We start from the raw sequence: 56,608 nt of genomic DNA, 5'->3' as shown, positions 1-56,608 counted from the left end.
ATCGCGGGTGACGAAGAGCCGGTGGCCACGATGGACCGGCCGTGGTTCGTCGACGCGCTGGCCGCCGACACGGCCCAGGACATGCTGCGCGCCTACGTCGCGGGCACGACCTCGATCCTGCAGCGGGTCGCGCCGATCATCAAAGTCCTGGAGGCGGCGGCCGCGAGCGACCCCGAGGTCGCCGCCCTGTGGCCGCAGGACGTCGATCCTCGTTATGTCGTTCAACAAGGGGCGGCGAACGCGCTGGCCGGCAAACCGGGCGCACGGCCGGAGGTGTCGGTGGAGGAAGTCGCCGACCTGCTGTATGGCCTGCTCAGCCCCGAGTTGTACCTCCTGTTCGTGCACGAGCGTGGCTGGTCGCGTGAGCGCTGGGAGCGGTGGACCGGCGAGACCCTGCGCACCCAGCTCTGCTCCCGTTAGACGTGCCGGCGGGGGCAGGTGGGCGGTGTACGTCCGGAAACAGCGGCGGATCATGGACGGGGAGTACGCAGAGCCTTGGGGTCCGTCCGGCTACGTCAGCGCCACCGGAGTGGGCGCTCCCAGCCGATGAGGCAGTCGTTCGGGCTCTGGCATATCGGCCCCTCAGGTCTTCTAAAGTCGAGGTATGGCTTCTGAGGATGCGGACGTCGATCAGGTGGACGAGAACAAGAGCACGGGCGGGGCCGGTGACATGGTGGCCGCCGCCGAGGCCGCCCGTCCGCCGAGCGGCGAGAGCGTGCGGGTCGACAGCTGGATCTGGTCCGTACGTCTGGTCAAGACCCGCTCGATGGGCGCGACCGCCTGCCGGGGCGGCCATGTCCGGGTGAACGGCGAACGCGTCAAGCCCGCGTACGGCGTACGCGTCGGCGACGAGGTGCGGCTGCGGCACGGGGGCCGGGAACGGGTCGTCATCGTGAAGCGTGTGATCCGCAAGCGGGTCGGGGCGCCCGTCGCCGTCGAGTGCTACGTGGACAACAGTCCGCCGCCCCCGCCGCGCGAGGCCGTCGCCCCAGCGGGCGTCCGCGACCGCGGCGCGGGTCGCCCGACCAAGCGCGACCGCCGTGAGATGGAACGCCTCCGGGGCCTCGACGGCCCGGCGGGCGGCTCCGAGGGCCCCTGACCCCCGAGGACCACCATGCACACGACCACCTGAACGCCCAGGCACACCCGGTCGCCGTACGACGTCGAGGGCTCCCCCTGTGTCACGGGGAGCCCTCGACGCCGTACGGCGGTCATGCCCGTCGTCGCTCCAGCCGGAACAGTCGGAGCTGACGGACCAACTCGGCGGTGTGTCCCCTGCGGGCCCACGCGATCAGCGCGAGCGGCAGGATCAGGATGAGCGGGGTCGCCGGATACGGCCCATGCAGCACGGTGACGTTCACGATGAAGGCGCCGACCATCAGCGCGCCGAGCGCCACCGCCGCCACCGAGGACAGCAGCGGGATCAACAGCGCGACACCTCCGGCCAGTTCGAGCGCGCCGATGAGATACATCCCCGCGCTCCCCCAACCGAGATCGTCGAAGACCTCGGCGGCGGACGGGTGCGCGATCAGCTTGGGAAGCGCGCTCGCGAGCACGTAGAAGAGACCGAGGACGACCTGCAGGGTGCCCAGGGAGATCCGGGCGCCGCGGCCGCGGCCGCCAGCCGCGGCCGGGGAGGCGGAGGGGGAGGCGGTGACGGGGGCGGTGGTCTCGGACATGGGGGTCTCCCTTGCGAAGCGGTAGGAGTTGCTGTCGCAGAGGTAGACCGTGTGTGCGGGAGGAACTCATCGCTGTGGTCCGGAACTTGTTTCGCCGACCGACTCCGCCCCTTCGGCCGACCCGGCTACCCGCGTCGGCTCCTCCCCGGGGCCCGGCAGCTCAGACCTTCACCGCCCGCACCCACACCCTGTCCTCCGTCAGATACCGCTCCACCCGCAACCCCGCTTCCCCCAGCGCCTCCTCGAACTGCTCCTTGGTCAGCGGCCGGGCCGTGAACGTCTGGGTCCACGTGGCGTCCGGGAACACATACTCCGCGTAGACCGAGTTCACCCCGTCACCCACCGGCTCTGCCGACAGGATTTTCACGGTGTAGCCGCTGGGGTCGATCCGCTCGCGAGGCACGTTCGAGTGGTAGTCCTCGCCCTCTCGCTGGATCAACACGCAGCCGCCCTCCGCGACATGACGTGCGCACGCCTCCAGCATCGCCCGGCGCAGGCTTTCCTCCCCGGTGTGCACGAGGAACGACGCGAGCATCACCACGTCGAACGTCTCCCCCAGGTCGAGCTCCTCGATCGGGCTGCATATCGTGCGCGCCCCGCGGATCCGCTCCAGCATCTCGGCCGACTCGTCCACCGCCGTCACCGTGAACCCGCGCTCCAGGAGCGGGTGGGTCATCCGCCCCACCCCGCTGCCCAACTCCAGAATGTGCGCTCCCGCAGGCACCGCCGCGGAAACGATGTCCGGCTCCGCCCCGATGGACAGGCGCGCATAGAGCTCGACCGCGCAGCCGTCCGGCGTGATCGCACCCGGTCCGGCCCCCTCGTGACCTTCACGCATCTGAATGCTCATACCCGCCCAACGGCCCGCTCCCATCGGCCCGTTCCCACCTCACCTCACTCGTTCGGGTGACGCGTTCGAGCCCCGGATTCGAGCCCCAGTCCAGACCAGACCAGATCTGATCTGATCTGATCTGATCACATCAGGCCAGACCGGGTTACAGCGCGAACCAGCCGTGCCCGACGTACCAGTGCTCGCCCCCACGCAGATGGTCCCCCACCGCCCGTTCGACCGCGCTCCGCCGCGGCAGTGCACCCGTCGGCAGTTCCGGATCGCCGAAGACGAAGCCGACCGGCACCCCGTCGTCCGGAGTCGTCTCCTGGTACGCGACTTCGAAGCGTTCCTGAAAGCGGATGATGTTGGAGTCCACCGGCAGATACCGCTTGAGCTGCGGATCGAGCAGCCAGGAGTGACACACGGCGACTTCATAGCGCTCGTCGGGATAGTGCCGGGCGAAGAACTCCCGTGCCAACGCGAGCGACCGGTCGCAGGCGGCGTGGGACAGCGGACCGCGGAAGTCGGCTATGTGCAGGCTCAGACATGGGTCGCCGGGGCCGGCGCCGAGGCCCGCCGCCGAGACAGCCCGCCCCGTGCGCCGGCCGAGCCGCGCCCGCTGGAACTGCAGTCGCCCCAGCTGGAACAGCTCACCGTGGAAGGGCAGGCCGATCCACCAGGGAAACAGCAGCCCCGGCGTACCAAGGCGCCTGTGATGCACGGCCACATGCCGTCCGAGGTCGGCGAGGGTGCGCCGGGACACGTCGTCGGGGATGCCACGCCCGCGGTGGTAGGCGCGGATGTACGGAAGCGCCGCGATGAAGACGTACAGGTGGAAGCAGCGCCCGAGCGCGCCCGCCGACGCGGGGAAGGAGGGCGGCTCCCACCCCTTTCCGATCTCCCCCATGTCCCGCACGAAACGGCCGACACACCGGGCGAGGAGTGTCATCGCCTCCGGATCCGCCGCCAACCGGGTACGCAGCGTGACGAGTTCATTGATGTGCTCATGAGCAACGGCCAGGTCGAGCAGGATGTCCGGCAACTCGTCCGCGTCCGGAAGCACCGCTTCCTTCCGAGGGGCACCCTCGCTCTCCAGGCCCCTCAGCCACTCGGCGAACCTCGCGTCCGCCCGCAACGCCTCCAGCAGCACCGTGGCCTCCCCCGTCGGTCCAACCGCTGTCCCTTGGTGATCGTGCACCACGAAGAGTACGTTTCCCAGTAGGAGCAGTGGTTCCGGAATACCGGAGTAGTGGTCCTCATGCGTACAGGCAGTGAACCGACGACAGCGCGCAGTGCTTTGCGGCTGCGCTTTTGGCTGAGTGCCTGGGGCCTGATCTGGGCGATCTTCGGGGCGGTCGCGTTCACCCTCGCGGGACGGCCCGGATGGGCGGTCGCCTGCGGCGTGCTGTGGCTGATCGTCACCATCGACATGGCCATGGTGCTGCGCCACATCCGTGAGGGACCGCACTACCAGCCTGGCCGCGCCATCCCGCCGTACCGGCCACCGGATCACCGCCCCCCGCCGTACCGGCCGCCTGAGCACCGCCACCCTTAGACGACGCACGACGCACGACGCACACGACGTGCACGACGTACGGCCTCTCTACGAGTCGCCCCTACGAGTCGAAGCGTGCCGCTTCGAGATACTGCGGCTTCGGATCGAGTGCCGCGGCCAGCCTGAAGTGGCGCTTCGCCTGGTCGGGGCGGAGCTGGCGCTCATAGGTGCGGGCGAGCGCGAAGTGCGCGAACGCGTTGTCCGGCTCGCGCTCCAGGACGATCGTGAACTCCAGCTCGGCAGGTCGCAGTTGGGCGGCGGCGAAGAAGGCACGCGCGCGCAGCAGTCGCGCGGCGGTGTTCTCCGGATGCGCGGCGATCACTGAGTCGAGCAGCTTCACCGCGCCCCGCGGGTCCCGCGCGGCGAGCAGTTGCTCGGCGGCGCGGAAGTCGATGACATGCGTCTCCGGAGTACGTCCGGTCGAACCGCTGGTCTCGGGCACGGCTGAGTCCTTCCCTCACTGCACTGGTTCAACGCCCCCATCGAGGACCGCTATTCCTGGCGGGCGTGCGCTCTGCGTACGAGATCCGCCCATACCTCCCGCACGCGCCGCTCGAGGTCCTCCAGAGGTACGTCGTTGTCGATGACGACGTCCGCGATCTGCAGGCGCTTCTCGCGGGTGGCCTGGGCGGCCATGCGGGCGCGAGCGTCTTCCTCGCTCATGCCACGCAGCCGCACGAGGCGGTCGAGCTGGGTCTCGGGGCTGGCGTCGACGACGACCACGAGGTCGTACAGCGGTCCGAGGGTGTTTTCGGCGAGCAGCGGGACGTCATGCACGACGACCGCGTCTTCGGAGGCGGCGCGTTCGAGTTCGCGGGAGCGGGCGCCCACCAGGGGGTGCACGATCGAGTTCAGGACGGCGAGCTTCTCCGGGTCGGCGAAGACGATCGAGCCCAGTCGGGGACGGTCCAGGCTGCCGTCCGGCGCGAGTACGTCCTCGCCGAAGGCATCGACGACGGCCGCGAGCCCGGGAGTTCCGGGCGCGACGGCCTCTCGCGCGATCCTGTCCGCGTCGATCAGCACCGCGCCATGCTCGACGAGCAGCCGCGACACTTCGCTCTTGCCGGCGCCGATACCGCCGGTCAGGCCAACGGACAGCATGACCGCGCCTCCACCCTCACGAACCCCCGCGGGAGCGGGGACAACTTGCCGACTCCGATACCGCCGGTCAGGCCCACCGGATCACCCCCGCGCCGGCGGGGAATGGGTGGAGTGCGGTCACCGGTAGCCTAACCGATCAGTTGTCGCCCTCCCGCTCCGCCAGAAATCGCTCGAACTCGAGCCCGATCTCGTCCGCCGAAGGGATGTCTACGGGTTCCGCGAGCATGTTGCCGCGCGTCTCGGCGCCCGCGGCGGCGTCGTACTGGTGCTCAAGTCCCTGGACGAGGGAGACGAGTTCCTCGTCGCCCTCCTGGATCTGCCGGTCGATCTCCGTCTGGGTGCGGTGCGCCTCGGTGCGCAAGGAGTGCGCGACAGCGGGGAGCACCAGTCCCGTGGCGCCCGTGATGGCTTCCAGGACGGTCAGCGCGGCGTCCGGGTACGGGGAGCGGGCGATGTAGTGCGGGACGTGCGCGGCGACACCCAGGACGTCGTGTCCGGCCTCCATGAGGCGGTACTCGACGAGGGCCTCGGCGCTTCCGGGGACCTGCGCCTCGTCGAAGGGACTGCGCTGGCCCGGCACCAGGTCGGTGCGGTTTCCGTGCGGGGTGAGGCCCACGGGTCGGGTGTGCGGGACGCCCATGGGGATGCCGTGGAAGTTCACCAGGAGGCGTACGCCGAGCCGCTCCACGATCTGCTGGACCGCGGCGGCGAAGCGCTCCCACTCGACGTCCGGCTCGGGGCCGGAGAGCAGCAGGAAGGGCGCGCCCGTGGCGTCCTGGACGAGCCGGACATCGAGGGTGGGCTCCTCGTAGTCGGTCCAGCGGTCGCGCTTGAACGTCAGCAGCGGGCGCCGCGCCCGGTAGTCCACCAGTCGGTCGTGGTCGAAGCGGGCGACGATCTGGTGAGGCAACGTGTCGAGCAGCCGGTCGACGATCTGGTCGCCGGTTTCGCCCGCGTCGATGTATCCGTCGAAGTGGTAGAGCATGACCAGACCGGCCGACTCCTGGGCGAGCGCCATGTCCACCACGGCCAGGCCCTTCGGCTCCCATGCGTACAAACCCTGCGGATCAAGCACTGTGACCGCTCCTCCTCATGTTCGTACTGCACAACGTGGTGCGGAGCGCGGGCATTCCCGCCCCGCGCTCCGCACCGCCGCCATTTACCGACTTTCAGCAACTCAGCAACTACGACTCTCGGCGACTACGAGAACAGCATGCTCACGTTACGACGACAGCACGCGCGCGTGGAGCGCGGTCACCGCCTTGCGGGCGGACGTGAACGCGCCGTGCTGCCAGGCGTCGGTGTAGCTGAGCCAGTCGCCCGCGAAGTAGACGCGTCCGGTCGGCTCGTTCAGCGGCTTGTAGCGGGCATCGTCGGGGCCGCCCGGGGTGTTGTGCCAGGCGGCCTCCAAGTGGGGTGTCTGGCGCCAGTGGTGTGAGAAGGAGGACGCGAGTTCGGTGCGGTACTTCTCGCCGTAGATCTTCACGCCGGCCGCCACCGCGCGCTTCTCGCGCTCCTTGGGGGTGAGCTTGGCGTACGAGTCGGCGTCGCCGCCGTAGTTGTAGTAGCCGATCATCACGCCGCGCTCGCCATGGAAGCCGTACGACGGGTGCCAGATGTGCGTGACGTCCTGGTCGGTCTCCGTGATGCCACCATAGATTTTGTGATCAAGTTCCCACCAGCGGGAACGGTACTCGAGCCCGATCTTCCCCGCCGACGAGGGAGTGATCGCCGTCAGCGCGCTCTGCACTCCGGAGCCGAGGTTGTGCGGGATCTTGGCGAGAATGTTGGGCGGGAGGGCGCCGATGCAGTAGTCGGCGTCGATCACCTTCGTACGGCCCGACTGGGTGTACGTGACCGAAACACCGCTCCCCTTGTCGGTGATGTCGGAAACCACGGCCCCTGTGCGAATGCGGTGGCCGCCGATCGCCTTGGTGAGCGCGCGCGGTATCTGGTCCATGCCGCCCACCGGCTGGAACATCAGCATCGCCTGGTCGTAGCCGAACTCGAAGGAGAAGTAGCGTCCGACGCCGGTGGCGAAGACCTCCGACGCGGACGGGACGTCGCCGAGGAGCACTCCGGGGGTCCCGGCCGCGGCCGGGACAGTGGTGTATCCGCGGCGGTCACCGCCCTCGTAGGTCAGCTTGTCGCCCAACTCGCCGAAGTCCTTGAGGAACTCGACGAGCAGCTCCTGGTCGGTGGCGGTCAACTCCTTGTCCAGGGCGCCCTTGTCGGTGGCCTTGGCGAGCAGTTCGGAGACGTAGCCGTAGACATCGGCCTTCGCGGTGCGGTAGCGCATCGGCTTGGTCATGCCGGTGGACTCGTTGAAGATGTACGCGTCGGCGTTGACGTTGGTGAACACCTCGACGGGGACGCCGAGTTCGCGGCAGTAGTCGAGGGTGACCATCCACTGTGGGAGGCGGGCGGGGCCCGCGTTCATGTACTGACCGTCACTGAAGCGGGCCTTCTGGGTGTTGCCGTAGAGGTCGGTGGTCGCATCGCCGCCGCGGACCGTGAAGTTGCGGCCACCGGTGCGGTCTCTGGCCTCCAGGACCGTACAGTCGTAGCCCGCCTTGCCGAGTTCGTACGCGGCCGCGAGGCCGGCGATGCCGCCGCCGACGATGACCACCTTGGCGGCGCCGCGTCCGGTGAGCGTGAAGTCGCCCGACTGCGGGGCGCGGAAGGGCTGTTCGCGCTGGGCCGCTTCGGCGGTGGGCGCGAGACCGAGGGCCCCCATGGTGGCGAACATCGCGCCCGCTCCACCCGTGAGACCCACGTTGCGCAGGAACGAACGACGACTCGTACCGGGACCGCTCTGAGGTTGTGCCATGACGGGCCTCCCCTTTCGATCTTGAACGACCGGGGAAGCCTCCCAACGAGGGGTTACGGCCCGTCAGTTACTCGTGTATCCCTCACGTTTCCGCACCCGCACGTGTCCAGCCCGCTGGACACCCACCCGCTGGACCCGCTGGACACCCACGGGCAACGCACTGCGGGCCCGCACCCAGATGGGTGCGGGCCCGCAGTCACGAACTACTGCCTAGCGGTGAGCTTTCAGCTCTGGCCGCCGGCGAGCTTCTCGCGGAGAGCAGCCAGGGCCTCGTCCGACGCCAGGGCGCCGGAGTTGTCGTCCGACTCCGAGGAGTACGAACCACCCGAGACACCGGCACCAGCACCGGCGGCGGGGGCGGCAGCGCCCTCGGCCTCGGCCTGCGCGTCGGCCTCGCGGGACTTGATGACCTGCGCCTGGTGCTGCTCGAAGCGCTGCTGCGCCTCGGCGTACTGGTGCTCCCAGGCCTCGCGCTGGGTCTCGTAGCCCTCGAGCCAGTCGTTGGTCTCGGGGTCGAAGCCCTCGGGGTAGATGTAGTTGCCCTGGTCGTCGTACGACGCGGCCATGCCGTACAGCGTCGGGTCGAACTCGACCGAGGCCGGGTCGGCACCGAAGGACTCGTTGGCCTGCTTCAGCGAGAGGCTGATGCGGCGGCGCTCGAGGTCGATGTCGATGACCTTGACGAAGATCTCGTCGTTGACCTGGACGACCTGCTCCGGGATCTCCACGTGGCGCTCGGCCAGCTCGGAGATGTGGACCAGACCCTCGATGCCCTCGTCCACGCGGACGAACGCACCGAACGGAACGAGCTTCGTGACCTTACCCGGGACGACCTGACCGATCTGGTGCGTACGGGCGAACTGCTGCCACGGGTCTTCCTGCGTCGCCTTGAGCGACAGGGAGACGCGCTCGCGGTCCATGTCGACGTCGAGGACCTCGACGGTGACTTCCTGGCCGACCTCGACAACCTCGGAGGGGTGGTCGATGTGCTTCCAGGAGAGCTCGGAGACGTGCACCAGACCGTCGACGCCACCCAGGTCCACGAAGGCACCGAAGTTGACGATCGAGGAGACGACGCCGGAGCGGACCTGACCCTTCTGCAGGGTGGTGAGGAACGTCTGGCGAACCTCGGACTGGGTCTGCTCCAGCCAGGCGCGGCGGGACAGGACCACGTTGTTGCGGTTCTTGTCCAGCTCGATGATCTTCGCCTCGAGCTCCTTGCCCACGTAGGGCTGGAGGTCGCGGACACGGCGCATCTCGACGAGGGAAGCCGGCAGGAAGCCACGGAGGCCGATGTCGAGGATGAGACCACCCTTGACGACCTCGATGACGGTACCGGTGACGATGCCGTCCTCTTCCTTGATCTTCTCGATGGTGCCCCAGGCGCGCTCGTACTGGGCGCGCTTCTTCGAGAGGATCAGGCGGCCTTCCTTGTCCTCCTTCTGGAGAACAAGGGCTTCGATCTCGTCACCGACGGCGACGACCTCGTTGGGGTCGACGTCGTGCTTGATCGAGAGCTCGCGGCTCGGGATGACACCTTCGGTCTTGTAACCGATGTCGAGCAGGACCTCGTCCCGGTCGACCTTCACGATGACGCCGTCGACGATGTCGCCGTCGTTGAAGTACTTGATCGTCTCGTCGATCGCGGCGAGGAAGGCTTCCTCGTTACCGATGTCGTTGACCGCAACCTGCGGGGTGGTGGCGGTGGTCTCGGTGCTGCTCGTCATGTGGGAAAGGGCTCCGGTACGGACAGAGAGTCGTAGGTACTGCTTACGCCGGGAGCCCGTTTCGCCCTGTAGAAGCCGGACAGCCAAGGAAGCGCCAAATCCGGATCATGTTCATCACGAACACTTCCAGTTGGCGCCTCGAAAACCGAGGGGACATACATACAGATGCGAGCGCAACCTGCTACGTCTGAGGTACGCAGGCTCGCAGCGCAACTTGTAGCATACGGGGGCAGCCGGGCAGGGTCAATGCGCGAAGGCGCACACCCGGGGCGGATCGCCGCATTCCCGGCACAAAACCTGTCTCACGAGGCCACGCGGACCGTAGCCGGCCCCTGCCGTGACACCCCCGCGACCGGTTGGACGGAAGAGCCCGCAGATTAGTACGAGGGAGCCGATCATCCAAGAGCCCGAGCCTTTCGAGCCCGAAGCCACCCGCCGCGACGCGGATGTCACGGAGAGCTCCCGCGCCAATCGTGGCTGGTGGGACCGGAACGCGGACGAGTACCAGATAGAACACGGCACGTTCCTCGGGGACGACCGTTTCGTATGGGGACCCGAGGGCCTCGACGAGGTGGAGGCCGAGCTGCTCGGCCCGCCCGAGGACCTGAAGGGCAAGGACGTCCTGGAGATCGGCGCCGGCGCGGCACAGTGCTCGCGCTGGCTGGCCGCCCAGGGGGCTCGTCCGGTCGCCCTGGACCTCTCCCACCGCCAGCTCCAGCACGCGCTGCGCATCGGCGGCCGGGTGCCGCTCGTGGAGGCCGACGCGGGCGCGCTGCCCTTCGCGGACGGTTCCTTCGACCTCGCGTGCTCGGCGTACGGCGCGCTGCCGTTCGTCGCCGACCCGGTCCGCGTGTTGCGGGAGGTCCACCGGGTCCTGCGCCCCGGCGGCCGCTTCGTCTTCTCCGTCACGCACCCGATCCGCTGGGCGTTCCCGGACGAGCCGGGCCCGGAGGGACTGTCGGTCTCCGCCTCGTACTTCGACCGCGTCCCGTACGTCGAGCAGGACGACGAGGGCAACGCGGTGTACGTCGAGCACCACAGGACGGTCGGCGACCGCGTCCGCGACATCGTGGCCGGCGGCTTCCGCCTCCTCGACCTCGTCGAACCCGAGTGGCCCGCCTGGAACACCCAGGAGTGGGGCGGCTGGTCCCCGCTGCGCGGGAATCTGATCCCGGGGACGGCGATCTTCGTGTGCGAGCGGGACTGAGGCAGTGGTGTGCGTCAAGGATCACGCGCGCGTGGGGGATGCCGTGACGCTCGTACGAGACTAGGGGCGTGATCCGTTACGACGCCCTGGACCCGCTGCCCGTACGCGGCGCCCTGCCCGGTCTGAACGACGCCCTGGAGGGCGGCGGCAGTGCCGTGCTCGTGGCGCCGCCCGGAACCGGCAAGACCACCCTCGTACCACTGGCGCTCGCCGGTCTGCTGGACGACGGGCGGCCGGAGCGTCGGGTCGTCGTGGCCGAGCCGCGCAGGATCGCCGCCCGGGCCGCCGCGCGGCGGATGGCGTGGCTGCTCGGCGAGAAGGTCGGCGAGAGCGTGGGGTACACCGTGCGGGGGGAGCGTGTGGTGGGTCCACGCGCGCGCGTGGAGGTCGTCACGACGGGGGTCCTCCTGCAACGGCTGCAGCGGGACCAGGAGCTGGCGGGCGTCGACGTGGTGGTGCTCGACGAGTGCCACGAGCGGCATCTGGACGCCGACACGGTGGCCGCTTTTCTGTGGGACGTACGGTCCGCGCTCCGTCCCGAGCTGCGGCTCGTGGCCGCTTCCGCGACGACCGACGCCGAGGGATGGGCCCGGCTGCTGGGCGGTGCCCCGGTCGTCGAGGCGCACGGCGTGTCGTATCCGGTCGAGGTGGTGTGGGCGCCACCGGTGCGGCCCGTCCGGCCGCCGCACGGTATGCGGGTCGACCCGGCGCTGCTGACGCATGTGGCGTCGGTGGTGCGGCGGGCGCTGGCCGAGTGCGAGGGCGATGTCCTGTGCTTCCTGCCCGGAGTCGGAGAGATCGCTCGGGTGGCGGGCGGGCTGGGTGACCTGGGTTCGGTCGAGGTGCTCCAGGTGCACGGGCGGGCGCCGACGGCCGTCCAGGACGCGGTGCTGTCCGGGGGTGCCGGGCGCCGGGTGGTGCTGGCCACGTCCGTGGCGGAGTCGTCGCTGACGGTTCCCGGGGTGCGGGTGGTCGTCGACTCCGGGCTGGCCCGGGAGCCGCGGGTGGACCACGCGCGGGGGCTCAGCGCCCTGACCACGGTACGGGCCTCGCAGGCGGCGGGGCGACAGCGGGCGGGGCGGGCCGGTCGTGAGGCGCCGGGGCGGGTGTACCGCTGCTGGTCCGAGGCCGAGGATGCCCGTCTCACGCGCTTTCCCGCGCCGGAGATCAAGGTGGCCGACCTGACGGCGTTCGCCTTGCAGGCGGCCTGCTGGGGCGATCCGGACGCGACCGGGCTGGCGCTGCTGGATCCTCCGCCGGGCGGGGCGATGGCGGCGGCGCGGGCCGTTCTGTCGGCGGTGGGTGCGGTGGATTCGGCCGGGCGGGCCACCGAGCGGGGTGTACGTATGTCCCGGCTGGGCCTGCACCCGCGCCTGGGCCGGGCCCTGCTGGACGCGGCCCCCGAGATCGGCGCGGACCGGGCCGCCGAAGTGGTCGCCCTGCTGAGCGAGGAGCCGCCCCGGGAGTACGGGGACGATCTGGCGGCGGCCTGGCGGGCCGCCCGCCGTGGGGGTGATGCCTATGCGACGCGCTGGCGCACGGAGGCGAAGCGTCTGCGCTCCGCGTCGACCGCCACGGCACGCACCCCCTCCCAGCCCCCTGCCGGCAGGCATGCCCCGAGCGAGCCGAGCGCCGACGCTCCCTCCGGGGACGGGCCGCCGGGCGGGGCCGGTGCGGGCCAGGACCGCACGGGTGCGGGGCGGCGGGGCGGGGGCGGTGACGACCGGGTCGTCGGGCTGGTGGCCGCTCTTGCGTTTCCTGAGCGTGTCGCGCGGGCTCAGGGCGGCTCCTACCTCATGGTCGCCGGTACGCGCGCCGAGCTCGGGGACGGCACAGGTCTGCGGGGAGCCCCCTGGCTCGCTGTCGCCGTGGCCGACCGGCCCGTCGGTGCCGGGCACGCGCGCGTGCGGCTCGCCGCCGTGATCGACGAGGACACGGCGCGGCGGGCCGCGGCGCCCCTGCACGCCGAGGGCGACGAAGTGCACTGGGCCGACGGCGACGTCGTCGCGCGGCGGGTCGAGCGGCTCGGGGCCGTGGAGCTGGCGGTGCGGCCGCTCAAGAACGCCGACTCCGGGCTCGTACGAGAAGCGCTGCTCGAAGGGCTGCGGGAGGACGGCCTCGGCCTGTTGCGGTGGTCCCAGGATGCCGAGGTGCTGCGACGGCGGCTCGCCTTTTTGCGACTGCACCTCGGCGATCCCTGGCCCGACGTGTCCGAGGACGCGCTCCACGCGCGCGTGGACGAGTGGTTGGAGCCGGAGCTGAGCCGCGCCCGACGGCGGGCCGATCTGGCGCGGATCGACGCCGGGCAGGCACTGACCCGGCTGCTGCCGTGGGCCACCGGCGACGCGGCCCGTCTGGAGGAGCTCGCGCCCGAGCGGATCGAGGTACCCAGCGGGTCCAGGATCCGGATCGACTACGACGACCCCGAACAGCCGGTACTCGCCGTCAAGCTGCAGGAGATGTTCGGCCTCCACCAGTCCCCGACCGTCGCCGGCGTGCCCGTACTCGTCCATCTACTCTCGCCCGCCGGCCGCCCCGCCGCCGTCACCGCCGACCTCGCGTCCTTCTGGAAGGACGGCTACAGGGCCGTACGGGCCGAACTGCGCGGCCGCTACCCCAAGCACCCGTGGCCCGAGGACCCGGCCACCGCCGCACCGACCCGGCACACGAACGCGCGTCTCAGGCGTTGACCGGCTCCGGCTCCACGGCCTCGGTGGGGGCAGGGTCGCCCGGGCGGCGGCCCCGCGCCTCCAGGTAGAGGGAGAGGGACAGCAGCGCCGCGCCCAGGATCAGGAAGCCCCACGGCAGGTACGAGGTCAGGAAGAGGATCAGGGTGCGGTTCGACTTGACCAGATCGACGGTGTGATCGATGTAGTCCTCGCGCATCTTCACGTGGCCGGAGAAGGCGGTCACCTTGTCGCGGTCGCCGAGCAGCGTGCCGCCGCGCAGTTCCTCCTGGTGGATCTCCTCGCCGTAGACCGGCGCGCCGGTGACCGGTTCCACCCAGAACTTGCGGACGGTCGTGTACCAGCGTGTCGTGCCCGTCTTGGCAACCGACTCCGGAGTGATGCCCTCGACGGGCATGACCTTGGGGAACTTGACCTTCGTCCAGGGGATGGTCTGCTCGAAGTAGTAGACCTTGACGCCGCGGAAGTTCTGGGTGCCCTCGTAGTGGATGGGGGCCGAGGTGCGGGTCTGCGCGTCGAAGTACTCGTAGTCCCGCTTCTCCGTCCCGAAGGGCCACTTGAACTCGATGCCCTCCCGCTGGACGGGGTCGCCGTCGACGGACTCTCCGGTGGCGTGGACGGGGTCCTGGCTGTGCGCGTCGAAGATGTAGCGCTCGGGGAGCTTGGAGACCATCTTGCCGTCGGGGCCCTGCACATAGGAGAGGGAGTCCCAGACGACGACGTCGCGGCCCGCGGTCCTCTCGATCCGCTCGGAGGCCTCGACGTTGCCCTTGAGGGTCTGTACGACGGTGACCTTGGGGACCTTCCTGGCCGTCATGGTGCCGTAGTCGAGGAGGGTCGCGTTCTTCGCCTCCAGGACCATGTCCTGGTACTGGCCTGCGGGGATTTTGGCCAGGCGCGGGAAGGCGTACCAGCGCAGCAGCGGGGACAGCGCCGTGCAGAACACGGCGAGGGCGAGCAGGATGAGGCTGGCCTTGCGGCGCATCTCGGTGTCCTTCCCTGGGAGTTACGGGTGTGCGGGCACGGTCGTCAGCAGCGGCTTCGGTGATGTCCGGCCGGCCGGTGAGCCCATGGCCGTGATCGTGAACACCAGGGCGAGCGCGACGACGAGACCGGTCGCGGCGGCGATGAGAGCACGCATGCGGAGCCTCCCGAAGGACGGAGGATCGAGAACTGATACATCGTCAGGTCGGGCACCGTAGCAACGGCGGGGCGAGATGAGAACACGTTGCGCACACAGACGAGGGCGCCCCCTCCGCCGGAAGCGGAGGGGGCGCCCTCGATGCGCGTAGGACTATGAAGTGGCTATGAAGTGGCTACGGCGGCGGCGACCTTCAGCTCGACCGTCAGCGTCGCGCCGCCCGTCGTCGTGATGCGGAGCAGGTACGTGCCGGCCGTGTCGTCCGCGTACAGCTTCGGCAGCTTCAGTACGCCGTCGGCGTCCGTCGTGAGGCTCGTGAGGGTGCGGATCGTCTTGCCGTCCGCGTCCTTGAAGTAGGGGCCCTTGTCGTTCTCGGTCGCGTCGTCCGCCGACTTGATGAGCGTCGCGGTGGCCGCGACCTTCCCCGCGACGGCACCCTTGTAGGTGGCCTTCACCTCGACCTGGTCGGCGAACTCTCCGCCCGGCACACAGGTCAGCTCGGTGGCGCTGGTGCGGGCGAGGGTGTCGGCCTGGCGCGCGGTGACGCTCGCGGTGTAGTCGAGTCCGGCCAGGACGCGGCCCACGACGGTGGCGCGGACCGTGAAGTCGCCGGTCTTCTCACCCGCCACGAGCGCGGGTGCGGTGGCCGTGCCGGCGCTGTTGGTGACCACCGTGGCGACGCTCTCGCCGCCGGTGAAGGTGGCGTCCGTGTCGCCGATGATCGTGAACCGCACCCGGACCTTCGCCACAGCCTTGTTCGCCTTGGTCTCGGTCCGCACGGCGACCTTGGCGTCGAAGGCGCCGCCCGCGGTCGCGGTGAGGTTCCCGGTGCCCGCGTCCTCCAGGTGGTCCACCGTAGCGGTGGGCGTGGTGGGCGTGGTGGGCGGCGTCGGCGTGGTGGGCGGGGTCGGCGTGGTGGGCGGCGTCGGCGTGGTGGGCGGCGTCGTACCCGGCGGGGACGGCTTGGGGGGCTTCGGACCCGGCGTGGAGGACTCCGGCGTCGACGGGGTGGGATCCGTCGTGGAGTCGTCGTCGCTCCGGTTCGAGGGCAGGGTGCCCGTGCCGTCCGGAACCTCGTGGGTGCCCTTGCGGTAGTACTCGAGCCACGACAGGACCGTGTTGAGGTAGTCCGTCGAGTAGTTGTAGTTGAGGATCGCGGCGTTCATCTCCGACTGCACGGACAGATCGCGATCGAACCGGCACAGATAGTGGCCGGCCGCGAGCGCCGCGTCGTAGATGTTGTTGGGGTCTTCCTTGCCGTCGCCGTTGCCGTCACGGCCCGACCACGCCCAGGTGGAGGGGATGAACTGCATGGGGCCCACCGCGCGGTCGTACGCGCTGTCGCCGTCGTACGCGCCGTTGTCGGTGTCGGCGATCAGCGCGAAGCCGTTGCCGTCGAGCTTGGGGCCGAGGATCGGCGAGAACGTCGTGCCGTCCGCGTCGACGCGCCCGCCGCGGGCCTGGCCCGACTCGACCTTGCCGATGGCGGCGAGGAGCTGCCAGGGCAGATTGCACCCCGGCTTGGACTCGCGCAGCGAGGCCTCGGCCTTCTTGTAGGCGTCCAGGACGGTCGCGGGTATACCGGCCTCCGCCTCGCCCACGGAGACGGCCGTGCCCGCGCTCGGCGACGCGCTCGAACTGGGGCTCGGATTCGGGCTGTTCAGCGGCGGAAGGTCCGTGTAGTACGGCGAGTCGCCGGTCGCGCCGCCACCGCCGTCGCTGCTCGCGTCGGACGAGGCCTGGGCGCCCGTGGATTGGCCGCCTTGGTCCTCGGTGGTCACCCCCGGAGCCTGGGAGGCGGACAGGGCCGCGACCACGATCGCGGCCACGGCGGTGGTCGCCGCCCCCTTGCGCAGCCTGCCGAATTGCGCCGCCATTGCGTGAACCCCTCCCGTGGACGACCGCCCGCGCTCCGCGCGTTCTCTTCCCTTGCCTCTTCCGCTGATCGACCGCGCTCCCCTCAGCACGGCAACCCAAGTGACCCTACGACAACTTCCGTCGCCCAGACACCCGTTCGTGCCCGATTTTCACCAGTTGGCCATGTGGGATTGTCCAAGGTGACCCGGACCTCGGGTGGCCCGCCGGAGCGTTTCCCTACGGTCCCTCATACTGGCCGCCGACGATCACCGAGGCCGACGCATGCGGCCAACATCATCCACAGGGGGACAATTTGCCCTTCACTCTCAGCCACGCGGCGGCCGTACTGCCCGCCGTCCGCGGTGACGGGAGCGGTCGCGGCCGACTGGTTCCGGCCGTCCTCGTGGCCGGTTCGTTCGCCCCCGACATGACCTACTACGCGGCGAGCGTGCTGCCCGCGGCGATGGAGTTCGGCACCTTCACGCACTCCATCGCCGGCGTCTTCACCTTCGACGTACTCGTCGCCTGGGCGCTCGTGGGCGCCTGGCTGGTGCTGCGCGAACCGCTGGTGGCGCTGCTGCCGCGGGCCCGGCAGGGACGCCCCGCGGGGCTGCTGCGCTGCGGGACGCCACGTCGGCCGGTGCGTCCGTCGGCGGCGTTGTGGTGGTACGTCTCCGCAACGCTCGGCGCACTGACGCACGTCCTGTGGGACGCGTTCACTCATCACGACCGGTGGGGGGTACGGCTGTTCCCCGTCCTGGAACAGGAGGCCGGCGGCTCGCCACTGTTCTGGTACGCGCAGTACGGCAGTTCGGCCGTGGCGGCCGTCGTGATCGTGGCCTTCGTGGTCGTCGCGCTGCGGCGGACGCCCCCCGGCGAGCCGGTCGGGGTACCGGTGCTGTCCCGTTCCGACCGCTGGCTCGCAGCCGCCGTCATCGGGGCCTGCGCACTGGTGGGTGCCGTACAGCGGGCTTCGCGCTGGTGGGCCTACTGGGGCTCCAGCGCGAAGCCGTGGGAGTTGATCCCGACGCTGTGCTTCGGTGCGGGCGCGGGCCTCGTACTCGGCCTCGCGCTGTACGGCGTCGGGGTCAGGATGTGGCGTCCTGCTCCGGCTCGTCCCAGCCAGGAACCGGCTCGTACGGAGCCGAACCGTCCGACGCCTCGCTGACCTTGCCCTCCGGAGTGGGTCCCTGGACGAGACCGCGCCCCTGATCGAGGCCGCGGTGGACGGCCCGGGCGATGCGCTCGATGGTGCGAACCCCGTACGCCATCGTCGGGTTGTCGTGCGACATGACGACGATGCGGTACGTGCGGTGGGGGCCCGTGAACGCGCCGACACTGTGCACCCGCCAGCCGTGCGTGGACCGGGGCAGCCAGCCGTTCTTGAGGTGCGCCGTCAAACCTTTCGGCATGCCGGCGGGCGCGCCCCAGCGCTGGTCGGCGCGGACCTGGCTGAGCAGCTGGAGGCCGTGGGCGCGGGTCTTCAGGAACGAGCGGGCGTTGGTGAGTACGTCCAGCAGCCGCAGCTGATCGGCGGCCGTGGTGCGGGTCAGACCCCAGTAGCCGGCCGGGCCGAGCTCGGTGCCGGTCGTCCCTACGCGGGTCAGGAAGCGGTCCAGAACGGCCCGGCCCAGATTGCCCCACAGCCGCTGGGCGGCCGCGTTGTCCGAGACGGTGATCATCGGGCGTACGTTGGCGAGCTCCCACTTCGTGAGGGCGCGCCGCAGCTCCTCCGAACGGTGCAGGGTGGCCTCCATGATCGTGACCTTGGCGACGCTCGCCGCGTCGTACTGACGCTCGCTCGCGAAGGCGCACGTCAAGCCGGTGCCGTCATCGTGCACCGCCAGGGAGACCGTGCCCCCGCGTGACGACAGCACCGCCAGGATGTCGCGGGACATCCTGGCGGCGAGATCGGGGTTGCGGACGGAACGGCAGAGCGCGGGCACCTGGACGCTGCTCGCGCCCGCGGCCACTGGGGGCATCGGCGCGAGCAGCGCTGAGACAACGGCTGTGGCTAGGGCCGTGCGACCACCGAGCATGCGTATACCCATGCCCGCATCCTTACGGTCCCCCACCCGGGAGGCGCCGCTACGAGGGCCACGCGAGTGACGGGTCCCTCCGAAGGCCGAACGGAACACATGGGGCCTGCGCCCCGGCCTGCCCGGGCGGGGCGACGCCCCGCGGACGACATCGGAGAGGCCGGGACACCCATGCCCAGGGACCGGAACGGCCTCGCCCTACGGGCCCCCCAAAGAGCCCGGGCCACCCATCGCCTTTCCGCGCAGGGGCTTGCCCCCGTGGAGGTGCCCCTCCCGGTCGGCTCGGCACCGTCGAAAGACGCCGCACTGGTTGCGCGCCGCCGCGGCGGCAGGAAACCCAAGCGCCCGGCTCCACAGCGTCGCAGGCTCTCAGCGCCACGGACACCCAGCCCCACCGACCACGGATGCCAAGCTCCACCGACCACGGATGCCAAGTTCCACGGACCCGCAGACATCCCACCCACGGACCCCACCGTCGCCCGGCCCCGTAACCCCGGACACCCACAGACACCGCCTCACCGCCGGAGGCTAGTGCGCTGCCGACTCCCAGTCCGGGCCCGAGCCGACGGAGACGTCCAGGGGGGCCCGCAGATGGACGCCGGACGCCATCTCGCGACGGACCAGTTCCTCGGTCTTCGCGCGCTCGCCCGGGGCGATCTCCAGAACGATTTCGTCGTGGACCTGGAGGAGCATGCGGGACTTGAGGTCGGCCTCGCGCAACGCCCGGTCGACATTCAGCATGGCGATCTTGACGATGTCCGCGGCAGTGCCCTGGATGGGCGCGTTCAAGGCCATGCGCTCGGCCATCTCGCGGCGCTGACGGTTGTCGCTGTTCAGGTCGGGGAGGTAGCGGCGACGGCCGAACAGCGTCTCCGTGTAGCCCGTGGCACGCGCCTCGTCGACCACGCGGCGCAGATAGTCGCGCACCCCGCCGAAGCGCTCGAAGTACGTGTCCATCAGGCCACGGGCCTCGCCCGCGTCGATGTTCAGCTGCTGGGAGAGACCGAACGCCGACAGCCCGTACGCCAGGCCGTACGACATCGCCTTGATCTTGCGCCGCATCTCCGCGTCGACCGCGGACCGCTCCACCGAGAACACCTGCGAGGCAACCGTGGTGTGCAGGTCCTCGCCGGACGTGAACGCCTCGAGCAGGCCCTCGTCCTCCGACAGGTGGGCCATCACGCGCAGCTCGATCTGGCTGTAGTCCGCGGTCATCAGCGACTCGAAGCCCTCGCCGACCACGAAACCGCGGCGGATCGCGCGGCCCTCCTCCGTGCGGACCGGGATGTTCTGCAGGTTCGGGTCCACCGACGACAGACGGCCCGTCGCGGCCACCGTCTGGTTGAAGGTGGTGTGGATGCGGCCGTCCCCGGCGATGGTCTTGATCAGACCCTCGACCGTCACCCGCAGCCTCGCCTGCTCGCGATGACGGAGCATGATCACCGGCAGCTCGTGGTCGGTCTGCGTGGCCAGCCAGGCCAGCGCGTCCGCGTCCGTCGTGTAACCCGTCTTCGTCTTCTTCGTCTTGGGCAGGTCGAGCTCGCCGAAGAAGACCTCCTGAAGCTGCTTGGGCGAACCAAGATTGAACTCGTGCCCGACGGAGGCGTGCGCCTCCTTCACCGCCTGCTGCACGGCGCCGGCGAACATCTGCTCCATGGCCTCCAGGTGCGCCCGGTCGGCCGCGATGCCATGCCGCTCCATACGGGCCAGCAGCGCGGACGTCGGCAGCTCCATGTCACGCAGCAGATCGGCCGCACCGACCTCCGCCAGCTTCTCGCCGAACGCCCCGCCCAGATCGAGGATCGCGCGGGCCTGCACCATCAGCGCCTCGGCCTCGGCCTGCTCGTCCGTGCCGAAGGCGAGCTGCCCATCGGCAGCGGTGGCGGGAGCCAGCTCCCGCCCCAGGTACTCCAGGGACAGCGCGTCCAGCGCGAACGAGCGACGCCCCGGCTTCACCAGATACGCGGCGAGCGCCGTGTCCATGGACACACCCTCCACGCTCCAGCCGTGCTCGGCAAAGACCCGCATCGCACCCTTGGCGTTGTGCAGCACCTTCGGCTTCCCGGGATCGGCGAGCCACTTCGCAAACGCGTTCTCGTCGGCCTCGTCCAGCTGCGTCGGGTCGAACCACGCGGCCGCCCCGCCCGCCGCGGCGAGCGCGACCTCGGCCACCGCGCCGGTACCCAGCGCCCACGAGTCGACCGTGGCCAGCCCGAGGACCGCCTTGCCGTGCTCGGCGAGCCACGGCTTCAGCTCGCCCGCACCCAGCACCACACCGTCCAGCTCGACACCCGCGGCGACCGGCTGCACCGCCTCGGCCTCCTCCGCCCCCGGGTCGACGGCGAGGAGACGCTCACGCAGCGACGGGTTACGGATCTCCAACGTGTCCAGAACCATCGCCACGGCCGTCCGGTCGTACGCGGCACGCTCCAGGTCGGCGACCGTCCTCGGCAGCTCCACATCCTTCACCATCTCCGTGAGACGGCGATTGAGCTGCACCGCCTCCAGGTGATCACGGAGGTTCTGCCCGGCCTTGCCCTTCACCTCGTCGACGCGCTCGACCAGCTCCGCGAACGAACCGAACTGGTTGATCCACTTCGCGGCGGTCTTCTCGCCGACACCGGGGATGCCCGGCAGATTGTCCGACGGATCGCCCCGCAGCGCCGCGAAATCGGGGTACTGCGCCGGCGTCAACCCATACTTCTCGACGACCTTCTCCGGAGTGAAGCGGGTCAGCTCCGAGACGCCCTTCGTCGGATACAGCACCGTCGTGTGCTCCGAGACCAGCTGGAACGAGTCGCGGTCACCCGTGACGATCAGCACCTCGAAGCCCTCGGCCTCGGCCTGCGTGGCCAGCGTGGCGATGATGTCGTCGGCCTCGAAACCGTCCACCGCGAACCGCTGCGCGTGCATCGCGTCCAGCAACTCGCCGATCAGCTCGACCTGCCCCTTGAACTCGTCCGGGGTCTTCGACCGGTTCGCCTTGTACTCCGTGAACTCCTCCGAGCGCCACGTCTTGCGCGAGACGTCGAACGCCACCGCGAAGTGCGTGGGCGCCTCGTCGCGCAGCGTGTTCGCCAGCATCGACGCAAAACCATAGATTGCGTTCGTCGGCTGCCCCGTCGCGGTCGTGAAATTCTCCGCGGGCAGCGCGAAGAACGCGCGGTACGCCAGCGAGTGCCCGTCCATGAGCATCAGCCGCGGACGGCCCGTGCCTGCGGTTTTCCCGGTCTTCTTCGATGCTGTTTCTGCCACGACCCCGATCCTGCCACGGCCCACTGACATCGAGAGCCCTCCCGGCCCGCCCCGAACGCTGTCAGCGCCGCGTGCGAGGATCGAAGCCGTCGGGGAGACACACAAGCGGACGTGTACACGTGGAGGGGGTCAGCGATGGCCAGCAAGCCGCCCAAGGGCGATCCGGTTCAGGACGCGCCGCAGGTCACCGAGCCGAAGAACGCCGCGGCCGGGCTGCCCGCCATCGGCCACACCCTGCGCATCGCGCAGCAGCAGATGGGCGTGCGCCGCACCGCGCTCACCCTCCTGCGCGTCAACCAGAAGGACGGCTTCGACTGCCCGGGCTGCGCCTGGCCCGAGCCGGAGCACCGGCACACGGCGGAGTTCTGCGAGAACGGCGCGAAGGCGGTCGCCGAGGAAGCCACCCTGCGCCGCGTCACCCCGGACTTCTTCGCCGCGCACTCGGTCACCGACCTCTTCGGCCGCAGCGGCTACTGGCTGGGTCAGCAGGGCCGCCTCACCCACCCCATGTACCTCCCCGAAGGCGCCGACCACTACGAGCCGGTCTCCTGGGAGCGCGCCTTCGACATCGTCGCCGAGGACCTCGCCGCGCTCGACTCCCCCGACGAGGCCCTCTTCTACACCTCCGGACGCACGAGCAACGAGGCCGCCTTCCTCTACCAGCTGTTCGCCCGCGAACTCGGCACGAACAACCTGCCGGACTGCTCGAACATGTGCCACGAGTCCTCGGGATCCGCCCTCTCCGAGACCATCGGCATCGGCAAGGGCAGCGTCCTGCTCGACGACCTCTACAAGGCGGACCTGATCATCGTCGCCGGGCAGAACCCCGGCACGAACCACCCCCGCATGCTCTCCGCCCTGGAGAAGGCCAAGGCCAACGGCGCGAAGATCATCACCGTCAACCCGCTGCCCGAGGCGGGCCTGGAGCGCTTCAAGAACCCGCAGACTCCCCAGGGCATGCTCAAGGGCGCCGCCCTCACCGACCTGTTCCTCCAGATCCGCCTCGGCGGCGACCAAGCCCTCTTCCGCCTCCTCAACAAGCTCGTCCTGGAGACCGACGGAGCCGTCGACCAGGAGTTCATCGACGAACACACCCACGGCTACGAGGAGTTCGCGACCACCGCCCGCGCCGCCGACTGGGACGAGACACTCACCGCGACCGGCCTCACCCGGGAGAAGATCGACGAGGCCCTGCGGATGATCCTCGCCTCCCGGCGCACCATCGTGTGCTGGGCGATGGGCCTCACCCAGCACAAGCACTCCGTGCCGACCATCCGCGAAGTCGTCAACCTCCTCCTGCTGCGCGGCAACATCGGCCGCCCCGGCGCCGGCGTATGCCCGGTCCGCGGCCACTCCAACGTGCAGGGCGACCGCACCATGGGCATCTTCGAACGCCCCGCCCCCGCCTTCCTCGACGCCCTGGAGAAGGAGTTCGGCTTCGCCCCGCCCCGCGAACACGGCTACGACGTCGTACGAGCCATCCGCGCCCTGCGCGACGGTGACGCCAAGGTCTTCTTCGCCATGGGCGGCAACTTCGTGTCCGCCTCCCCCGACACCGAGGTCACCGAGGCCGCCATGCGCCGCGCCCGCCTCACCGTCCACGTATCGACGAAACTGAACCGCTCACACGTGATCACCGGCGCCCGCGCCCTGATCCTGCCCACCCTCGGCCGCACCGAGCGCGACCTCCAGGTCGGCCCGAACGGGAAAAGCACAGAGCAGTTCGTCACCGTCGAGGACTCCATGGGCATGGTGCACGCCTCACACGGCCGCCTGGCGCCCGCGAGCGACCACCTGCTGTCCGAACCCGCCATCGTGTGCCGCCTCGCCCGCCGCGTCCTCGGCGACGAATCCCGCACCCCCTGGGAGGAGTTCGAGAAGGACTACGCGACCGTCCGCGACCGCATCGCCCGCGTCATCCCCGGCTTCGAGGACTTCAACGCACGCGTCGCCCACCCCGACGGCTTCACCCTCCCGCACGCCCCGCGCGACGAGCGCCGCTTCCCCACCGCCACCGGCAAGGCCAACTTCACCGCCGCGCCCGTCGAGTACCCGAAGCTCCCCGAAGGCCGCCTGCTCCTGCAGACCCTGCGCTCGCACGACCAGTACAACACCACCATCTACGGCCTGGACGACCGCTACCGCGGCATCAAGAACGGCCGCCGGGTCGTCCTGGTCAACCCCGAGGACGCACAGTCCCTCGGGATCGCCGAAGGCTCGTACGTCGACCTCGTCAGCGAGTGGCAGGACGGCGTCGAGCGGCGCGCCCCCGGCTTCCGCGTCGTGCACTACCCGACCGCCCTGGGCTGCGCCGCCGCGTACTACCCGGAGACCAACGTCCTCGTGCCGCTCGACGCCACCGCCGACACCAGCAACACCCCGGCCAGCAAGTCCGTCGTAGTCCGTCTGGAACAATCGACCACCGACTGAGCGTTTGCTCAGCCAGTGCGCCAGAGTGATCCACGACGTCGACGATCGGAGCCGGCCCCATGGGCGAGCAGAGCCACGTGAAGTTCCCGCAAGAGGTCATCGACGAGTACGCCTCGCTCGGCGTCGACCTGCCCGCCCTCTTCTCAGCAGGTCACCTCGGCACCCGCATGGGCGTCCAGATCGTCGAGGCCTCCGCGGACCGCGTCGTCGCCACCATGCCGGTGGAGGGCAACACCCAGCCGTACGGCCTCCTGCACGGAGGCGCCTCCGCCGTCCTCGCGGAGACCCTCGGCTCCATCGGCGCCATGCTCCACGGCGGCAGCTCCAAGATCGCCGTCGGCGTCGACCTGAACTGCACGCATCACCGCGGAGCGCGTTCCGGCCTCGTCACCGGCGTGGCCACGCCCCTGCACCGGGGGCGATCCACGGCGACGTACGAGATCGTCATCACGGACGAGAACGGCAAGCGCGTCTGCTCCGCCCGACTGACCTGCATGCTCAAGGACGCACCCACCGGCTGACCGCCGTGAGTCAGCCGTCTGGTGCGCGGTGCTCGACGCGGCTGATCCGCTGTGTGGCCGCGATCGCGGCCACCTGACCGTCGCCGACCGGCAGGTCGAGGAGATGGATCACCCCGGCCGGCCGTGTCCCGGCCCGCAGTGGTCGCAGGTGCGGTCGATACGAAACACCTCGGGAGCGGCCCGCAAGTACCGGCCGCCTGCCGCTGGAACCCGCGGGACGTGATGAACGTGTTCCGCGCGGCGCCCGCCCGCATCTCGCTCGCCCGCGTGCGCTCCTCGGGGCTCAGGAACCCGAACCAGGTGCCGTACGTGCGGATCGGCACCGACCAGAGGCGGCACCCGCCGGTGCCGGGCAACTCCTCCAAGGCCGTTACGGGGCGGATACGGCGAGCCGGTCACGGTCCGCGTCCGCCACGTAGTGCCAGCGGCGGATGAGGGCGCGGGACACCAGGAAGACCAGTACGCCGTCGAGGGTGTGCCAAAGGAAGTGCGCGCCCAGCGGGAAGGCACCGCAGACTTCCTCGTCCACCGTGCGGGCGAACAGCGCGACCGCGAACACCACGGCCGCCACGGCGAATTGCCGCCACTGGGCGGCCCGGCCCGCCTCCCGCGACCCACGCAGCGTCACCGCCAGGCCGGTCATCAGCAGCAGTACGGGGACGTACATGCCGGAGCGATTGGGGATCAACCCACCGGCCAGCACGCCGAACACGGCGGTGAAGGCCACGAAACCGGCCACTGCGAGCACGCACCGCCGCCAGGCGAGACCGTAGAACCAGCGCAGGAAGCACCCGAGGTAGAAGAGCACGAACAGTGTGATCGGCACGACGTCCAGCGCCTGGGACCACCGCGTCGCCAGCGTGTGGAAGGCGAAGCTGCCGATGCCGATGAGCGCCATGAGCGGGGCCAGGAGCCCGATGCCGGCAGGCACGGGCCGACAGGGCCGCAGGATGCGCCAGATCGCCAACGCCGCCACGACGAAGGCGAGGTTGGTCACCGCGTTGACGGGCTCGGCCCAGAAGGCCGCCGACCCTCGCTCGCAGTACTCGTCGAGGTGCTCGTTCCAGTTCACAGGCCTCATCCTGTCGAGCGATCGGTCCAACTGCCGGTTCCAGGACACGAATACAGGGAGCGCGCCGATGCCCCGGCGCCGTTGATCCCGGGCACCCGGCCCCTTAGCGTCAAGGTATGGGAACGGCAGGAGCCCCCTGGACTCGGGCAGCGCTCGGGACAGGGCTCACTCTCCTGACCTTCGGCCTGCTGACCGGGTGCGGGGAATCCGGCGTGAAGGACGGGGCGGAGGACGGGACGACGGCGGCCGCGCGGAGCTCCGCGCGGACCGGCTCCGGTACGCCGTCGGCGTCCACGCCTCCCGAGGACCTGTGCGCCCGACTCGTCTCGTACTGGTCGCGAGAGGCACTGGACCAGGACAGCTACGGGGACTACCAGTCGATGGGCCTGTCCAACGGGCAGTACGAGATCCTGATGAAGGTCGTGGACGCCGCCCGGGCCGAAGAGAAACGCAAAGGCGCGGAGGCGGCCGAGCAGTTGATCGACCGCCGGGCGCGCGAGCTGTGCGCGGAGCGCTACCGCGACGGCGCCCCGAGCGGAGGTCCCTGGCAGTGAGCGGCATCGGTCCCGTCGAGCCGGGCGAGGGCACCCGCGAACGGGACATCCCGGAAGCGGACATCCCGCTGCCCCCGGAGGTCCCGCGCGGGCCGCTCATGCGGCTGTACGCCCGGCACCGCCGCGCCGCGCTCGCCGCCGCGATGTCCGCCGCCGTCCTCGTCGTCGGCGGCTATCTCTACGCCACCCGGCCCCGGCAACCACCGGCGCCCGCCCCGCCGTACCCCTCCCAGGTGACCGATGTCGCCTACGCGGGCAAGGAGGACCCGCCCCGGAACGGGCCGCGCGGGGCCTTCACCTTCGCGGTGGAGCTCACCGTGCGTTCCGGCCCTCCGGTCACCGTGTTGCGGATCGAACAGCCCTCCTCCAGCTACTCCCTCACCTCGGATCCACGCCCCCCGTTCCGGACGAACGCCGGATTTCCACACAAGATCACGATCACCGTGCACGTGAACGAATGCGCAAAAGTGCCCCGGAACGCCGGATTCCCTTTCCTGGATGTAACTCTGCGTAATACGCGCGCAATACAAGTGCACAGCTTCATCCTTGGTGAGCTATACGCACAAGACCTCTCGGAAGCACTCCAGGTAGCCTGCGGCAACAATTCCGCGTCATCACCAAAGCCCTAGAACACTCCTGAGCACACCCCCTTCGAGTCCTGCGCGTTCTCAACATGCGGACAGGGCGAATCAGCCTGAATTCCACTGTTCCACCCACTCAGTACCGCTCTGCATTACCTCGTGTCATAACAAGAGCGTCACAGCCTTCGTCAGACCCTCCTCGATGTTCCCTGCCCCCGCTTAGAGTCACGCCCAGTCACCGCGCCAGGGATTCGAAATCATTTCGGCTCAGCTCAGCGCTCGACTCGGCCGCTTCCATGGGGGAGGGCCGCGCCAGGGAAAGGACTGACCGTGCGTCAACGTTCGTTCATCGCCATCACCGCCGCGCTGGCGGCGGGAGCACTCACCCTTACCGCCTGCGGCTCGCGCGACGACGAAGGCTCGGGCTCCGGCGACAGTGGCACCACCGTCACCATCGGCATCGACGCCCCGCTGACCGGCGACCTGTCCGCTCTGGGCCTCGGCATCAAGAACTCCGTGGACCTCGCCACCAAGCAGGCCAACGAGAAGAAGTACGTCGACGGCATCACCTTCAAGATCGAGGCCCTCGACGACCAGGGGCTGCCCTCCCCGGGCCAGCAGAACGCCACCAAGTTCGTCGCTGACGACAAGGTCCTCGGCGTAGTCGGACCGCTGAACTCCTCCGTCGCCGAGTCCATGCAGAAGATCTTCGACGTCGCCAAGCTCGTCGAGGTCTCCCCCGCCAACACCAACCCGGCCCTCACCCAGGGCGTGGACTGGAACACCGGCACGAAGACCCGCCCGTACAAGTCGTACTTCCGCACCGCGACCACGGACGCCATCCAGGGCCCCTTCGCCGCGCAGTACGTCTACAACGACTCCAAGAAGAAGAAGGTCTTCGTCATCGACGACAAGAAGACCTACGGCGCCGGCCTGGCCGCCACCTTCACCGAGGAGTTCAAGAAGCTCGGCGGCACGGTGGCCGGCACCCAGCACATCGACCCCGACACCAAGGACTTCTCCGCGGTCGCCACCCAGGTGAAGAGCTCCGGCGCGGACGTCGTCTACTACGGCGGCGAATACCCGCAGGCCGGCCCGCTCAGCAAGCAGATCAAGGCCGCGGGCGCCAAGATCCCGGTGGTCGGCGGCGACGGCATCTACAGCGCCGACTTCATCAAGCTGGCCGGCGCCAGCGCCAACGGCGACCTCGCCACCTCGGTCGGCGCGCCGGTCGAGGAGCTCCCCTCCGCCAAGGAGTTCGTCGCCAACTACGAGGCCGCGGGCTACAAGGAGGCCTACGAGGCGTACGGCGGCTACTCCTACGACTCCGCCTGGGCGATCATCGAGGCCGTGAAGAAGGTCGTCGACGACAACGACGGCAAGCTCCCGGACGACGCCCGCGCCAAGATCACCGAAGCCATGCAGAACGTCTCCTTCGACGGTGTGACCGGCAAGGTCTCCTTCGACGAGTTCGGTGACGCGACCAACAAGCAGCTCACCGTCTACGCGGTCGAGAACGGTGCCTGGAAGCCCGTGAAGTCCGGTACCTACACAGGCTGACCCCCACCCGCACCACGGAAGAGCCGCGCGGGGCGCTGCACCACAGGCGCCCCGCGCGGACTCACATCCGGCCACATTCGTCGAACATCCGACATCCGAACGTCTCGGAGGACATGCGGTGAACGAACTGCCGCAGCAGCTGGTCAATGGCCTGCTACTGGGATCCATGTACGGGCTCGTCGCCATCGGCTACACAATGGTCTACGGCATCGTCCAGCTCATCAACTTCGCCCACGGCGAGATCTTCATGACCGGGGCCTTCGGCGCTCTCACGGTCTACCTGTACATCCTGCCCGACGGCACCACCATGTGGCTCGCGCTGCCCCTGATGCTCATCGGCGCCATCCTCGTCTCCACCACGATCGCCGTGGGAGCCGAACGGTTCGCCTACCGCCCGCTGCGCGGCGCACCACGCCTCGCCCCCCTCATCACCGCCATCGGCCTCTCCCTCGCCCTTCAGCAGGCGGTGTGGGCCTGGTACCCGGACGCCAAGTCCGCCATCACCTTCCCGAGCATCCCCGGCGGGCCCTTCGAGATCGGCAGCGTCACCATCCAGACCGGCGACGTCTTCCTCTTCATCGCCGCCCCCATCAGCATGGCGATCCTCGCCTACTTCGTGATGAAGACCCGCACCGGACGCGGTATGCAGGCCACCGCCCAGGACCCGGACACCGCCAAGCTCATGGGCATCAACACCGACCGCATCATCGTGGTCGCCTTCGCCCTCGGCGCCACCTTCGCCGCCGTCGGGGCCGTGGCCTACGGATTCAAGTACGGCCAGATCGACTTCCGCATGGGCTTCCTCCTCGGCCTCAAGGCCTTCACCGCCGCCGTCCTCGGCGGCATCGGCAACATCTACGGAGCCATGATCGGCGGCCTCGTCCTGGGCCTCGCCGAAACCATGGCCACCGCCTACATCGCCGACGTCCCCGGCATGTCGCAGCTCGGCGGCCAGTCCTGGGCCAACGTCTGGGCCTTCGTACTCCTCATCCTCGTACTCCTGTTCAGGCCACAGGGCCTGCTCGGCGAGCGCGTGGCGGACAGGGCGTGACACCGATGACCACACAGACCACCGCTCCCGAGACGCCCAACACCCCGACCCCGGGAACGCCCAAGGGCCTCGTCGCCATCCCCCCCACCATCGGCCGCGCCCTCGCCACCGGCGGCGGCGCCCTCGCCGTCGTCTCCGCCTTCCTCGCCTGGACCTGGACCTCCGAATTCCCCGGTGACCTCACCGTCTACGGCTACCCGGGCGGCCTCCAGGTCCTCGTCCTCATCGGCGGCGCCCTCACCACCCTGTTCGGCCTCGCCTCGTACGGCATCAAGGGCCTGGGCTGGCTGGTACCCGCGGGCGCCTCCAGCGCCATCAAGCTCGCCGCGCTCGGCACCTTCGCCACCGCCTGGTACACGGTCATCGCGATCACCGTCCAACTCGGCGGCGTCGTCAACCTCGAACCCGGCGGCTACATCGTCGCCATCGCCACCCTCGGCTCCCTCCTCGGGGCGCTCTCCCTGCCGTTCCAGCGGCCGGAGCCCGACATCGCCGACCCCGAGGACACCCCCCGCGAGCGGCTCCTCCTCGACGTACGCAACACCGTCAACGTCATCAAGGCCGCCTTCGCCTCCGGCACCCCCACCCCGGCCCGCAAACTGCCCGCGTACGCCGAGATCCTGATCATCGTCGCGACACTCGCCCTGGGCCTGATCGTCTTCACCTACGGCATCGGCACCGAGTACGACGAGCTCTTCATCGGCTTCCTCATCACCACGGGCTTCGGCTTCGCCGCCGCCGCCAAGGCCGGCCTCGCCAGCAGGGTCTCCGCCCTCACCGCGAAGCACCGCAACGTGACGATGCTCGGCGCGTTCCTCGCCGCCGCGGCCTTCCCCTTCACCCAGTCCGACGACCAGTACGCGACGATCGGCGTCTACATCCTGATCTTCGCCACCGTCGCCCTCGGCCTGAACATCGTCGTCGGCCTCGCCGGCCTCCTCGACCTCGGATACGTCGCCTTCCTCGGCGTCGGCGCCTACACCGCGGCCATGGTCTCCGGTTCCCCGTCCTCGCCGTTCGACGTCCACCTCCCGTTCTGGGCCTCGGCCCTGCTCGGCGCCGCCGTCGCCATGGTCTTCGGCGTCCTCATCGGCGCCCCCACCCTGCGGCTCCGAGGCGACTACCTCGCCATCGTCACCCTCGGCTTCGGTGAGATCTTCCGCATCGCCGTCCTCAACATGGACGGCACCTCGGGCCCGGACATCACCAACGGCTCCAACGGCATCGCCTCGATCCCGAACCTCAACATCTTCGGCTTCGACTTCGGCGCGGAACACACCTTCGCCGGCTTCACCATCGCCCGGTTCGCCAACTACTTCCTGCTGATGCTCCTCATCACGCTGGTCGTCGTGGTCGTCTTCCGGCGCAGCAGCGACTCCCGCATCGGCCGCGCCTGGATCGCCATCCGCGAGGACGAGACCGCCGCCCTCGCCATGGGCATCAACGGCTTCCGGGTCAAGCTCATCGCCTTCGCCCTCGGCGCCGCCCTCGCCGGACTCGCCGGTACCGTCCAGGCACACGTCACCTACACCGTGACACCCGAGCAGTACACCTTCGCCGCCGTCGTCCCTCCCAACTCGGCGTTCCTGCTCGCGGCAGTCGTCCTCGGCGGCATGGGCACCATCAGCGGCCCGCTCGTCGGCGCCGCACTGCTCTACCTCATCCCGGCCAAGCTCCAGTTCCTCGACGACTACCAGCTCTTCGCCTTCGGTCTCGCGCTCATCCTGCTGATGCGCTTCCGCCCTGAGGGCCTCATCCCGAACCGGCGCCGCCAGCTCGAATTCCACGAAGACGCGGAAGCACCCACAGTCCTCAGCAAGGCAGGGGCCTGACCACCATGACTACCGACACCACCACCCCGGCAGCCTCCTCCGGCGCCAACGCTCCCGGCGAAGTCGTACTCGACGCCCGCGGCGTCACCATGCGCTTCGGCGGCCTCACCGCCGTACGCAACGTCGACCTCACCGTCAACAGCGGCGAGATCGTCGGACTGATCGGCCCCAACGGCGCCGGCAAGACGACCTTCTTCAACTGCCTCACCGGCCTCTACATCCCCACCGAGGGCGAGGTCCGCTACAAGGGCACCGTTCTGCCGCCCAAGTCCTTCAAGGTCACCGCGGCAGGCGTCGCCCGCACCTTCCAGAACATCCGTCTCTTCGCCAACATGACGGTGCTGGAAAACGTCCTCGTCGGCCGCCACACGCGCACCAAGGAAGGTCTCTGGTCCGCACTCCTGCGCGGACCCGGCTTCAAAAAGGCCGAGAAGGCATCCGAGGAACGCGCCATGGAACTCCTCGAGTTCATCGGCCTGGCCGCCAAGCGCGACCACCTCGCCAGGAACCTCCCCTACGGCGAGCAGCGCAAGCTCGAGATCGCGCGAGCCCTGGCCAGCGAGCCGGGCCTCCTGCTCCTCGACGAGCCCACCGCCGGCATGAACCCGCAGGAGACCCGGGCCACCGAGGAACTCGTCTTCGCCATCCGCGACATGGGCATCGCCGTCCTCGTCATCGAGCACGACATGCGGTTCATCTTCAACCTCTGCGACCGCGTCGCCGTCCTCGTCCAAGGCGAAAAACTCGTCGAAGGCGACAGCGAAACCGTCCAGGGCGACGAGCGCGTCATCGCCGCCTACCTCGGCGAACCCTTCGAAGACGCCCCCGGCGACGAAGAAGTCGCCGAAGTCGAAGCCGCCGAGGCACACGCCGACACCACGACGGACGCCGCGCCCGGCAAGGAGAACGACCGATGACCGCACTACTCGAAGTCGAGGACCTCCGAGTCGCCTACGGCAAAATCGAAGCCGTCAAAGGCATCTCCTTCAAGGTCGAAGCCGGTGAGGTGGTCACCCTCATCGGCACCAACGGCGCCGGCAAGACCACCACCCTGCGCACCCTGTCCGGCCTCCTCAAGCCCGTCGGCGGCCAGATCAAGTTCCAGGGCAAGTCGCTGAAGAAGACTCCCGCCCACCAGATCGTCTCGCTGGGACTCGCCCACTCCCCCGAGGGGCGGCACATCTTCCCCCGCATGACCATCGAGGACAACCTGCGGCTCGGCGCCTTCCTCCGCAACGACAAGCCGGCCATCGAGAAGGACATCCAGCGCGCCTACGACCTCTTCCCCATTCTCGGGGAGCGCAGGAAGCAGGCCGCGGGAACGCTCTCCGGCGGCGAACAGCAGATGCTGGCCATGGGCCGGGCCCTGATGTCCCAGCCCAAACTCCTCATGCTCGACGAACCCTCCATGGGCCTCTCGCCGATCATGATGCAGAAGATCATGGCCACCATCGCTGAACTCAAGTCCCAGGGCACGACGATCCTCCTCGTCGAACAGAACGCCCAGGCGGCACTCTCCCTCGCCGACCACGGACACGTCATGGAGGTGGGCAGCATCGTCCTCTCCGGTGCCGGGCAGGACCTCCTGCACGACGAGTCCGTGCGGAAGGCGTATCTGGGCGAGGACTAGGTTCTCGCGCCCATACGACGAGGCCCGCACCCCCAGTCGGGGAGTGCGGGCCTCGTCGTACGTACAGCTGCGGGTGTCTGTCAGCCCTTCGCGGACTTCTTCTCCTCGGCGTCCACGATGACCGCCTCGGCGACCTGCTGCATGGACATACGGCGGTCCATCGACGTCTTCTGGATCCACCGGAAGGCGGCGGGCTCGGTCAGGCCGTACTGCGTCTGGAGGACGGACTTCGCACGGTCGACGAGCTTCCGCGTCTCGAGGCGCTGGCTGAGGTCCGCGACCTCCTTCTCCAGCTGCTTCAGCTCCGTGAACCGCGACACGGCCATCTCGATCGCCGGGACGACGTCGCTCTTGCTGAACGGCTTCACGAGGTACGCCATGGCGCCGGCGTCGCGCGCACGCTCCACGAGGTCGCGCTGCGAGAAGGCGGTGAGCATGAGAACGGGGGCGATGCCCTCTTCGGCGATCTTCTCGGCGGCGGAGATGCCGTCCAGCTTCGGCATCTTCACGTCGAGGATCACGAGGTCCGGCTTGTGCTCACGGGCGAGCTCGACGGCCTGCTCGCCATCCCCCGCCTCACCCACGACGGCGTAGCCCTCCTCCTCGAGCATCTCTTTCAGGTCGAGACGGATCAGCGCCTCGTCCTCAGCGATGACGACACGGGTCGTCAGCGGAGGCACGTGCGACTTGTCGTCGTCGGCGACGGGCTGGGGCGACTCGGGGGCGGTCACGGGGGCTCCTCGTTACGGGCCGGGCAGGTAGTGCTGCTTATGCAGCCTACCTAGGGGCGGCGGCCTGCGATGACCCGGTACACTTCCCGACAGTTACGCAGCCAGCCCGGTTGGAGGAACTGGTCAGACTCGCGGCACTCAAAATGCCGTGCCCTTTGGGCATGTGGGTTCGAATCCCACACCGGGCACCTTCAGGAAGAAGCGGATGTTCACGTTCTCGTGAACATCCGCTTTTTACTGCGCATGGTCACGATCAGTGACACACAGTGCTCGCATGAACTTCCACAGCACAGAGGTGCGGCAGAAGGCGCTTACGCTGCTTCACGGAGGCATGCGGAACGCAGCCGTGGCCCGCCAACTCAATGTCCCGGCAGGGACTATCGGGAAGTGGCTGCACGTGGACCGCGCAAAGCGTGGGACACGCCCTGGACGTCACGCCCCGAGGTGTCCCCGGTGTGACGATGAGCCACTCAATGAAGTCGCCTACGCCTATCTGCTTGGCCTGTACCTCGGTGATGGGTGCATCAGCTCTCTCCACAAGGGCGTCTACTTTATGCGTATCGCCTGCGCTGACGCATGGCCAGGGCTCATCGACGCCTGTGCCGAAGCCATGCAGATCCTGCGCCCCGCCAACAAGGTCTTCCGCGTGCAGCGCCAGGGCTGCCAGTACGTCACCTGCTACAGCAAGCACTGGCCTTGCCTGTTCCCTCAGCACGGTCCCGGCAAGAAGCACGAGCGCCCCATCGTCCTCGAACCCTGGCAGCAGCAAATCGTCGATGCTCACCCCTGGGAGTTCGTCCGAGGACTCATCCATTCCGACGGGTGCCGAATCACCAACTGGACGGAGAAAGTCATCGGCGGCCAGCGCAAACGCTACGAATACCCCCGGTACTTCTTCACGAACAAGTCGGCCGACATCACCCGGCTCTTCACGGACACCCTGGACGCACTCGGCGTCGACTGGAAGCAGGCGAACTCACACAACATCTCCGTCGCCAAAAAAGCCTCCGTCGCCCTCATGGACGCCCACGTAGGCCCCAAGTACTGAGGGGCCGCCTACTTGGGACTGTCGTCCTCCCCGATGTGGTGCACCCGTACGAGATTCGTCGTGCCGGAGACCCCGGGCGGGGAGCCGGCCGTGATGACGACGATGTCGCCCTTCTCGCAACGGCCGTAGTTCAGCAGCAGCTCGTCCACCTGGTTGACCATGGCGTCGGTGGAGTTGACGTGAGGGCCGAGGAAGGTTTCCACGCCCCAGGTCAGGCTCAGCTGGGAGCGGGTCGCCGGGTCCGGGGTGAAGGCGAGCAGCGGGATCGGGGAGCGGTAGCGCGACAGACGGCGGACCGTGTCGCCGGACTGGGTGAAGGCGACCAGGAACTTGGCGCCGAGGAAGTCGCCCATCTCGGCGGCCGCGCGGGCGACGGCGCCGCCCTGGGTGCGGGGCTTGTTGCGGTCGGTCAGGGGCGGCAGGCCCTTGGCGAGGATGTCTTCCTCGGCTGCCTCCACGATGCGGGCCATCGTGCGGACCGTCTCGATGGGGTAGTTGCCGACGCTGGTCTCGCCGGACAGCATCACCGCGTCCGTGCCGTCGATGACCGCGTTGGCGACGTCCGAGGCTTCCGCGCGGGTCGGGCGGGAGTTCTCGATCATCGAGTCGAGCATCTGGGTGGCGACGATGACCGGCTTGGCGTTGCGTTTCGCCAGCTTGATGGCGCGCTTCTGGACGATCGGGACCTGCTCCAGGGGCATCTCCACGCCCAGGTCGCCACGCGCGACCATGATGCCGTCGAAGGCGGCGACGATGTCGTCGATCGCGTCGACGGCCTGGGGCTTCTCCACCTTGGCGATGACGGGAAGGCGGCGGCCTTCCTCGCCCATGATGCGGTGGACGTCGTCGATGTCGCGGCCGCTGCGCACGAAGGACAGGGCGATGACGTCGCATCCGATGCGCAGGGCCCAGCGGAGGTCTGCTTCGTCCTTGTCGGAGAGGGCGGGGACGGAGACGGCGACGCCGGGGAGGTTGAGGCCCTTGTGGTCGGAGATCATGCCGCCTTCGACCACGGTGGTGTGGACGCGGGGGCCGTCGACGGTGGTGACCTGGAGGCTGACCTTGCCGTCGTCGACGAGGATGCGCTCACCTGGGGTGACGTCGGAGGCAAGCCCGGAGTACGTCGTACCGCAGGTCTGGCGGTCGCCTTCGATGCCGTCCTCGACGGTGATGGTGAAGGTGTCTCCGCGTTCAAGGAGTACGGGGCCTTCGGTAAAACGGCCGAGTCGGATCTTCGGACCTTGAAGGTCGGCGAGGATTCCGACGCTGCGGCCGGTCTCGTCGGCCGCCTTTCGCACGTGGCGGTAGCGCTCCTCGTGTTCGGCGTAGGTGCCGTGGCTGAGGTTGAGGCGGGCTACGTCCATTCCGGCTTCGACCAGGGCTTTGATCTGGTCGTACGAGTCGGTGGCGGGGCCCAATGTACAGACGATTTTTGCTCGGCGCATGGTTCGAGCCTAGGCCTTACCGGCCGGTAGAGAATTGGCTGTGCATGACTACTCAACCACCTTTGCGTGAAGCCTTCTTGACAACAGTTGAATTGTGCGCCGGGGTGCTCTGATGAGCGGAGGTAGGGATTTCCTGCACCCCGGTTGCATTTATCTACAACTGATTACTCCAGCTGAGGCGGCTCCATCGTGAATCGGGCGTTGACCTGGGCGTAGACGTGCTGGCGCTCGGGTTCGAGGTCGAGGGCCGGAGCTTCCTCGGTGGCGGCGCCCGCCAGGGACATGGCGCGCATGGCTCGGCCGGGGGCGGGGGCGTACGGCTGCGCGTTCTCCGCGCCGATGTCGGCGAGTTCCACCAGGGCCGCGAGGGTGGTGCCGAGGGCTTCGGCGTATTCGCGGGCGCGTTGGACGGCTTCGCGGACCGCTTGCTGGCGGGCTTGGCGGTGGGAGGGTGAGTCGGGGCGCAGGGCCCACCAAGGGCCGTCGACGCGGGTGAGGTCGAGGTCGGCCAGTCGGGTGGTCAGCTCGCCGAGGGCGGTGAAGTCGGTGAGTTCGGCGGTGATGTGGACGCGGCCGTGGTAGGCGCGGATGCGTTCGCCGCGGCCGTGTTTGGCGAGTTCGGGGGTGATGGAGAAGGCGCCGGTTTCGACGCGTTCGACGGCGTCGCCGTAGGACTTGACCAGGTCGAGGGCGGTGGCGTTGCGGCGGGTGAGGTCGGTGAGGGCTTCTCGTCGGTCGGTGCCGCGGGCGCTGATGGTGATGCCGATGCGGGCGATTTCGGGGTCGACTTCGAGGTGGGCTTCGCCGCAGACGGCGATGCGGGGGGAGTCGGGGGTTCCGTAGGGGAGGGCGGGTTGGGGTTCCGCTTCGGTGGGAGCCATACGTCCCACTCTGTCACTCGGGGGGTGGTTGCGGTGCCCTCTGGTCACCAGATCGAAACCTACTGGACCTGTTATGGGGCAGGCGAGTTGGGTGAGAATCTACGCGCGTCGTTGACCTTTCCCGAGGAGCCTGAGACATGCCGTTGAACCGCAGGAAGTTCCTGAAGAAGTCCGCTGTGACGGGTGCGGGTGTCGCGTTGACCGGTGCGGTCGCGGCTCCGTCCGCGCAGGCGGCGGCGCCGGCGGGCAAGAAGCCGTCGAAGTCGAAGCGGTACTCCCTGACGGTGATGGGCACGACGGACCTGCACGGGCATGTCTTCAACTGGGACTACTTCAAGGACGCGGAGTACTCCGACACGGCGGGCAACGCTCAGGGTCTGGCACGGATTTCGACGCTGGTGAACGCGGTGCGCAAGGAGAAGGGCCGTCGCAACACGCTGCTGCTGGACGCTGGTGACACGATCCAGGGCACGCCGCTGACGTACTACTACGCGAAGGTGGACCCGATCACCGCCAAGGGTGGTCCGGTGCACCCGATGGCGCAGGCGATGAATGCCATCGGCTATGACGCTGTGGCGCTGGGCAACCACGAGTTCAACTACGGCATCGAGACGCTGCGGAAGTTCGAGTCGCAGTGCCACTTCCCGCTGCTGGGTGCGAACGCGCTGGACGCGAAGACGCTGAAGCCGGCGTTTCCTCCGTACTTCATGAAGAAGTTCCATGTGCCGGGTGCTCCGGCGGTGAAGGTGGCCGTGCTCGGCCTCACCAACCCGGGTATCGCGATCTGGGACAAGGCGTATGTGCAGGGGAAGTTGACGTTCCCGGGGCTGGAGGAGCAGGCGGCGAAGTGGGTGCCGAAGCTGCGGTCCATGGGTGCGGATGTGGTGGTCGTGTCGGCGCACTCGGGTTCGTCCGGCACGTCGTCGTACGGTGATCAGCTGCCGTACGTCGAGAACTCGGCGGCGCTGGTGGCTCAGCAGGTGCCGGGGATCGACGCGATTCTTGTCGGGCACGCGCACGTGGAGATTCCCGAGCTGAAGGTGACGAACACGGCGTCGGGCAAGACGGTCGTGCTGTCGGAGCCGCTCGCGTATGCGGAGCGGTTGTCGCTGTTCGACTTCGAGTTGGTCTTCGAGAAGGGGAAGTGGCAGGTCGAGTCGGTGGCGGCGTCGGTCCGCAACTCGAACTCGGTGGCCGACGACCCGAGGATCACGAAGCTGCTGAAGGACGAGCACGACGTGGTCGTGGCGTACGTCAATCAGGTGGTCGGCACGGCGACGGAGACGCTGACGACGGTCGAGGCGCGTTACAAGGACGCTCCGATCATCGACCTGATCACGAAGGTGCAGGAGGACGTCGTCAAGGCGGCGCTGGTGGGTACGGAGTATGCGTCGCTGCCGGTCATCGCGCAGGCTTCGCCGTTCTCGCGTACGTCGGAGATCCCGGCCGGGGATGTGACGATCCGGGATCTGTCGAGTCTGTATGTGTACGACAACACGCTGGTCGCGAAGCTGCTGACGGGTGCTCAGGTGCGGGCGTACCTGGAGTACTCGGCGCAGTACTTCGTGCAGACGGCGGCGGGTGAGGTGATCGACACGGCGAAGCTGACCAACGCCGCCAACCGCCCGGACTACAACTACGACTATGTGTCGGGTCTTCAGTACGACATCGACATCGCGCAGGCGGTCGGTTCGCGGATCAAGAATCTGACGTACAACGGTGCGGCGCTGGATGACGCGCAGCAGTTCGTGTTCGCGGTGAACAACTACCGGGCGAACGGTGGTGGCGCGTTCCCGCATGTGGCGTCGGCGAAGGAGCTGTGGGCGGAGTCGACGGAGATTCGTACGCGGATCGCGGAGTGGGTGACGGCGAAGGGTTCGCTGGACCCGAAGGAGTTCGCTTCGGTGGACTGGAAGCTGACGCGTGAGGGTACGCCGGTGTTCTAGGGCTTCGGTGGGGTGAGATCGGCGGCGTCGGCGCGAAAGCGTCGGCGCCGTCGGCGTGTCCGGGCCCCGTCCTTCCGTTATTACCTTCCGTCGACGAGGGGGGTGAGTGTGAGTGCCCTGTTCTGTCGTACGGGTGGGATCTGCGGTTGGGGTTCGAGTCCGAAGGTGGTGAAGGCGGTGCGGGTGGGGAGTGGGTAGGGCTCTTTGCCGGTGAGGGAGTTGAGGATGGTGGCGCTGCGCCAGGCGGCGAGGCCGAGGTCGGGGGTGCCGACGCCGTGGGTGTGGAGTTCGGCGTTCTGGACGTGGATGTGGCAGCCGGAGCCGGTGATGGACGGGTCGAGGACGAGGCGGTACTGGTCGTCGACGCGGGGGCGTTCGGCGCTGTCGCGGCGCAGGTAGGGGTCGAGTCCGGCGAGGATGCGGCCGAGGGGGCGTTCGCGGTAGCCGGTGGCGAGGACGACAGCGTTGGTGGTGAGGCGGGAGCGGGCGCCTTGTTGGGTGTGTTCGAGGTGGAGTTCGATTTTGGTGGTGGCGACGCGTCCGGCGGTGCGGACGGTGACGGCGGGGGTGAGGACGGCGTCGGGCCAGCCGCCGTGGAGGGTGCGGCGGTAGAGCTCGTCGTGGATGGCGGCGATGGTGTCGGCGTCGATGCCTTTGTGGAGTTGCCATTGGGCGGTGACGAGCCGGTCGCGTACGGGTTCGCTGAGGGCGTGGAAGTAGCGGGTGTAGTCGGGGGTGAAGTGTTCGAGGCCGAGTTTGGAGTACTCCATGGGTGCGAACGCTTCGGTGCGGGCGAGCCAGTGGATCTTTTCGTGTCCGGTGGGGCGGTTGCGCAGGAGGTCGAGGAAGATTTCGGCGCCTGATTGGCCCGCCCCGATGACGGTGATGTGTTCGGCGGTGAGGAAGCGTTCGCGGTGGGCGAGGTAGTCCGCGGCGTGGATGACGGGGACGCCGGGGGCTTCGGCGAGGGGTTTGAGGGGTTCGGGGATGTGGGGGGCGGTGCCGATGCCGAGGACGATGTTGCGGGTGTAGGCGCGTCCGAGGGCTTCGGCTTCTGCGTCGGTGTCGAGTTGGGTGAAGTCGACTTCGAACAGGGCGCGTTCGGGGTTCCAGCGGACGGCGTCGATCTGGTGGCCGAAGTGGAGTCCGGGGAGGTTGTCCGCGACCCAGCGGCAGTAGGCGTCGTATTCGGCGCGTTGGATGTGGAAGCGCTCGGCGAAGTAGAAGGGGTAGAGGCGGTCGCGGGCCTTGAGGTAGTTGAGGAAGGACCAGGGGTTTGCGGGGTCGGCGAGGGTGACCAGGTCGGCGAGGAAGGGGACTTGGAGGGTGGCGCCGTCGATGAGGAGGCCGGGGTGCCAGTCGAAGCCGGGGCGTTGTTCGTAGAAGGCGGTGTCGAGTTCGGGGAGGGGGTGGGCGAGGGCGGCGAGGGAGAGGTTGAACGGGCCGATGCCGATGCCGACGAGGTCGCGGGGTGCTTCGGGTTCGTGGCGTGGGGGGAGAGGCGTCGGGCTCATCGGGGTGTGTGTCCTTCCACCAGTTTCAGGAGCGTGGCCAGGTCGCCCGGCCGGGTGTGCGGGTTGAGGAGGGTGGCTTTGAGCCAGAGGCGGTTGTCGAGCCGGGCGCGGCCGAGGACGGCGCGGCCGTCGTGGAGGAGTTTTCGGCGTACGGCGGCGACGGTTTCGTCGGTGGCTTCGGTGGGTCGGAACAGGACGGTGCTGAGGGTGGGCGGGTCGTAGAGTTCGAAGCCGGGGTGTGCTTCGACGAGGTCGGCCAGTTCGTGGGCGTGGGCGCAGACTTGGTCGACGAGGGCGCCGAGGCCGCGTCGTCCGAGGGTTTTGAGGGTGACGGCGATTTTGAGGATGTCGGGGCGTCGGGTGGTGCGCAGGGAGCGGCCGAGGAGGTCGGGGAGGCCTGCTTCGGTGTCGTCGTCGGCGTTGAGGTAGTCGGCGCGGTGTTGGAGTGCGGTGAGGTCGTGTGCGTCGCGTACGGCGAGGAGGCCTGCGGCGACGGGTTGCCAGCCGAGTTTGTGCAGGTCGAGGGTGACGGTGTGGGCGCGGTGGAGTCCGTCGAGTTTGGCGCGGTGGCGGTCGCTGAAGAGGAGGCCTCCGCCGTAGGCGGCGTCGATGTGGAGGCGGGCTCCGTGGGCGGCGCAGAGGTCGGCGATGTCGGGCAGGGGGTCGATGAGCCCGGCGTCGGTGCTGCCTGCGGTGGCGGCAACAAGAAGGGGGCCGTGCAGTTCGCCCAGGGCTTCGTCGAGGGCGGCGGGGTCCATGGTGCCGGCGGGGGCGGGTACGAGGACGGGGTCGGGCAGGCCGAGCAGCCAGGCGGCGCGGTGCAGGCTGTGGTGGGCGTTGGCTCCGCAGATGAGCTGCACTCCGCTGTGGGCTTCTCGGGCGAGGAGGAGGGCGAGTTGGTTGGACTCGGTGCCGCCGGTGGTGACCAAGGCGTCGCCTGCGGCCCCGTACACCTCCTGTGTCAGGGCCTGGGTGACGAGGGTTTCCAGTTCCGAGGCGGCCGGGGCCTGGTCCCAGGAGTCGAGGGACGGGTTGAGGGCGCTGACGGCGAGGTCGGCGGCGGTGGCGACGGCGAGGGGTGGGCAGTGCAGGTGGGCGGCGCACAGGGGGTCGGCGGGGTCGGCGGCGCCTTCGGCGAGGGTGCGGACGAGGGTTCGTAGGGCGTCGTGGGTTCCCTGCTGGGGCAGTACGTCGCCGACGGCGTCCCGTACGCGGCGCGCCACCTCCTCCGGGCCTCCCGCGGGCAGTGGTCCCCCGCGGGCCTCGCCTCCGTCTCGCAGGGCGTCGAGCACGGTTTCGAGCAGGGGCCGCAGTGCGTCGGGGCCTTCGGGGCCTGAGGCGAGGGGCGGCGTGCTCATGGGGTGTCCTCCGGTGGGCGCGCGGCAGGGGGAGTACAAGCCTGTACGGGGAGGGGGGCGGCGCGCCCTGAAAGGTCAACGATCCGACCCGAAAGGGGGTACTGCCGTGCGGAGGAAATGTGGGCGGGGCAGCGGGGGTGCTACGCGGGTTCGTCGTAGCTGGGGTGGAGTTCCTCGCCCCCGCCGCCCCTACCCGTCCCATCCGTCCCTGGGGGCTCCGCCCCAGACCCCCGCCTTCGCCCGAAGGGCTCGTCCTCAAACTCCCCCAAGCTCTCGGCTTCGCTCGACCAGGGGGACCCCCATGACGGGCTGGATGGTGCCGGCCTGCGCTGACAGCAGCGCCCCTTCAGGGGCGCGGGGAACTGCGCGAGCAGCCCCCGCCCACCCGCAGCCGACGGACACCCTCGGCGTCCGGTGCGAAGCCCCTGTCGCGTCGGCTAGACGTTCCGTACCTTCAGTGCCCTTTCCAGGTCGTCGAGTTGGTCGACGAGTTTGCGGCGCAGGGCCGGGATGGGGTCGGCTTCGCGCAGGCAGGTTTCGCCGAGGGTGAGGGTTTCGGGGGTGATGGCGTGGGCGGGGAAGGCCCAGCGTCCGGCGGCTTCGGCGATGGCGGGGCCACGGCGGGCGGCGAGGGCTACGGCGTCGGGCCAGTAGCGCTTGACGTACTCCCGTACGAGGTCGGCCTGTTCGGGCTGCCAGAAGCCCTGGGCGGTCGCTGTGAAGAGGTAGTTGGAGAGGTCGTCGGTCGCGAACATCTCCTCCCAGGCGCGGCGTTTGGCCTCCGGGTCGGGCAGGGCGGCGCGGCAGCGGGCGGCGCCTTCCTGGCCGGTGGCGCTGGGGTCCTGGACGAGTTCGGCGTCGATGACGGCGTCGTCGATGGCGCCGAGGACGGCGAGGCGGCCGAGGATGCGCCAGCGCAGCTCGGGGTCGAGTTCGGGGCCGCCGGGGACGGTGCCTTCGGAGAACCAGGCGCTGATGGTGTCGGGGTGGGCGGCGACGTCGATGTAGTGGCGTACGGCGGTGAGGCGTAGGCCGGGGTTGGAGCCGTCCTCGGTGCGGCGGATCAGGTCGCGGCACAGGTCGGTGAGGGTGGCGAGGGCGGTGGGGCGGTCCTCGGGGGCGAGATAGCGGTCGGCGACGTGGGTCGCCGCGAAGGACAGGACGCCCTGGACGAGGGCGAGGTCGGTCTCGCGTGGGAGGTGGGCGCGGGCGGCTTCCACGTAGGCCATGGCGGGGAGTTCGCCGTCGCGTACGGCGTCGCGCAGGGCGTTCCAGACGACGGCGCGGGTGAGGGGTTCGGGCAGGCCGGAGAGACGGGTGCGGACGGCGTCGAGGGACTCGGCGTCGAAGCGGATCTTGGCGTAGGTGAAGTCGCCGTCGTTGAGGAGGACGAGGGCGGGGCGTGGGCCGACGGCGCTGATGCCGATGTCGCCGGTGGCGGGGAGGTCCGCCTCCAGGCGCTTGCGCAGGGTCAGGAGGCGCGCGTCGTGGAGGTCGTGGTCGTAGACGCCGATGGTGATGCGGTGCGGGCGCCTGCCGCCGGGCGACTCGAGGGTGGTGAGGTGGGTGAGGCCGTGGCGGTTCTGGGCGGGGTCGGGCTTGGACCAGACTCCGGCGCTGGGATTGTGCCGGATGTCGAGGTGCCAGTTTCCGTCCTCGGCTCGGACTTCGGGGGTGAGGGTGTCGACGCCGGTGGTGCGCAGCCAGGAGTCTGCCCAGGCGTGTACGTCGCGTTCGGTGGCGGAGGCGAGGTTGTCGATGAAGTCGGCGAGGGTGGCGTTGGCGAATTTGTGGCGGGCGAAGTGGGTGTTGATGCCGGCGAGGAAGTCCTTCTCGCCGAGCCAGGCCACCAGTTGCCTGAGGGCGGAGGCGCCCTTGGCGTAGGAGATGCCGTCGAAGTTGAGCATGGCGGACGCGGTGTCGGGGACGGCGTGGGGGTCGGGGGCGACGGGGTGGGTGGAGGGGCGCTGGTCGGCGTCGTAGCCCCAGGGTTTGCGGGTGACGCCGAAGTCGGTCCAGGTGCCCGTGAAGCGGGTGGCTTCGGTGAGGGTCTGGTAGCCCATGTACTCGGCGAAGGACTCGTTCAGCCAGATGTCGTCCCACCAGCGCAGGGTGACGAGGTCGCCGAACCACATGTGGGCCATTTCGTGGGCGATGACCATGGCGCGGGTCTGGCGCTCGGTGTCGGTGACGGCGGAGCGGTAGACGAATTCGTCGCGGAAGGTGACGAGGCCGGGGTTTTCCATGGCGCCGGCGTTGAATTCGGGGACGAACGCCTGGTCGTAGGAGTCGAAGGGGTAGGGCTCGTCGAATTTCTCGTGGTAACGGTCGAAGCAGGCGCGGGTGACGTCGAGGATCTCGTCGGCGTCGGCGTCGAGGTAGGGGGCGAGGGAGCGGCGGCAGTGGATACCGAAGGGCAGGCCGCGGTGTTCGGTGCGTACGGAGTGCCAGGGGCCGGCGGCGACGGCGACGAGGTAGGTGGAGATCAGCGGGGTGGGCGCGGCCTGCCAGCGGCCCTCTCCGAGGTGTTCGGTGACGCCGTTGGCGAGGACGGTCCAGCCGTCGGGGGCGGTGACGGACAGGGCGAAGACGGCCTTCAGGTCGGGCTGGTCGAAGGCGGCGAAGACGCGCTGGACGTCTTCCATGAAGAGCTGGGTGTAGAGGTAGGTCTCGCCGTCGGTGGGGTCGGTGAAGCGGTGCATGCCCTCGCCGGTGCGGGAGTAGCGCATGGCGGCGTCGATGCGCAGTTCGTGCTCGCCGGTGGTGAGGCCTTTGAGGGGCAGCCGGTTCTCGTCGAGTGTCTCGGGGTCGAGGGGCTGTCCGTCGAGGGTGACGGAGCGCAGTTCGGCGGGCTTCAGCTCGACGAAGGTGTCCGCGTCGGCGCGGGCGGTGAACCGGATGACGGTCAGGGAGTCGAAGGTGTCGTCCCCGCTGGTCAGGTCGAGTTCGATCCCGTAGTGGTGGACGTCGAGGAGCTTGGCACGGGTCTGCGCTTCGTCGCGCGTCAGTACGGACATGGGGACATGCTGCCTGATGGGTCGGACAGGGCACAGAGGTAGTCCGTTATGCGGCGTATGTACCCGATGGCTGCGGCGTATGCGCCCTGTGTTGACCCCTTGCGTTGACCCTTTGTGTTGCCCCTGGGTTACGGGGTGCGGTCCTGCTTGAGCGCCCTGTCGTGGGCGTCGCGTTGCACGGGGACGCGGGTGTCGGGGCGCGGCAGGGCGGCACGGAGTTCGCGCAGTTCCGCCAGGACGGCCTGGTGGCGTTGATGGGCGTCGTACAGGTAGCGGACCTTGGTGCGCAGGGCCCAGGGGTCGACGGGTTTCATGACGAGGTCGGCGACGCCGAGGCCGAAGGCGGTGGCGGTCAGTTCGGTGTCCGGGCCGAAACCGGTGAGCAGGATGATCGGGATGTGCTGCGTCTGCTCGACGCGCCGCATGTAGCGCACGACGTCCAGACCGCTGACGCCGGGCATGCGCACGTCGAGGAGGAGCAGTCCGACCTGGCCGCGCAGGACCTCCTTGAGGGCCTCGTCGCCGCTGGTGGCGCGGCTGACGAGGTAACCCAGCGGGGCCAGGGCGCTCTCGAGCGCGTACAGCGTGTCCTCATGGTCGTCGACGATGAGGATCTTGGCATCCGACGGCATGGCCCGACGTCCCCTCGTGACACCTGGCAGGGGGTGTTCAGCGCAGGATGCACGCCGGGGGCGCCTGGTGTCACTCCCCTGTGTCGGCGGCGTGGGGATCGGCGCCGTCCGCGATGCGCTCGTGGTGGCGGATGACCTCGGCGATGATGAAATTCAGCAGTTTTTCCGCGAAGGCCGGATCCAGTTTGGCGTTCTCGGCGAGGCGGCGCAGCCGGGCGATCTGGTGGGCCTCGCGGGACGGGTCGGCGGGCGGCAGCTGGTGGGCGGCTTTGAGGTGGCCGACCTGTTGGGTGCATTTGAAGCGTTCGGCGAGCATGTGGACCACGGCGGCGTCGATGTTGTCGATGCTGTCGCGCAGCCGGGCGAGTTCGGCGCGCACGGCGGGGTCGACGCCGGTTTTCGCCGCGTCGGTGTTGTCAGTGCTGTCAGTGGTGCTGCCGGTGGTGTTGTCGTTGGTGTTGCTGATGGTCATGGTGACCAACCCTATGCGGCTAGCGGGTGCCGCGGCCGCCGGGCAGGGTGCGGGCCTGCTGCTCGCGGAAGCGGACGGGAGCCATGCCGACGCGGCGGGTGAACAGGCGGGAGAAGTACGCGGGATCGTCGTAGCCGACGCGTCTGGCCACTGCGGCGACGGGGAGTTCGGTGGCGGCGAGGAGTTCCTTGGCGCGGCCCAGACGGATGCCGAGGAGGAAGTCCTTGGGGCTGCGGCCGGCGGCGCGGCGGACGGCGGTGCGCAGTTCGGCGGGGGTCATGCCGTGCCGGGCGGCGTGCTCGGCGACGGACAGGGGCTGGAAGGCGTCGCGGGCGAGGGCGTGCAGGACCGGGTCGCCGTCGGGGGCGAGGTCGGCGCGGGCGCGGCGCAGCGCGACGAGGAGTTCGTGGACGGCGGCGCCGGTCTCGACCTCCAGGAGGGGGTTGCCGCGGCGGGCGGCGCGGGCGATGCGGCCGACGGTGGCGCGGGGGCCCGCCGCGTCGGAGAGCGGCACGACGGGGCGGTCCGGTTCGATGTAGCCGAGTTCGGTGTACGTGGCTGCCGCGGGCCCGGTGAAACTGACGAAGCACTCGTCCCAGCTGGGGTCGGGCCCGTAGTGGTGCGGTACGCCGGGGCTGAGCCAGATCAGGGCGGGCGCGGTGACGGTGTGGCGGTGTCCGTCGATGCCGCGCAGCCAGCCGCTGCCCGCGCTGACGACAACGGCCACGTGGTGGTCGAGGGTGCGCGGTCCGACGACGGGCAGTTCCCCGTGCTGGAGACCGACGCCGAGACAGGCGAGGCCGAGCCGGTGGTGGACGGGAGCGGGGGTGAAGTACCGCATCCAGGTGTGGTACATCCGCTGCCCACCCTCCTTTCCGGTCGGCATCACTCTTTGGTCCAACCAGCGCTGATCTTTGTCCATGGACGCGGCTGCCGCCAGGGGCGAGGGTGGACGGATGAGCGAGTTCACGGTGGGGGACACGGATTTTCTGCTGGACGGGCGGCCGGTGCGGCTGCTGTCCGGTGCGCTGCACTACTTCCGGGTGCGCGAGGAGCAGTGGGGGCATCGGCTCGGGATGCTGCGGGCGATGGGGCTCAACTGTCTGGAGACGTACGTTCCGTGGAATTTTCACGAGCCGCGCCCGGGCGACTTCCGTGACGTCGAGGCGCTGGGCCGGTTCCTGGACGCGGCGCGGGAGGCGGGGCTGTGGGCGATCGTGCGTCCGGGGCCCTACATCTGCGCGGAGTGGGAGAACGGCGGGCTGCCGCACTGGCTGACGGGCCGGGCGCGTACCAGGGACGCGGAGTATCTGCGGCATGTGGAGCGCTGGTTCGCTCGGCTCCTGCGCGAGATCGTGCCGCGGCAGATCGACCGTGGTGGGCCGGTGCTGATGGTGCAGGTCGAGAACGAGTACGGCAGCTACGGCTCCGACCAGGTGTATCTGCGCCGTCTCGCCGACCTGCTGCGCGCCGAGGGTGTTCGTGTCCCGCTGTTCACCTCGGACGGGCCCGAGGACCACATGCTCAGCGGCGGTTCGGTTCCCGGCGTGCTGGCGACCGTCAATTTCGGCTCCGGCGCGCGCGAGGGGTTCGAGACGCTGCGTCGGTACCGGCCCGAGGGCCCGCTGATGTGCATGGAGTTCTGGTGCGGCTGGTTCGACCGCTGGGGCGGCGATCATGTCGTACGCGATCCGCTGGACGCCGCGGACGCGCTGCGCGAGATCCTGGAGTGCGGGGCGTCGGTCAACCTGTACATGGCGCACGGTGGGACGAACTTCGCGGGGTGGGCGGGCGCGAACCGCGGTGGCGGCGCGCTCCATGACGGGCCCCTGGAGCCGGATGTCACCTCGTACGACTACGACGCGCCCATCGATGAACTCGGGCGCCCCACGGAGAAGTTCTGGCGCCTGCGGGAGGTGCTGGCCGAGTACGCGGACGGGCCGCTGCCCGACCTGCCGCCGGCGCCCGTGGTGCTCGGCGGCTCCGTGACGGTGGACCTTCATGGCTGGGCCCGCCTGGACGCCGTACTGGAGACGCTGGGCGGTCCGGAGGGACCGGAGGGCGGCTATCCCGTCCCGCCCACCTTCGAGGAACTCGATGTGGACCGGGGGCTGGTCAGGTACGAGGTGACCGTGCCCGGACCCCGGCAGCCGTACCCGCTGATCCTGCGCGGGCTGCGCGATCTGGCGGTGGTGTATGTCGACGGGGTGGCGGCCGGGGTGCTCACCGAGGACGACCCGCAGCTGAAGGAGTCCGTCGCGGGGCACGCGCGCGTGGAGATGTGGGTGGAGTCCCTGGGGAGGGTCAACTACGGGCCGCGGTCGGGCGAGCCGAAGGGCATCACCGGGGGTGTCCTGCACGAGCGGCAGTATGTGCACGGGGTGCGGGCGCGCGGGCTGCGCCTCGACGCGTTCGACGACGGTGTCGGCCGGGTGCCGTTCGAAGGGCTTCCGCCTCAGGGCGCCCGCGGCCTGTACCGCGGCACCGTCGAGGTGCGCGGCGCCGGAGACGCCCTCCTCGAACTCCCCGGCTGGACCCGGGGGTTCGTGTGGGTCAACGGGTTCAATCTGGGCCGGTACTGGTCGGTCGGCCCGCAGCGGTCGTTGTACGTCCCCGGGCCGGTGCTGCGCGAGGGGGTCAATGAGGTGTGGATCCTGGAGCTTCAGGAGGCGTCGGGGGCTTCGGTGGTACTCCAGAGCCCGAGCCCGACTCCGGGAGGTCGGTCGGACGCGGACTGACGGAGGCGGCGTTCAGCGTCTTGCGGAAGTCCCCGTCCTTGGCACCGCCCTGCAACGACGCGGTGGCCGGGGGGCGGTTCGTCGCCGGGCGGCACCCGTGCGGCCCGGGTGGCACCCAGGTGTGGACGTGAGGGGGCGTGGCGTGCGCCCGCCCCTCCGATCGCCGGAACCCCGCCTAGAGTGGAGTGGCAAGTGCTGGCGCCTACAGGGGGTGCGGACGTGGCGAACGGCGGACCCGTCGAGCACGGCTACCCGCATCTGGACACGGTGCGGGCGGCGATCACCGCGCTCTACAAGCGGCTCTCGTACGACACCATCCACACCTTCTCGACCAGCGTGGCCCCCGCCGACGTGGCCTTCGGCGACACCGACGACCTGTACCTGGGCGCCCAGCGCGTGGCCCACGAGATGGTGCGCCACTACCACCTCCCGGACGCCCGGATGATCACCAGCTTCCGCGAGATGACGCACGCGGCGAACGTCGAACTCACCGCGGGCCCCGAATACTTCATCGAACTCAACGACCGCTTCCGCACCCACCGCAGGGACATCGGCGCGGCCCTCGCCCACGAGGTGATGCACGTCTATCTGCACCGCCTCGATCTCTCCTTCCCCGGCACCCGCGACAACGAGATCCTCACGGACACCGCGGCGACGTACCTCGGCGCGGGCTGGCTGCTTCTCGACGCCTACCGCGAGGACTCGGCCTCCTCGCAGAAGCTCGGCTACCTCACCCCGGAGGAGTTCGGCTATGTCCTCGCCAAACGCGCTCTGGTCTTCGGTGAGGACCCGTCGATCTGGTTCACCAGCCCGCAGGCGTACACGGCGTACACGAAGGGCATGGCGCAGGCCCGCCGTGACGAGCAACAGCCTCCGCTGACCGCGGCCGGCTGGGTGGGCCGGCACCGTTACGCGAAGGACCGGCGCCACGCCCAGGACCACCACGCCCCGGGCCTCCACCCCGGCGCCCCCTACGCGTTCACCCCCGACAGCCGCGGCCCCCTGCGTGTGTCCTTCCCCTGCCCGACCTGCCACCAGCGGATCAGAGTGCCGGTGCGGGGCCGGGTACGGGCCCGCTGCACGCTGTGCCGGACGGTACTGGAGTGCGACACGTAAGTGGTGAGGCACAACACCACGGAAAACTTTGCCTCCCGCGCCCTTCGCGAGCGAGGGTCGAGGGATGAGCACGAAAGAGCCCGCGGCACGTCTCTTCGCCGCGGTGTACGACGGTGACGAGGACACGGTCGTACGGCTGCTGCGATCCGGAGTCGGCGCGGAGTCGGTGGACGAGGACGGCCAGACGGTGCTGTATCTGGCGGCGGTCAGCGACCAGCCCGGCATCGTACGACTGCTGCTGGCCGCGGGTGCCGAGCCCGACCGGCTCAGCCAGGGCACGGATGCGCCGCTGTGCGGGGCGGCGTGCGGCGGGCACACGGAAGTCGTACGCGCCCTGTTGGCGGCCGGGGCCGGTCCGCACACGGTGGAGGCGTTCGGGTTCACGGCGCTGACGTGGGCCGTGCGACGGGGCCAGGTGGCGGTGGTGACGGAGCTCCTCGCGGGCGGCGCCGATCCCGACCGCCCGGGCCCGACCGGTGAGCCCCCACTCGTCGCGGCCGCCCGCCGCGGCTCGCCCGGCTGTGTACGCGCCCTCCTGCGGGGCGGAGCGCGGGCGCGGTCCGCGGCCCTCGCCGAGGCCCACCGCCTGCTCACTCTCGACGTGGAGAGCGAACTGCGCACGGGCCTGGAACAGACCTACGGCCCCGGCCACCCGTCAGCCACCCACCGCTACCCGGAGGACGGCGGCATCACCATCGAGGTCCAGCTCCTCGATCCCTCCGGGCACCCGGTGGCCGGCAACGACCAGCAGACGGGCCACGCCGCGATCGCCACCCTCCTCGAGACGTCCCTCGGCATCGCCGCCCCCACCGCGGAACTGGCCGCCCGCGCCCTGCGCTGCGCCGACCCCGACAACGACGACTGGACCGAGGCGGCAACCGCGCTCGGCCGCCGCGCCGACGAGGAGACCTTCCAGGCCGCGGCCCTGTGGTGCGGCAGCCCGGACCCGCTCCGACAGGCCTTTGGAGCGGACGTACTGGGCCGACTGAGGACGCCTGAGCCGTAGCCGTCGCCACCGGTCGGCACCATCCAGCCCGTCCGACGTGAGGACGAGCCCTTCGGGCGAAGGCGGGGGTTCAGGGGGCTCAGCGCCCCGGGCGGGGGTCTGGGGGCGCAGCCCCCGGGCAGGGGTCTGGGGGCGCAGCCCCCGGGCAGGGGTCTGGGGGCGCAGCCCCCAGGGGACGGGACTGGGTAGGGGCGGCGGGGGCGACCTCCCTCGGACCGCAGCAAGCCGATCACCCCGCCCCGTACACCACCCCCGGAACCTCCGCCTCCGCCAGCAGCTTCAGTGCCGTCTCCCCGGCCTCGGCCGGACTCCAGCGCGCCCCCTTGTCCGCACTCGGCCCCGGCCGCCAGCCCTCCATGACGGTGATCCGGCCGCCCTCGACCTCGAAGACACGGCCGGTGACACCGGCACCGGCGGCGGATCCGAGCCAGACGACCAGCGGCGAGACGTTCTCGGGCGCCATCCCGTCGAAAGAACCGGCGCCCGCGTCGGCGCCCGGCGCCGCCATCATCTCCGCGAAGGTCCGCTCGGTCATCCGCGTGCGGGCCGCGGGGGCGATCGCGTTGACCTGAACCCCGTAGCGCCCCATCTCGGCCGCGGCAACCAGGGTCAGCCCGATGATCCCGGCCTTGGCGGCGCTGTAGTTCCCCTGCCCGACCGACCCCAGCAGACCCGCTCCGCTGCTGGTGTTGACCACTCGGGCCCGCGGCGCCCGCCCCGCCTTCGCCGCCGCCCGCCAGTGCGCCGCCGCGTGCTTCAGCGGCAGGAAATGCCCTTTCACGTGCACGCGCATGACCGCGTCCCAGTCGTCCTCGTCGAGGTTGACCAGCATCCGGTCGCGCAGGAAACCCGCGTTGTTGACGAGGGTGTCGAGGCGGCCGTACGTCTCCAGGGCGGTGTGGATGAGGGACGCGGCGCCGTCGGTCGTGGCGACGTCGCCGCCGTGGGCCACCGCTTCCCCGCCCACCGCGCGGATCTCGTCCACGACCCGCGCGGCCGGGCTGTCCGGGTCGGGCGTGCCGTCGAGGCCGACCCCGAGGTCGTTCACGACGATCCGCGCGCCCTCGGCGGCGTACGCGAGCGCGTGCGCCCGGCCGAGCCCGCGCCCCGCGCCCGTGACGATCACGACGCGCCCCTCGCACAACAGCGGTGCGCTCATCTCAGGTCTCCTCCGTGGCTTTGTTGGCGGTGGCGGCGTCGAGAAAGGCGGGCCGCTCCCCACCGCCGTGGACGAGCAGCGAGGCCCCGCTGATGTACCTGGCCGCGTCCGAGGCGAGGAAGACGGCAGCCTCGCCGATGTCGGACGGGTCGGCGAGGCGGCCCAGCGGGACGGTGCGGGAGACGGCGGCTATGCCGTCCTCGCCCCCGTAGTGCAGATGGGACAGCTCGGTGCGGACCATGCCGACGATCAGGGTGTTGACCCGGATGTCGGGGGCCCACTCGACGGACATCGAACGGGCCAGGTTCTCCAGGCCCGCCTTGGCGGCCCCGTACGCCGCCGAACCGGGCGAGGGGCGTGTCCCGCTCACGCTGCCGATCATCACGATCGAGCCCTGGGCCCGCTCGAGGTGGTCGTACGCGGCGAGCGAGGCGGTCAGCGGGGCGGTGAGGTTGAGCTCGATCACGCGCGCGTGGCGTTCGGCGTCGGCCTGGACGAGCGGACGGTACGGGGCGCCGCCCGCGTTGTTGACCAGCACGTCGAGTCGGGGCAGCGCGGCGAAGAAGGCGTGCACGGCGGGCGGGTCGCGCAGGTCGACGGACGCGAATTCGATTCCCTCCAGCGGGACTTCCGGGGGCCTGCGCGCACAGACCACCACCTCCGCGCCCGCCTTGACGAAGGCCCGCGCGATGCCGGCTCCGACGCCGCGGGTGCCGCCCGTGACGACGACGGTCCTGCCTCCGAGATCCATGGTGCCGACGTTGTCCACAGGGCCTCCCGCGCGGATGCAATCGCTGCTAGCTTCGAGATTGCACCTAACAAACGTTTGGTGGAAAGGTGTTGAGTGGAAGGTAGCTGATGCGCCCATGGGTGTCTCCACCTCGTCCCCGGAAAAGGGGATTTCCGTCGTCACGGTCGACTTCCCACCGGTGAACGCGCTGCCGGTGCGGGGCTGGTTCGAGCTGGCCGACGCCGTCCGCGCGGCAGGCCGCGACCCCGGGATCCGGTGCGTCGTGCTCACGGCCGAGGGGCGCGGGTTCAACGCGGGCGTGGACATCAAGGAGATACAGCGCGACCCGGCGGGCCCTCGCACGCTCATCGGGGCCAATCGCGGCTGCTTCGAGGCCTTCGCCGCGGTGTACGAGTGCGAGGTGCCCGTCGTCGCGGCGGTGCACGGCTTCTGTCTGGGCGGGGGGATCGGGCTGGTGGGGAACGCGGACGCGATCGTGGCGAGCGAGGACGCGACCTTCGGCCTGCCCGAGCTGGACCGCGGCGCCCTGGGCGCGGCCACGCATCTGGCCCGCCTGGTCCCCCAGCACCTGATGCGCGCGCTGTACTACACCTCGCGCACGGCGACCGCGGCCGAGCTGCACGCGCACGGCTCGGTGTGGCGGGTCGTGGCGCGCCAGGAACTCCCCGGCGCCGCCCTGGAGTTGGCGCGCGAGATAGCGGCCAAGGACGGCGAGCTGATCCGGCTCGCCAAGGCCGCGATCAACGGCATCGATCCCGTGGACGTGCGCCGCAGCTACCGCTTCGAGCAGGGCTTCACCTTCGAGGCCAACCTCAGCGGGGTCGCCGACCGGGTCCGCGCCGGCTTCGGCGAGGAGGCCGCCCGGTGAGCGACAAGACCATGTCGGCACACGAGGCGGTCGGCCGGCTGGAGAGCGGGATGACGCTGGGCATCGGCGGCTGGGGGTCGCGCCGCAAGCCGATGGCCCTGGTGAGAGCGCTGCTCCGGTCCAGCATCACCGATCTCACCGTCGTCTCGTACGGCGGGCCGGACGTCGGCCTGCTCGCCGCCGCCGGACGGATCCGCACCCTCGTCACCGCCTTCACGACCCTCGACTCGATCCCGCTCGAACCGCACTACCGCGCGGCACGCGAGCGCGCGGCCTTCGAGCTGAGGGAGGTCGACGAGGCGATGTTCCTGTGGGGCCTGCAGGCCGCCGCGAACCGGCTGCCCTTCCTCCCCGTCCGGGCCGGCCTCGGTTCGGACGTGATGCGGGTCAACCCCGCGCTGCGGACGGTCACTTCGCCGTACGAGGACGGCGAGACGTTCGTCGCCATGCCCGCCCTCCGCCTGGACGCGGCCCTGGTCCACATGAACCGCGCGGACCGCCTGGGCAACGGCCAGTACCTGGGCCCGGACCCGTACATGGACGACCTGTTCTGCGAGGCGGCCGACACGGCGTACGTCTCCTGTGAACGGATCGTCGACACGGCCGAGCTGACCAAGGAGGCCGCACCGCAGACGCTGCTGCTCAAGCGGTCGAGCGTGACGGGAGTCGTCGAGACGCCCAACGGCGCGCACTTCACGTCGTGCGCCCCCGACTACGGACGCGACGAGCCCTTCCAGAAGCTGTACGCCACCACGCCGTACGCCGAGTTCGCCGAGCGGTTCCTCTCCGGCGACGAACAGGACTACCAGTCCGCCGTGCGGGCCTGGCACAAGGAGCAGCGATGAGCCCCGCCACCGCGGTCACCCGCACGCCTACTCCCCCGCCCACCCGCTCCGAGTACTGCGTGATCGCCTGCGCCGAGGCGTGGCGGGACAACGGCGAAGTGCTCGCGAGCCCGATGGGCCCGATCCCGTCCATCGGCGCCCGCCTCGCCAAGCACACCTTCTCCCCCGACCTGCTGCTGACCGACGGCGAGGCCATGCTGGTCGGCCTCGACGGCACCCTGGAGGGCTGGCTGCCCTACCGTCAGCACCTCACCATGGTGACCGGCGGGCGCCGGCACGTGATGATGGGCGCGAGCCAGCTCGACCGCTACGGCAACCAGAACATCTCCTGCATCGGCGACTGGTCCCGACCCGGGCGCCAGCTGCTGGGGGTGCGCGGCGCCCCGGTCAACACCCTGAACAATCCGACCAGTTACTGGGTCCCGAAGCACTCCCCGCGCGTCTTCGTCGCCCACGTCGACATGGTGTGCGGGGTGGGGTACGACCGTGCCGCCGCCGCGGGCCCGAGCGCCACCCGCTTCCACCGCATCCCGCGTGTGGTGACCGACCTCGGGGTCTTCGACTTCGCGACCCCCGACCGCTCGATGCGCCTCGCCTCGTTGCATCCGGGCGTCACCGTCGAGCGGGTGCGGGAGGCGACGGGCTTCGAGCTGTACGTCCCCGACGAGGTGCTGTACACACGTGAACCGACCCCACTGGAGCTGGAGTTGATCCGCGAGGTCATCGACCCGGGCAGCGCCCGGGACCGTGAGGTCGTCGATCCCGGTGCCCCTCGCGTCGGTGAGGCCGGGCGCTGATGGAGACCGCACTCACCCGCCTCGTCGGCGTCCGTCACCCCCTCGTGCAGACCGGCATGGGGTGGGTGGCCGGGCCCCGCCTGGTCTCCGCGACGGCGAACGCGGGCGCGCTGGGCATCCTGGCCTCCGCGACGATGACGCTCGACCACCTGCGCGACGCCGTACGGGAGGTCAAGTCCCGTACGGACGCGCCGTTCGGGGTGAATCTGCGCGCCGACGCCGGGGACGCGGGCGACCGGGTGCGGATCGTCATCGACGAGGGGGTGCGTGTGGCGTCCTTCGCCCTCGCCCCCTCCCGCGAGCTGATCGCCGAGCTGAAGGAGGCGGGCGTGGTCGTCGTCCCGTCCGTCGGGGCGCGTCGGCACGCCGAGAAGGTGGCCGCCTGGGGTGCCGACGCGGTGATCGTGCAGGGCGGCGAGGGCGGCGGACACACCGGGGAGGTGGCGACGACGGTGCTGCTGCCGCAGGTGGTGGACGCGGTGGAGATCCCGGTGGTGGCGGCGGGCGGCTTCCACGACGGGCGGGGGCTGGTGGCCGCGCTGGCGTACGGGGCGGCGGGCATCGCCATGGGCACCCGCTTCCTGCTCACGTCCGACTCGACGGTCCCGGACGCGGTGAAGGCGAGATACCTGGCGGCGACGGTCAAGGACGTCATGGTCACGACGGCCGTGGACGGACTCCCGCACCGCATGCTGCGTACGGACCTCGTGGACGCCCTGGAGAAGTCCGGCCGCACCAGGGCCCTCGTCCACGCCCTGCGCCGAGCGGCCGGCTTCAAGAAGATCTCCGGCCTCTCCTGGTCACGGATGATCCACGACGGCCTCGCCATGAAGCACGGCAAGGACCTGTCCTGGAGCCAGGTCCTGCTCGCGGCCAACACGCCGATGCTGCTGCGTGCCTCGATGGTCGAGGGGCGCACGGATCTGGGGGTGATGGCGTCGGGGCAGGTCGCCGGGGTGATCGACGACCTGCCGTCGTGCGCGGAGCTTGTCGACCGGGTGATGGCGGAAGCGGAGGTGATTCTTCGCGGCCTTCCCACCCCTCGTCGCGACGTGTACCGCACGCTCTAGGTGTATTGACCCGCAGGGTTGTTGACGCGGCTGATCGGGGGCTGGCCTTCGAGTGCGGTGTGGCAGCGATGGT

General features: G+C 69.9%; 49 protein-coding genes and 1 tRNA gene (1 of these 50 cut by a window edge). 25 read left to right on the top strand and 25 right to left on the bottom strand.

Going from position 1 to position 56,608, the window contains the following annotated elements; all coding sequences use genetic code 11:
* Nucleotides 1-420, top strand: the 3' portion of a protein-coding gene (locus tag ACX28W_RS35060) for a TetR/AcrR family transcriptional regulator (RefSeq protein WP_459004041.1). The gene continues 213 nt to the left of window position 1, outside the view; 420 of the gene's 633 nt are visible here — the last part of the coding sequence; its start codon lies off the left edge, out of view; its stop codon occupies nt 418-420.
* A 184-nt stretch (nt 421-604) separates the two neighbouring features.
* Nucleotides 605-1,099: an RNA-binding S4 domain-containing protein gene (locus tag ACX28W_RS35055; protein ID WP_459004040.1), complete on the top strand. Its 495-nt coding sequence runs from the start codon at nt 605-607 to the stop codon at nt 1,097-1,099.
* Nucleotides 1,100-1,211: 112 nt separating this feature from the next.
* Here the strand turns inward: ACX28W_RS35055 and ACX28W_RS35050 are convergent, their stop codons facing one another.
* From ACX28W_RS35050 to ACX28W_RS35040, 3 genes are all read right to left on the bottom strand, one after another.
* Entirely contained in the window at nt 1,212-1,679 is a 468-nt protein-coding gene (locus ACX28W_RS35050) for a DoxX family protein (RefSeq protein WP_459004039.1), read from the bottom strand.
* Between the two features lie 160 nt (nt 1,680-1,839).
* Nucleotides 1,840-2,517, bottom strand: coding sequence for a class I SAM-dependent methyltransferase (locus tag ACX28W_RS35045; protein WP_459004038.1), 678 nt, complete (start codon nt 2,515-2,517; stop codon nt 1,840-1,842).
* Nucleotides 2,518-2,674: 157 nt separating this feature from the next.
* Nucleotides 2,675-3,661: an acyltransferase domain-containing protein gene (locus ACX28W_RS35040; protein WP_459004037.1), complete on the bottom strand. Its 987-nt coding sequence runs from the start codon at nt 3,659-3,661 to the stop codon at nt 2,675-2,677.
* A gap of 108 nt (nt 3,662-3,769) precedes the next feature.
* Between ACX28W_RS35040 and ACX28W_RS35035 the strand changes: the two genes are divergently transcribed.
* Nucleotides 3,770-4,066: a DUF6343 family protein gene (locus ACX28W_RS35035; RefSeq protein WP_459004036.1), complete on the top strand. Its 297-nt coding sequence runs from the start codon at nt 3,770-3,772 to the stop codon at nt 4,064-4,066.
* A gap of 61 nt (nt 4,067-4,127) precedes the next feature.
* Here the strand turns inward: ACX28W_RS35035 and ACX28W_RS35030 are convergent, their stop codons facing one another.
* The 5 genes from ACX28W_RS35030 to rpsA form a co-directional block, all read right to left on the bottom strand.
* Nucleotides 4,128-4,508: a tetratricopeptide repeat protein gene (locus ACX28W_RS35030; RefSeq protein WP_362082731.1), complete on the bottom strand. Its 381-nt coding sequence runs from the start codon at nt 4,506-4,508 to the stop codon at nt 4,128-4,130.
* A 50-nt stretch (nt 4,509-4,558) separates the two neighbouring features.
* Nucleotides 4,559-5,167: a dephospho-CoA kinase gene (gene coaE, locus ACX28W_RS35025; RefSeq protein ID WP_459004035.1), complete on the bottom strand. Its 609-nt coding sequence runs from the start codon at nt 5,165-5,167 to the stop codon at nt 4,559-4,561.
* 136 nt (nt 5,168-5,303) lie between these two features.
* On the bottom strand, nt 5,304-6,242 hold the full coding sequence (locus ACX28W_RS35020) for a PAC2 family protein (protein ID WP_459004034.1): 939 nt from the start codon (nt 6,240-6,242) through the stop codon (nt 5,304-5,306).
* Between the two features lie 147 nt (nt 6,243-6,389).
* A complete protein-coding gene (locus ACX28W_RS35015; protein ID WP_459004049.1) occupies nt 6,390-7,916 on the bottom strand; it encodes a flavin monoamine oxidase family protein in 1,527 nt (508 codons plus the stop codon).
* A gap of 305 nt (nt 7,917-8,221) precedes the next feature.
* The gene (rpsA, locus tag ACX28W_RS35010; RefSeq protein ID WP_362082740.1) at nt 8,222-9,724 is read right to left on the bottom strand and encodes a 30S ribosomal protein S1; all 1,503 of its coding nucleotides are present in this window, start codon (nt 9,722-9,724) and stop codon (nt 8,222-8,224) included.
* 337 nt (nt 9,725-10,061) lie between these two features.
* Between rpsA and ACX28W_RS35005 the strand changes: the two genes are divergently transcribed.
* Nucleotides 10,062-10,931 (top strand): class I SAM-dependent methyltransferase, encoded by an 870-nt coding sequence (locus ACX28W_RS35005; protein ID WP_459004033.1) that lies wholly within the window; start codon nt 10,062-10,064, stop codon nt 10,929-10,931.
* 68 nt (nt 10,932-10,999) lie between these two features.
* Nucleotides 11,000-13,621 (top strand): ATP-dependent RNA helicase, encoded by a 2,622-nt coding sequence (locus tag ACX28W_RS35000; RefSeq protein WP_459004032.1) that lies wholly within the window; start codon nt 11,000-11,002, stop codon nt 13,619-13,621.
* On the opposite strand, the gene ACX28W_RS34995 is transcribed toward ACX28W_RS35000, so the two are convergent.
* The 3 genes from ACX28W_RS34995 to ACX28W_RS34985 form a co-directional block, all read right to left on the bottom strand.
* Entirely contained in the window at nt 13,611-14,603 is a 993-nt protein-coding gene (locus ACX28W_RS34995; RefSeq protein ID WP_459004031.1) for a DUF3068 domain-containing protein, read from the bottom strand. The genes ACX28W_RS35000 and ACX28W_RS34995 overlap by 11 nt on opposite strands.
* A 21-nt stretch (nt 14,604-14,624) precedes the next feature.
* On the bottom strand, nt 14,625-14,759 hold the full coding sequence (locus ACX28W_RS34990; protein WP_362082752.1) for an SPW_0924 family protein: 135 nt from the start codon (nt 14,757-14,759) through the stop codon (nt 14,625-14,627).
* Nucleotides 14,760-14,923: 164 nt separating this feature from the next.
* The gene (locus ACX28W_RS34985; protein ID WP_459004030.1) at nt 14,924-16,636 is read right to left on the bottom strand and encodes a lytic transglycosylase domain-containing protein; all 1,713 of its coding nucleotides are present in this window, start codon (nt 16,634-16,636) and stop codon (nt 14,924-14,926) included.
* A gap of 293 nt (nt 16,637-16,929) precedes the next feature.
* On the opposite strand from ACX28W_RS34985, the gene ACX28W_RS34980 reads away from it, so the two are divergent.
* Entirely contained in the window at nt 16,930-17,784 is an 855-nt protein-coding gene (locus tag ACX28W_RS34980) for a DUF4184 family protein (protein WP_459004029.1), read from the top strand.
* Here the strand turns inward: ACX28W_RS34980 and ACX28W_RS34975 are convergent.
* Together ACX28W_RS34975 and polA are read right to left on the bottom strand one after the other, a co-directional pair.
* Nucleotides 17,705-18,667, bottom strand: coding sequence for a serine hydrolase (locus tag ACX28W_RS34975; RefSeq protein ID WP_459004028.1), 963 nt, complete (start codon nt 18,665-18,667; stop codon nt 17,705-17,707). The two genes, ACX28W_RS34980 and ACX28W_RS34975, sit on opposite strands and share 80 nt — an antisense overlap.
* 516 nt (nt 18,668-19,183) lie before the next feature.
* Nucleotides 19,184-21,910 carry a DNA polymerase I gene (gene polA / locus ACX28W_RS34970; RefSeq protein ID WP_459004027.1) on the bottom strand — a complete coding sequence of 909 codons (2,727 nt, stop codon included), beginning with the start codon at nt 21,908-21,910 and terminating at the stop codon, nt 19,184-19,186.
* Between the two features lie 135 nt (nt 21,911-22,045).
* On the opposite strand from polA, the gene ACX28W_RS34965 reads away from it, so the two are divergent.
* Nucleotides 22,046-24,340: an FdhF/YdeP family oxidoreductase gene (locus tag ACX28W_RS34965; RefSeq protein ID WP_459004026.1), complete on the top strand. Its 2,295-nt coding sequence runs from the start codon at nt 22,046-22,048 to the stop codon at nt 24,338-24,340.
* A gap of 59 nt (nt 24,341-24,399) precedes the next feature.
* A complete protein-coding gene (locus ACX28W_RS34960) occupies nt 24,400-24,861 on the top strand; it encodes a PaaI family thioesterase (protein WP_459004025.1) in 462 nt (153 codons plus the stop codon).
* 370 nt (nt 24,862-25,231) lie between these two features.
* Here ACX28W_RS34960 and ACX28W_RS34955 read toward each other — a convergent pair whose 3' ends face one another.
* Nucleotides 25,232-25,933, bottom strand: coding sequence for a ceramidase domain-containing protein (locus ACX28W_RS34955; protein ID WP_459004024.1), 702 nt, complete (start codon nt 25,931-25,933; stop codon nt 25,232-25,234).
* A gap of 116 nt (nt 25,934-26,049) precedes the next feature.
* On the opposite strand from ACX28W_RS34955, the gene ACX28W_RS34950 reads away from it, so the two are divergent.
* The 7 genes from ACX28W_RS34950 to ACX28W_RS34920 all read left to right on the top strand — a co-directional run bounded on the left by ACX28W_RS34950 (nt 26,050) and on the right by ACX28W_RS34920 (nt 33,141).
* Nucleotides 26,050-26,487 (top strand): hypothetical protein, encoded by a 438-nt coding sequence (locus ACX28W_RS34950; protein WP_459004023.1) that lies wholly within the window; start codon nt 26,050-26,052, stop codon nt 26,485-26,487.
* A complete protein-coding gene (locus ACX28W_RS34945) occupies nt 26,484-27,116 on the top strand; it encodes a Tat pathway signal sequence domain protein (protein ID WP_459004022.1) in 633 nt (210 codons plus the stop codon). The genes ACX28W_RS34950 and ACX28W_RS34945 overlap by 4 nt, the downstream gene beginning before the upstream one ends.
* 282 nt (nt 27,117-27,398) lie before the next feature.
* Nucleotides 27,399-28,628, top strand: coding sequence for a branched-chain amino acid ABC transporter substrate-binding protein (locus ACX28W_RS34940; protein WP_459004021.1), 1,230 nt, complete (start codon nt 27,399-27,401; stop codon nt 28,626-28,628).
* Between the two features lie 118 nt (nt 28,629-28,746).
* Nucleotides 28,747-29,679 (top strand): branched-chain amino acid ABC transporter permease, encoded by a 933-nt coding sequence (locus ACX28W_RS34935; protein ID WP_459004020.1) that lies wholly within the window; start codon nt 28,747-28,749, stop codon nt 29,677-29,679.
* Nucleotides 29,680-29,684: 5 nt separating this feature from the next.
* Nucleotides 29,685-31,511: a branched-chain amino acid ABC transporter permease gene (locus ACX28W_RS34930; protein WP_459004019.1), complete on the top strand. Its 1,827-nt coding sequence runs from the start codon at nt 29,685-29,687 to the stop codon at nt 31,509-31,511.
* A gap of 5 nt (nt 31,512-31,516) precedes the next feature.
* The gene (locus ACX28W_RS34925; RefSeq protein WP_459004018.1) at nt 31,517-32,428 is read left to right on the top strand and encodes an ABC transporter ATP-binding protein; all 912 of its coding nucleotides are present in this window, start codon (nt 31,517-31,519) and stop codon (nt 32,426-32,428) included.
* On the top strand, nt 32,425-33,141 hold the full coding sequence (locus ACX28W_RS34920) for an ABC transporter ATP-binding protein (RefSeq protein ID WP_459004017.1): 717 nt from the start codon (nt 32,425-32,427) through the stop codon (nt 33,139-33,141). The genes ACX28W_RS34925 and ACX28W_RS34920 overlap by 4 nt, the downstream gene beginning before the upstream one ends.
* Before the next feature lie 80 nt (nt 33,142-33,221).
* Here the strand turns inward: ACX28W_RS34920 and ACX28W_RS34915 are convergent, their stop codons facing one another.
* Nucleotides 33,222-33,872 carry an ANTAR domain-containing response regulator gene (locus ACX28W_RS34915; RefSeq protein ID WP_459004016.1) on the bottom strand — a complete coding sequence of 217 codons (651 nt, stop codon included), beginning with the start codon at nt 33,870-33,872 and terminating at the stop codon, nt 33,222-33,224.
* Between the two features lie 104 nt (nt 33,873-33,976).
* On the opposite strand from ACX28W_RS34915, the gene ACX28W_RS34910 reads away from it, so the two are divergent.
* Both ACX28W_RS34910 and ACX28W_RS34905 read left to right on the top strand, forming a co-directional pair.
* Nucleotides 33,977-34,060, top strand: a tRNA-Leu gene (locus ACX28W_RS34910).
* Between the two features lie 86 nt (nt 34,061-34,146).
* Nucleotides 34,147-34,920 (top strand): transposase, encoded by a 774-nt coding sequence (locus tag ACX28W_RS34905; protein WP_459004015.1) that lies wholly within the window; start codon nt 34,147-34,149, stop codon nt 34,918-34,920.
* A gap of 8 nt (nt 34,921-34,928) precedes the next feature.
* On the opposite strand, the gene pyk is transcribed toward ACX28W_RS34905, so the two are convergent.
* Entirely contained in the window at nt 34,929-36,365 is a 1,437-nt protein-coding gene (gene pyk / locus ACX28W_RS34900; protein ID WP_459004014.1) for a pyruvate kinase, read from the bottom strand.
* Nucleotides 36,366-36,529: 164 nt separating this feature from the next.
* Nucleotides 36,530-37,246, bottom strand: a complete 717-nt coding sequence (locus ACX28W_RS34895) for an SIMPL domain-containing protein (protein ID WP_459004013.1) — start codon at nt 37,244-37,246, stop codon at nt 36,530-36,532.
* 137 nt (nt 37,247-37,383) lie between these two features.
* On the opposite strand from ACX28W_RS34895, the gene ACX28W_RS34890 reads away from it, so the two are divergent.
* Nucleotides 37,384-39,192 carry a bifunctional metallophosphatase/5'-nucleotidase gene (locus ACX28W_RS34890; RefSeq protein ID WP_459004012.1) on the top strand — a complete coding sequence of 603 codons (1,809 nt, stop codon included), beginning with the start codon at nt 37,384-37,386 and terminating at the stop codon, nt 39,190-39,192.
* 80 nt (nt 39,193-39,272) lie between these two features.
* Here the strand turns inward: ACX28W_RS34890 and ACX28W_RS34885 are convergent, their stop codons facing one another.
* The 6 genes from ACX28W_RS34885 to ACX28W_RS34860 form a co-directional block, all read right to left on the bottom strand.
* Nucleotides 39,273-40,706 carry a lysine N(6)-hydroxylase/L-ornithine N(5)-oxygenase family protein gene (locus tag ACX28W_RS34885; protein WP_459004011.1) on the bottom strand — a complete coding sequence of 478 codons (1,434 nt, stop codon included), beginning with the start codon at nt 40,704-40,706 and terminating at the stop codon, nt 39,273-39,275.
* The gene (locus tag ACX28W_RS34880; protein WP_459004010.1) at nt 40,703-42,064 is read right to left on the bottom strand and encodes a pyridoxal phosphate-dependent decarboxylase family protein; all 1,362 of its coding nucleotides are present in this window, start codon (nt 42,062-42,064) and stop codon (nt 40,703-40,705) included. Before ACX28W_RS34880 ends, ACX28W_RS34885 begins: the two co-directional genes overlap by 4 nt.
* A 437-nt stretch (nt 42,065-42,501) precedes the next feature.
* The gene (gene pepN, locus ACX28W_RS34875; protein WP_459004009.1) at nt 42,502-45,081 is read right to left on the bottom strand and encodes an aminopeptidase N; all 2,580 of its coding nucleotides are present in this window, start codon (nt 45,079-45,081) and stop codon (nt 42,502-42,504) included.
* Between the two features lie 128 nt (nt 45,082-45,209).
* Nucleotides 45,210-45,713 carry a response regulator gene (locus ACX28W_RS34870; protein ID WP_459004008.1) on the bottom strand — a complete coding sequence of 168 codons (504 nt, stop codon included), beginning with the start codon at nt 45,711-45,713 and terminating at the stop codon, nt 45,210-45,212.
* A gap of 70 nt (nt 45,714-45,783) precedes the next feature.
* Nucleotides 45,784-46,185 carry a chorismate mutase gene (locus ACX28W_RS34865; RefSeq protein WP_459004007.1) on the bottom strand — a complete coding sequence of 134 codons (402 nt, stop codon included), beginning with the start codon at nt 46,183-46,185 and terminating at the stop codon, nt 45,784-45,786.
* A 19-nt stretch (nt 46,186-46,204) separates the two neighbouring features.
* The gene (locus ACX28W_RS34860; protein WP_459004048.1) at nt 46,205-47,041 is read right to left on the bottom strand and encodes a helix-turn-helix transcriptional regulator; all 837 of its coding nucleotides are present in this window, start codon (nt 47,039-47,041) and stop codon (nt 46,205-46,207) included.
* A gap of 100 nt (nt 47,042-47,141) precedes the next feature.
* On the opposite strand from ACX28W_RS34860, the gene ACX28W_RS34855 reads away from it, so the two are divergent.
* The 3 genes from ACX28W_RS34855 to ACX28W_RS34845 all read left to right on the top strand — a co-directional run bounded on the left by ACX28W_RS34855 (nt 47,142) and on the right by ACX28W_RS34845 (nt 51,045).
* Nucleotides 47,142-48,923: a glycoside hydrolase family 35 protein gene (locus ACX28W_RS34855; RefSeq protein ID WP_459004006.1), complete on the top strand. Its 1,782-nt coding sequence runs from the start codon at nt 47,142-47,144 to the stop codon at nt 48,921-48,923.
* Nucleotides 48,924-49,142: 219 nt separating this feature from the next.
* A complete protein-coding gene (locus ACX28W_RS34850) occupies nt 49,143-50,039 on the top strand; it encodes a hypothetical protein (RefSeq protein WP_459004005.1) in 897 nt (298 codons plus the stop codon).
* 64 nt (nt 50,040-50,103) lie between these two features.
* Entirely contained in the window at nt 50,104-51,045 is a 942-nt protein-coding gene (locus ACX28W_RS34845) for an ankyrin repeat domain-containing protein (protein ID WP_459004004.1), read from the top strand.
* Between the two features lie 229 nt (nt 51,046-51,274).
* On the opposite strand, the gene ACX28W_RS34840 is transcribed toward ACX28W_RS34845, so the two are convergent.
* Together ACX28W_RS34840 and ACX28W_RS34835 are read right to left on the bottom strand one after the other, a co-directional pair.
* Nucleotides 51,275-52,204, bottom strand: coding sequence for an SDR family oxidoreductase (locus ACX28W_RS34840; protein WP_459004003.1), 930 nt, complete (start codon nt 52,202-52,204; stop codon nt 51,275-51,277).
* Between the two features lies 1 nt (nt 52,205).
* On the bottom strand, nt 52,206-52,955 hold the full coding sequence (locus tag ACX28W_RS34835; protein ID WP_459004047.1) for an SDR family oxidoreductase: 750 nt from the start codon (nt 52,953-52,955) through the stop codon (nt 52,206-52,208).
* Nucleotides 52,956-53,070: 115 nt separating this feature from the next.
* Between ACX28W_RS34835 and ACX28W_RS34830 the strand changes: the two genes are divergently transcribed.
* Genes ACX28W_RS34830 through ACX28W_RS34815 form a run of 4 tightly spaced genes read left to right on the top strand, consistent with a single transcriptional unit; the run spans nt 53,071 to nt 56,535 of the window.
* Entirely contained in the window at nt 53,071-53,823 is a 753-nt protein-coding gene (locus ACX28W_RS34830; protein WP_459004002.1) for an enoyl-CoA hydratase family protein, read from the top strand.
* Nucleotides 53,820-54,668 carry a CoA transferase subunit A gene (locus ACX28W_RS34825; RefSeq protein ID WP_459004001.1) on the top strand — a complete coding sequence of 283 codons (849 nt, stop codon included), beginning with the start codon at nt 53,820-53,822 and terminating at the stop codon, nt 54,666-54,668. The genes ACX28W_RS34830 and ACX28W_RS34825 overlap by 4 nt, the downstream gene beginning before the upstream one ends.
* The gene (locus ACX28W_RS34820; RefSeq protein ID WP_459004000.1) at nt 54,665-55,465 is read left to right on the top strand and encodes a CoA-transferase subunit beta; all 801 of its coding nucleotides are present in this window, start codon (nt 54,665-54,667) and stop codon (nt 55,463-55,465) included. Before ACX28W_RS34825 ends, ACX28W_RS34820 begins: the two co-directional genes overlap by 4 nt.
* Nucleotides 55,465-56,535, top strand: a complete 1,071-nt coding sequence (locus tag ACX28W_RS34815; RefSeq protein WP_459003999.1) for an NAD(P)H-dependent flavin oxidoreductase — start codon at nt 55,465-55,467, stop codon at nt 56,533-56,535. The genes ACX28W_RS34820 and ACX28W_RS34815 overlap by 1 nt, the downstream gene beginning before the upstream one ends.
* Nucleotides 56,536-56,608 lie beyond the last annotated feature (73 nt).

This window comes from Streptomyces sp. SD15 (assembly GCF_054462255.1).
This window is presented reverse-complemented; position numbering and strand designations above follow the sequence as displayed.

Excerpts from the sequence above, each read along its gene's own strand:
- ACX28W_RS35055 (WP_459004040.1), top strand. The coding sequence starts at position 605 with ATGGCTTCTGAGGATGCGGACGTCGATCAGGTGGACGAGAACAAGAGC.
- ACX28W_RS34965 (WP_459004026.1), top strand. The coding sequence starts at position 22,046 with ATGGCCAGCAAGCCGCCCAAGGGCGATCCGGTTCAGGACGCGCCGCAG.
- ACX28W_RS35045 (WP_459004038.1), bottom strand. The coding sequence starts at position 2,517 with ATGCGTGAAGGTCACGAGGGGGCCGGACCGGGTGCGATCACGCCGGAC.
- ACX28W_RS34880 (WP_459004010.1), bottom strand. The coding sequence starts at position 42,064 with ATGAGCACGCCGCCCCTCGCCTCAGGCCCCGAAGGCCCCGACGCACTG.
- ACX28W_RS35050 (WP_459004039.1), bottom strand. The coding sequence starts at position 1,679 with ATGTCCGAGACCACCGCCCCCGTCACCGCCTCCCCCTCCGCCTCCCCG.
- ACX28W_RS34960 (WP_459004025.1), top strand. The coding sequence starts at position 24,400 with ATGGGCGAGCAGAGCCACGTGAAGTTCCCGCAAGAGGTCATCGACGAG.
- ACX28W_RS34950 (WP_459004023.1), top strand. The coding sequence starts at position 26,050 with ATGGGAACGGCAGGAGCCCCCTGGACTCGGGCAGCGCTCGGGACAGGG.
- ACX28W_RS34885 (WP_459004011.1), bottom strand. The coding sequence starts at position 40,706 with ATGAGCCCGACGCCTCTCCCCCCACGCCACGAACCCGAAGCACCCCGC.
- pyk (WP_459004014.1), bottom strand. The coding sequence starts at position 36,365 with ATGCGCCGAGCAAAAATCGTCTGTACATTGGGCCCCGCCACCGACTCG.
- rpsA (WP_362082740.1), bottom strand. The coding sequence starts at position 9,724 with ATGACGAGCAGCACCGAGACCACCGCCACCACCCCGCAGGTTGCGGTC.
- ACX28W_RS34890 (WP_459004012.1), top strand. The coding sequence starts at position 37,384 with ATGCCGTTGAACCGCAGGAAGTTCCTGAAGAAGTCCGCTGTGACGGGT.
- ACX28W_RS34990 (WP_362082752.1), bottom strand. The coding sequence starts at position 14,759 with ATGCGTGCTCTCATCGCCGCCGCGACCGGTCTCGTCGTCGCGCTCGCC.
- ACX28W_RS34830 (WP_459004002.1), top strand. The coding sequence starts at position 53,071 with ATGGGTGTCTCCACCTCGTCCCCGGAAAAGGGGATTTCCGTCGTCACG.
- ACX28W_RS34985 (WP_459004030.1), bottom strand. The coding sequence starts at position 16,636 with ATGGCGGCGCAATTCGGCAGGCTGCGCAAGGGGGCGGCGACCACCGCC.
- coaE (WP_459004035.1), bottom strand. The coding sequence starts at position 5,167 with ATGCTGTCCGTTGGCCTGACCGGCGGTATCGGCGCCGGCAAGAGCGAA.
- ACX28W_RS34855 (WP_459004006.1), top strand. The coding sequence starts at position 47,142 with ATGAGCGAGTTCACGGTGGGGGACACGGATTTTCTGCTGGACGGGCGG.
- ACX28W_RS35035 (WP_459004036.1), top strand. The coding sequence starts at position 3,770 with ATGCGTACAGGCAGTGAACCGACGACAGCGCGCAGTGCTTTGCGGCTG.
- ACX28W_RS34930 (WP_459004019.1), top strand. The coding sequence starts at position 29,685 with ATGACCACACAGACCACCGCTCCCGAGACGCCCAACACCCCGACCCCG.
- ACX28W_RS34815 (WP_459003999.1), top strand. The coding sequence starts at position 55,465 with ATGGAGACCGCACTCACCCGCCTCGTCGGCGTCCGTCACCCCCTCGTG.
- ACX28W_RS35015 (WP_459004049.1), bottom strand. The coding sequence starts at position 7,916 with ATGTTCGCCACCATGGGGGCCCTCGGTCTCGCGCCCACCGCCGAAGCG.
- ACX28W_RS34905 (WP_459004015.1), top strand. The coding sequence starts at position 34,147 with ATGAACTTCCACAGCACAGAGGTGCGGCAGAAGGCGCTTACGCTGCTT.
- ACX28W_RS34870 (WP_459004008.1), bottom strand. The coding sequence starts at position 45,713 with ATGCCGTCGGATGCCAAGATCCTCATCGTCGACGACCATGAGGACACG.
- ACX28W_RS34835 (WP_459004047.1), bottom strand. The coding sequence starts at position 52,955 with ATGGATCTCGGAGGCAGGACCGTCGTCGTCACGGGCGGCACCCGCGGC.
- ACX28W_RS34920 (WP_459004017.1), top strand. The coding sequence starts at position 32,425 with ATGACCGCACTACTCGAAGTCGAGGACCTCCGAGTCGCCTACGGCAAA.
- ACX28W_RS34995 (WP_459004031.1), bottom strand. The coding sequence starts at position 14,603 with ATGCGCCGCAAGGCCAGCCTCATCCTGCTCGCCCTCGCCGTGTTCTGC.
- ACX28W_RS34845 (WP_459004004.1), top strand. The coding sequence starts at position 50,104 with ATGAGCACGAAAGAGCCCGCGGCACGTCTCTTCGCCGCGGTGTACGAC.
- ACX28W_RS34895 (WP_459004013.1), bottom strand. The coding sequence starts at position 37,246 with ATGGCTCCCACCGAAGCGGAACCCCAACCCGCCCTCCCCTACGGAACC.
- ACX28W_RS34865 (WP_459004007.1), bottom strand. The coding sequence starts at position 46,185 with ATGACCATCAGCAACACCAACGACAACACCACCGGCAGCACCACTGAC.
- ACX28W_RS34925 (WP_459004018.1), top strand. The coding sequence starts at position 31,517 with ATGACTACCGACACCACCACCCCGGCAGCCTCCTCCGGCGCCAACGCT.
- ACX28W_RS34860 (WP_459004048.1), bottom strand. The coding sequence starts at position 47,041 with ATGTACCACACCTGGATGCGGTACTTCACCCCCGCTCCCGTCCACCAC.
- pepN (WP_459004009.1), bottom strand. The coding sequence starts at position 45,081 with ATGTCCGTACTGACGCGCGACGAAGCGCAGACCCGTGCCAAGCTCCTC.
- ACX28W_RS34820 (WP_459004000.1), top strand. The coding sequence starts at position 54,665 with ATGAGCCCCGCCACCGCGGTCACCCGCACGCCTACTCCCCCGCCCACC.
- ACX28W_RS34840 (WP_459004003.1), bottom strand. The coding sequence starts at position 52,204 with ATGAGCGCACCGCTGTTGTGCGAGGGGCGCGTCGTGATCGTCACGGGC.
- ACX28W_RS34975 (WP_459004028.1), bottom strand. The coding sequence starts at position 18,667 with ATGGGTATACGCATGCTCGGTGGTCGCACGGCCCTAGCCACAGCCGTT.